Here is a 57,671-nt window from a genome sequence, read left to right on the forward strand (position 1 = left end):
CGCCACCAGCACGAACGCACAGAAACCAAAGCAGCACAAGAAGACGAAGTCGACCACCCCACGACCCCGCCGAACAGGTTAAAGCTCAAGCTAGGTGGGGATGCTGCGGGTCCGTTGTGGGAGGGCTGGGTGTGGTGGACTCGGTGGGTGCGCTGCGGGTCCGTTGTGGGTGGGGGTGGGGCGGTGGATCACTCGGTTGGGCGAAGAGTGCAACCGGGGACAACCCGGATCGCATGTCTTCCGCTAGCCGGATAAAACGGCGGCCCGGCGGCGGGTACGGGTGGGCGTGAGGGTTGGTGGCTCAGAGGTTGGTGCGCTCAGGGGTTGGTGGGCTCAGGGGGTTGGGGGTGGGGCGGTGGGGTTTGGTGTGCCGAGGATGCTGGCGGTGAAGCCTGCGGTGGTGGCGAGGTCGCGCGCGGTGTTGGCGTGGGGATTAGGGAGTAGGACGAGGGGGTAGCAGTCGGACTCGATGTCGAGCACGGCGAGGGTGGTGCCGGTGGCGCGGAGTTCCGTGCCCGCACGGTCGAGGAAGTCGTAGGCCGGTTGGTTGTCCGTCAGGTCGGTGAACCAGGCCCAGGCTGTGGGGTCGGTGGGGCTGGATCGCAGGGTTCGGAGTTGGGCGATGATCTCGCCGGCCGCTTCCTTCCAGTCCACCTCGGCCAGCAGGTGGTGGTCGGTGAGGGCGTCGACCAGGGCGATCCACGCCAGCTCGGGCACGGGCTCGTCGATGCCGCGTTCGTCGAGGCGGTCGGCGTGGGTGTGGAGGTAGCCGTCGGGGTCGTCGTGGGCGTTGGTCACGCGGGCGGCGACGTCCGGGACGTCGGGGGCCAGCAGGGTGGCCAGTGCGACCAGTGCGTCCCGGGCCGTTGACGGCACGTTCGACCTCCTCGGGTGGCGGGTGGTGATCGTAGCAATGTGCTTAACCGATTCATGGTTGGTGGTGGGATGCCTCCGATCGTGCGTTGGGGGTTGACGCTTAACCGGTTAACTGATTGCATTCGCCTTCGAACGAGTTGTCCGCCGCCGGTTCGGATGTCAACGATGTCAACGACGACATGGTGAGGTAGACGTGGTCAAACGATGGGCTTTGGTGGCGGTGGCGGCGTTGCTCGCGCCGCTGCTCAGCACGCCGGCGGCGTCGGCCGCGAACGGGTTCTACGTCGGCAACGGGCGGTTGTACGACGCGAACGGCAGTGAGTTCGTGATGCGTGGGGTCAACCACGCGCACGCCTGGTACCCCGAGCGGACGTCGCAGGCGCTGGCGGACATCAAGGCGTTGGGCGCGAACAGCGTGCGGGTCGTGCTGAGCACGGGCGCGCGCTGGACGTGGACCAGCACCTCGGCGGTGTCCGCGATCGTCTCGCAGTGCAGGTCGAACCGGCTGATCTGCGTGCTCGAAGCGCACGACACCACCGGCTACGGCGAGCAGAGCGGCGCGGTGGACCTGAACAAGGCGGTGGACTACTGGCTGGGCGTCAAGAGCGCGCTCGTGGGCCAGGAGAAGTACGTCATCATCAACATCGGCAACGAGCCGTACGGCAACAACAACTACGGCAACTGGACCAACGACACCCGCAACGCCATCTCGCGCCTGCGGTCCAACGGCTTCACCCACACCCTGATGGTGGACGCGCCGAACTGGGGCCAGGACTGGTCGAACACCATGCGCAACAACGCGTCCACGGTGTTCAACGCCGACCCCCAGCGCAACACCGTCTTCTCCATCCACATGTACGGCGTGTACGACACCGCGTCGGAGGTCAGTTCCTACCTCAACGCGTTCGTCAACGCCCGGCTGCCGATCGTGGTCGGCGAGTTCGGCGACAACCACTCCGACGGCAACCCCGACGAGAACGCGATCATGGCCACGGCCCAGTCGCAGCGCATCGGCTACCTCGGCTGGTCGTGGAGCGGCAACGGCGGCGGCGTCGAGTACCTCGACATGGTCACCGGCTTCAACCGCGCCGGCCTGACCAACTGGGGCAACCGCATCTTCAACGGCGCCAACGGCATCCGGTCGACGTCCCGGCAGGCGACTGTCTACTGAGGACCGCGTCGGGGGATCGGCGACGGTCCCCCGACGTGCGGTCGCCTCACGGGTGGTGGCGGCCGGTGCGCTAGGCTCGGCGCCCGGTGACGGCCATCGACGTGAAGACGGGTGATGTGGTGGGGCGGCGGTTCGCCGTGCTGATCCGCGGCCTTCCCGGCACGGGGAAGACGACGACGGCGGCCCTGCTCAGGGACGCGCTGCCACCGTCGGTCCGCGTGTCGAACGATTCCGTCAGGTACATGGCGCACCCGCGCGACTTCACCGCCTTCACCCTGGAGGCCTCCGAACTGGCGTGCCTCGACCTCGCGCTGTCCTATTGCGACAGCGGGTTCCTGCCGGTGGTGGACGGCGTGTTCGAGGACGTCGACTTCCTGGCCGGCCAGGCGTTGCGCTTCGAACGGCGCGGCTACCAGCTGATCACGATCTCGCTGACCGCCGACGTGGCCGACCTGCTGCACCGCAACCTGCTCCGCGACCCGCTCCAGCGGATGGACGAGGCCCGGATCCACCAGCTGCACTCGGCTTTCCGGCCGGTCGGCGTGCCCCTGGAGATCCGGGGGAAGCTGCCCGAGGAAGTCTGCGACGACGTGCTCGACATCATCGAGCTCGAACGGACCGAGGGGCCCACGGTCGAGGTCGGCGGGCACGAGGTCGACCTGCTCTTCCTCCGCCACGGCGAGCCCGACCACCCGCGCGAGGGCCACCCGGACCCGTTCGGGACGGGGCTGTCCGCGCACGGCCGGGCGGAGGCGTGGGCGGCGGGCGCGGCGGTGCGGAGGTTCGTGCCGGACGTCGTGTTCAGCTCGGACTTCGCAGTGGCCTGGGACACCGCCCGGCTCGCGACCGCGGGACTGGACGTGACGGTCGAGCGCTCCGAGGCCCTGCGGGAACCGGTCCTGAACGGCGACTTGGTCGAGGTCGCGCCCGATGCGGCCCGTGCGTTGGCGTTCTTCGACGACCTGCCCGCGCGCTACGGCGGCAAGCGCGTGCTCGTGGTCGGCCACGCCGGGCCGCACTCGTGGCTGGTCGGACGGGCGCTCGGGGCGGACCTGGAGGGCGTGCGGCGACTGCGCTGGGACACCGGCTGCTTCAGCCGGTTCACGCTGTCGGCCGAGGAGACCCGGGTCGAGGCGGTGAACGTGCCGCCCGGCTCGGTGGTGCCCGGCCGGCGGCTCGGCGGCGTTTGACCCGTTCGGTCCCGTGGTCGGACCTCCGCCGCGGGCGTGCCGCCCACCCGAATGGCCGTCGGCCGAACGCACGTTGTCAGCGCGCCACCGCCGTCCCTACGTTCGGACGATGACCAACGACTGGATCGGCAGACGTGCCCTGCTGCGCGGGACGGTGGCGGCCGGTGTCGTCACCGCGTTCGGCGCGGGCGTGGCCGAGGCCGCGGTCCCGGGCTTCTACCACCCCTTCACCGGCTACCGGATCACCGGCACCTGGCAGGACCACCTCAACCGCGGTTCGCTCGGCGGCATCGACTACGGAATGGCCGTCGGCACCCGGCTGCCCGCGGCCGGCGGCGGCGTGGTGACCAACACCCCGGACAACGGCACGGGCGGCCACACCGTCACCATCCGGCACGACAACGGCTACCGCACCCAGTACCTGCACCTCTCGCAGTTCCTGCTGGCCAACGGCACGAGGGTCGGCATGGGCGGTGTGGTGGGGCTGTCCGGCGGCGCGGTCGGCGCGCCGGGATCGGGCTCGTCCACCGGACCGCACCTGCACTGGCACATGATCGACCCGGGCGGCACGCGCATCAACCCGTTGCTCTACCTCGGCAGCGGCGCCGGGCTGCCCAAGACGACCACCGAGCAGGACGGCGTCCCCGGCACCGTCCTGTGGCAGCGGGCGCAGAACTGGTTGCGCCTCGAGCAGGGGTACACCGGACCGATCGACGGCGTGCCGGGCACGAGCACGTACGCGGCGTTGCAGCGGGCGATGCGCGCGTACGGCTACGCGGGTCCGATCGATGGCGTGCCCGGTGCGCAGACGTGGGCGGCCGTGCAGCGGTTGGCGGCACGGTGGGGCTACACGGGCCCGATCGACGGGGTGATGGGCCCGAACTCGTGGCGCGGTTTCGCGCGTTTCCTCAACCAGGACAAGTACGACTGACCCGTCATCGCCCGAACGCGGCGAGCAGGTGGCGTCGCACCGGCGAGGGCGTGGCGGGCAGGACGAGCGAGGTGGTGAGGACCGGGTCGGCGAGCTGCCGGAACGCGATACCCGGTGCGGGCGGCAGGTCCGTGACCCGGTAGAGCACCGTCCACGACGGTGGTCCCGACGCGATGTCCGCCAGGGTCCGCTGGAGCGTGGTGAACGGCGGCCCGGCCGGCGGCACGGGGCCCGATGCCCGCAGCGCCGTCGTGATCAGGCCGTGGAACGGCGGGTTGTGCTCGCGGGGAGCCAGTCGCAGCGGCAGGTCGGCGAGATCGCCGAGGTGCGATTCCCGGCGGTCGGCGAGGGCGGCCGGCAGCGCCACGTGCAGCGGATCGGTCCACACCGGCACGACCGTCAGCCCCGGCGCGTCGGTCGCCGCCCGCACCAGGGCCGCGTCCAGCTCCCCGTCCCGCACGGCCGCCAGCCGCCGCGCCGGTGGCGACTGGTCCAGCCGCACCCGCAGCCCCGCGGCGTCCAGCCTGGCCAACGCGCGGTAGAGGCGTTCGCCGGCGCCGTTGACCGTGCCCAGCCGCACCACGCCCTCCGCGCCGGACGCCACCCGCGCGGCCACCTCGCGGGTGCGCCGCACGGCCGCGAGCACGGCCCGTGCCTCGGGCAGCAGCCGTTCACCGGCCGCCGAAAGCCGCACCAGGCGCCCACCGCGGTCGAACAGCGTCACGCCGAGCTCCCGCTCCAGCCGCTTGACCTGCTGGCTCACCGCCGACTGCACGATGTGCAGCCGCTGCGCCGCCCGCCCGAACCCGCCTTCGTCGACGACCGCCAGGAAGGCCTCCAACTGCCGGAACTCCACGCCCCCTCGATCCATCACGTCCGGTGATCCCCGCCATCGTCAACCGCTCCTGGTCCGCGCGTTGTTCCCGCGCTTGACTCGGGGCATGTCAACGATCACCGTCATCCCCGCCGACACCGCCGAGCTCGTGCCCCTGACCGGCGGCAGCGCGTTCCGGCTCCTGGCCGACGGCGGCGCGTTCGGCGTCAACCGGCTGACCCTCGACGTCGGCGCGGACGGCGCGAAGCCCCATTTCCACGAACGGTCCAGCGAGCTGTTCTACGTGCTCGACGGCGTGCTGGAGTTCCGGCACGGTACGACGACCACAGTGGACCGCGGCGGGCTGGTCATCGTGCCGCCGAACGTGCCGCACGCGTTCGGCGCCGCTCCGGGCCATCACGCCGACCTGCTCGTCGTCCTCACGCCCGGTGTCGAGCGGTTCGGCTACTTCCGCCACCTGGGCCGCATCGCGCGCGGCCTGGACACGTTCGACGCCCTGCGGTCGGAGCAGGACCGCTACGACGTCCACTTCACCGGGTGACGGGAACCCCGCCCGGGCGGACGGGGTTCCCGCGCCGGGTCAGGCGTTCGGGTCGAACGGGATGCCGCTCGGCTTCGCCTGCGCGAGGTTGTGGTTGAACGCGCCGTCCTTGATGGCCAGGCTCGCGCTGCCGAAGTCGGCCCTCACCAGGATGTCGCGGATGCCCGCGGGGAAGTGGTCCCAGCTGACCAGGTCCGGGTACTGCCACGTGCCGTAGTGGTTCTCCGGCTGCTCGCCCGCGCCCGCGAGGCGGAAGCAGTGCGTGCTCAGGCCGTCCTTGTGGTAGACGATCTTGGGGTGCGTGCCCTCCCAGGCGACCTGGGAACGCGGGTAGGTCGAGTACTTGCCGTGCGCGGACGTGGACACGTAGTGGGCCTGGTCGCCGCTGACCCACACGACGACGTGCTCGATGTCGTGGCGGTGGCCGCAGCAGTCCCAGCCGGCCACGGCCTGGTCCTTCTCGAAGTACAGGTCGTAGAGGTAGGCGCACCAGTTGTTGTTGCACTTGGAGCGCGAGTACGAGTTCGTGTTGTCCAGGTCGGACTGGTCGCGGCACTGGCCGTTGAGGGCGCCGGAGTTCTTCAGCCCGGTGGCCACCGCGCCGGACGGCGAGATCGCCGGTGTCGGGTAGCAGCCGTCGGTGTCGTAGTCGAACGCCGGCTGCCACTTGCCGTCGGCGGCGGCGTGGCTCGCGGGCAGGGCCTGTGGCGGCTCGGCCCACGCGGCGCCGGGTACGAGCACCGCGAGCAGAGTCGCGCCCACGAGCGCGCTCAGCAGTCTCACGGTCGTCCGCCTGGTTCGGGAAGGGGTGCGGGACGGGTCGGTCAGCTGGGCGGTCACGACGACCATGCCCTCCATCCGGTGTCGAGTGGCACGGCGGCGGAGCGGCCGGTGTCGCGGAGATCATCGGCCGGCACCGAGGTTCCCGGCCGGGGCGTGACGTCGTCAACCCGCCGATGGTCGCGGCGAGGCGAACAGGCGGCGAACATCGGCGGACCGGGTGGCGGGGGCCGCCACCCGGGTCGCGACCTCAGTTGAACGGGTTGTCGTAGAACGCGCCGCGCGAGACCGGCGTCGCGGTCGAGCCCGAGAAGTGGAGCCCTTCGTAGACCAGGCCGATGTTCTGCACGACGCCGGCGTAGGGCAGGTCGACGTTGACCACGCCGGACAGGCCGTGCCCGCCGCCGCAGGCCTCCGGCCGGTAGCCGTCCTCGCGGGAGTACCACTGGTGGAAGGCGCCGTTGACGTTGACCGTGAGCTTCGTGCTCGTGTAGCTGGACTGGCGGCACAGCGTCAGGTCCAGCCGGTAGAGGGAGTTGCCGTCGTCGAACCGGACCGTGCCGACCAGTCGGCCGACCAGCGTGGTGTAACCGCCCGAGTAACCCCTGAGCTGGATGTCCACCGGTTGCGCGGGACCGTAGGCCGCCTGTGCGGGCGTGGCCGTCAACGAGGCGCCGAGGAACACGGCGGACGTGAGGGCGAGGAAGGTGGTGAAGCGTCTGCGCAAGCCGCTGCTCCGAGACATACGAGCACTCCTTGATCAGGATGGGCCGCGCTCACCCCGGCGAACGCGGCGGCGGATGGTGGTCGGAGCAGGGTGGACGCCGAACCGCCCCGCTCACCAGCCGCTGTCCAGGCGCAACCGTGAAGTTGGCCTGTTCGCGGCAGTGGTGTGCCGCCGCCGAGAGCCTGCGGCGCTCGCACGAGTGGACCGGGTTGCGGAACGTTGCGCAAAGCCGTGCCGCGCGACCGCGTCGGGAGGCTGCTGCGCCGGGAGCGGTCCGGCGTGTCAGTCGTGGTCGAGCAGGGGCAGGGTGAGCCGGAAGCGGGCGCCTTCGCCGAGGGCCGTGTCGAGGTCGAGGTCGCCGTCGTGCGCGCGGGCGAGGGAGCGGGCGATGGCCAGGCCCAGTCCGGCGTTGGCGCCGCCCGTGCGGTTGCGGGAGTGGTCGGCGCGGTAGAAGCGGTCGAAGACGCGGGTCGCCTGCTCGGCGGTCAGGCCGGGGCCCTCGTCGGCCACCTCCAGCACGGCGCGGCCGTCCGCCGTGCCGACGCCGATGCGGACGGTGGTGCCCGGCGGGGTGTAGGTGGCGGCGTTGCCGACCAGGTTGGTGACGACCTGGCGCAGGCGGTCCTCGTCGCCGTGCACCGGGGCCGGGCCGGGTGGTCCGGCGCCGCCGGGGCCGGTCAGCTCCACCGTCCGGGACGGGTCGAGGGCGCGCAGGTCGTGCCGGGCTTCGTTGGCGAGGGTGCGCAGGTCCATCGGGGCGGGGTCGAGCTGGCCCTCGGGCGCCTCGTCCAGCCGGGCGAGCAGCAGCAGGTCCTCGGTGAGGGCGGTGAGCCGGGTGGCCTCGCGGTCGATCCGGCGCATCGCCTCGTCCACGTCGGCGCGCTCGGGCAGCGCGCCCATCCGGTAGAGCTCCGTCGAGCCTTTGATGCCGAACAGCGGCGTGCGCAGCTCGTGGCTGACGTCCGACAGGAACGCGCGCGTGCGGGCCTGCGCCGCGGCCCGGTCGGCGAAGGCCTGTTCGAGCTGGCCCAGCATGGTGTTGAGGGAGGCCGCGAGGTGCCCGACCTCCGTGGTCGGCGCGGCGAGGACGGGCACGCGCCGGGTGAGGTCGCCGTCGGCGATGGCGGCGGTGGTGTGCTCGATCCGGCGCAGGGGTCGCAGGCCGCGGCCGAGCGCGAACCAGCCGACGGCCGTCAGCAGCACGAGCAGCACGCCGCCGCCGGCCAGGCTCGTCGCGCGGAGCCGGGCGACGGTGGCGTCGGCCTCGGCGAGCGGCGCAGCGGCGATCACCGTGCCGCCCCAGCCGGTGACCGGCCGGGCCACGGCACGCCACCGCGCCGAGTCGCCCGCGGCGAGCAGGTCCACGGCGTCACCCCCGGTCGGGACGGCGTGCAGCTCGTCGGGCGAGGGCACCGTCGCGCCGGCCAGCCGGGCGGCCTGGATACCGCCCGCGGGCTCGCCGTCCGCGTCCAGGTACACCAGGTACGGCGTGCCGACCAGGTCGAGGGCCGGGTCGAGGAGGTCGGGGTGGCGGGTGGCGTCGACGGCCTCGGGCGGCCCGGTGGTCGACACGCCGGAGACGATCTCGGCGAACGAGCGCAGCTGGTCGTCGATCCGGGCGAGCTGGTAGCGCTCCAGCTGGTCGGACACGACCGCGCCGACGAGGCCCAACCCGGCCAGCAGCAGGCCCGCGGTGAGCAGCAGCAGCCTGGCCCGCAGCGAGAACCGGCCCAGCACGCGCCTCACCCCGTCGGCTCCCGCATCACGTAGCCGACGCCGTGCACGGTGTGGATCAGCTTGGGGTCCTCGACGTCGACCTTGCGCCGCAGGTAGGAGATGTAGGTGTCGACGATGCCCGCGTCGCCGCCGAAGTCGTAGCGCCACACCCGGTCGAGGATCTGCGCCTTGGACACCACGCGCCCGGCGTTCTCCATCAGGTAGCGCAGGAGCCGGAACTCGGTGGGGGAGACGCGGACGGGCCGGCCCGCCCGCGTCACCTGGTGGCCCTCGGCGTCGAGCGCGAGCGCGCCCACGGTCAGCACGCCGGCCTGGTGGCCCGAGGTGCGGCGCAGGATCGCGCGGATCCGGGCGATCAGCTCCTCCAGGTCGAACGGCTTGGTCACGTAGTCGTCCGCGCCGAGCGACAGCCCGGTGACCTTGTCGGACTGGCGGTCCCGCGCGGTGAGGAAGAGGACGGGCACCGGACCGCGGTGGCCCTCCGCGCGCCGCTCGCGCAGCCGCCGGACCACCTCGAACCCGTCCACGTCCGGCAGCATCACGTCGAGCAGCACGAGGTCGGGCGGCTCCGCGGTGGCCGCGGCGAGCGCCTCGGCGCCGGTCGCCGCGGACGTCACCCGGAAGCCGGCGAACCTCAGCGTCGCGGACAGCAGCTCGCGCACCGTGGCCTCGTCGTCCACCACCAGCAGCGTCATCGCCCGTCCCTGTCCCTCCACGCCGGCCAGGATACGGAGGCCAACCTGAGGGAACCGTCGACGAGCAGGCTGCCCGCGAAGCCCGCCGCGGCGCCGGCCACCAGCCCCAGCCCGAGCGCCGCCGGCGGGTCCGCCGCCAACCGCGCGTCCAGGACCGGGAGCGTGAACCCGAACGCGCCGATGCCCAGCTCCACCGACACGCGTGACAGCAGCGCCGACCCGGCCAGCGCCGCCCCCACCGCCGCCGCGAGCCGCGTCGAGGCGCGCGCGGCACGGCGCAGCGGCCCGCCGTCGGGACCGACGGACCGGGCGACGACGACGCCGAGAACCAGCAGCACGACCGCCGCGACCCACGTCAGCGGCCCGCCCGGCGCGGGAGGCGCGACCGCGTCCAGGACGCACGAGAGCGCGCCGTCCGAGGTCAAGGTCCACGGCACGCCCAGCCCGAGCGACACCGCGCCGAACACCACCACCGGCAGCCCGAGCAGCACCGCACCGGTCGCCGCGGCACCCCCGGACATCGACGCGACGAGCAGGCACGCGACCGTGAGCGCGACCGCCGTCCACACCACGCCCCGCACGCGCACCCGGAACCGCGTGACCAGCCAGCACACCCCGACGACCGCGAGCACCCAGCCCACCGCGCCCGCCGCCGCGGACCATACCGGCACCGCGAACCCGGCACCGAGCGCGTCGACCGACCCGCCCCGGCCGAGCGGACCCGCCGCCGGCACCCCGCAGGCGGACGCTCCGGACCCGCCGCCCGTCGCACCGCCCGGCAGCGTCACCGTTCCCCGAGCCGACCACGCCACCGCGGCCAACCCCGCCGGGAACGCCACGACCGCCGCCGCACCGCGACCGAGCAGACCGTCCCGACCGCGCAGCAGCAGCCACCCCAGCACCACCGCGCCCACCAGCGAGACACCCAGCGGCACCACCGTGACGCCACCCCGCACGGCGAACGGCAGATCACCCGACGGCACCGCGCCGAACTCCGCCGACCCGCCCGCGGCCAGGGCGACCACGGCCGCCGTCAGCCCGCCGAACGCGCCGATCCGGTCGGCGTCGAGCAGGAACAGCCCGGCCGCCGCGACTCCCGCCATGGCGGCCAGCGCCGCGACCGCCGCCACCACGCCCCGGCACACCTCCCGCAGCGCGACCATCACACGTCACGACGCCGGAAGACGACGAACGCGGCGGCCAGCACCGCGGCGACACCGAGGCACATCCCGGCCAGGTTCAGCCAGGGGTGCGGGTAGGCGGGGTCCGGCACCGTGGTGAGCACCGCGACCGCGCCCTTGCTCGGCCAGAAGTCGAACAGGCCCTGGAGCCACGACGGGAACAGCCCCGACATCGCCGGCACCAGGAACACGATCCCCACCAGCGTGGCGAGCGCGCCCGCCGTGGCACGCATGATCGTCCCGAGACCGATCGCGAGCAGCGCGATCGCCGCGAGGTAGAGCCCGCCGCCCGCCACGGCCGGCAGCACGCCCGGGTCGCCGAGCCGCGCGTGCGGCACGCCCTGCCCGGCCAGGAGCGCCTGGCCGAGCAGGAACGCGGCGAACATCAGCGCCTCGCCCGCCACCGCGGCGACGGCGGTGGCCACCGCCACCTTGGCCGCCAGCAGCCGGTGGCGGCGCGGGGTGGCGGCCAGCGACGTGCGCAGCAGGCCGGTCGCGTACTCGGAGGTGACGACCAGGATGCCGAGCACGCCGATGATCAGCTGGGCGACGATGTAGGTGGTCAGGCTGAGGTTCGTCGGGTCCCACGCCAGTCGCTCCGCGGCAGACGAGCCCGCGTACTCCGCGCCCGCCGTGCCCATCGACAGGAACGTGATGCCGAGCCCGACCCCGAACAGGCAGGCCAGGGTGTACCAGGTGGAACGCAGGCCGCGGAGCTTCACCCACTCCGCGTGCAGGGCGTGGCCGAACCGCACCCGGGTCACCAGGCCGCTCACGCCGCCGCCCCCTGGTACTCGACGCTGTCCCTGGTCAGCTCCATGAAGGCGTCCTCGAGCGAGGGCCGTTGCGGTGTCAGCTCGGTGAGCACGACCCGGTGGTAGGCGGCGAGCTTGCCGATCTCCTCGCTCGTCAGGCCGGCCACGACCAGCGACGACTCGGGACCTTCCCGCACGGTCGCGCCGGACGCGGTCAGCCGCAGCGCGAACTCGGCCGGTTCGGGCGTGCGGACGAGCACGGCGCCCTCGCCGCTGCCGCGCAGGAACTCGGCCACGCCCGTGTCGGCGATGAGCCGACCGCGGCCGATGACGACCAGGTGGTCGGCGGTCTGCGCCATCTCGCTCATGAGGTGGCTGGAGACCAGCACCGCGCGTCCCTCGCGGGCCAGGGACCGCATGAAGTCCCGGATCCAGCGGATGCCCTCGGGGTCGAGCCCGTTCACCGGCTCGTCGAAGATCAGCACGCGCGGGTCGCCCAGCAGCGCCGCCGCGATGCCGAGCCGTTGCCGCATGCCGAGCGAGAACCCGCCCGCCCGCTTGCCCGCCACGCCTTCGAGCCCGGTCCGGGCGAGCACCTCGTCGACCCGCCGCCGGGGCAGGCCGTTGCTCACGGCCAGTGCCAGCAGGTGGTCGTACGCCTTGCGGGCGCCGTGCACGGCACCCGCGTCGAGCAGCGCGCCGACCTCGGTCAGCGGCACGGGCAGGTCGCGGTAGCGGCGCCCGGCGACGGTGGCGGAACCGCTCGTGGGCGCCGCCAACCCCAGGATCACCTTCATGGTCGTGGACTTGCCCGCGCCGTTGGGCCCGAGGAACCCGGTCACCTGCCCGGCCTCGACGGTGAACGACAGGTCGTCCACCACGGTGTCGGGCCCGTACCGCTTGGTCAGGCCCTTTACCTCGATCATCGTCATGGGGCCGAGCCTGGCGCGCCTGCCTGGCCGATCCCTGGGCGCTCCTGGGAGAACCCTGGGAATCCGACGCACCCGGCCGTGCGCCGCGGACCACCGCCGCGGCGCACTCACAGGGAACACCCAGACCTGTCGGCCCTATGCGGTGGTGAGCAGGTGCGCCGGCACCGCGTCCGCCAACGCCCGGTAGCCGGCGGGGTTGAGGTGCAGGTGGTCGCCGCTGTCGTAGGCGGCCTTGAGCCTGCGCGGCTGGGCGGGGTCGCGGACCGCCTGGTCGAAGTCGATCACGGCGTCGAACCGGCCGCTGGTGCGGATCCAGGTGTTGACCGCCTGCCTGGCCTGCTCGTGGTGGCCCGCGGCGTCGTCGTAGCCGTTGCCCCCGAACGGCAGGAGCGTCGCGCCGAAGACGCGGATGCCCTGGGCCTGGGACTGGAGGATGATCTGGTCGTAGGCGTCGATCAGCTCGGCGGCGATCTGGCGCCGGCCTGCGTCGGTGGCGGGGGAGCCGCCGATGTCGTTGACGCCCTCGAAGACCACCAGCCACTCGATCCCGCTCTGGGCCAGAACGTCGCGGTCCAGGCGGGACAGCGCGGTCGGTCCCAGGCCGCCCCGCAGCACGCTGTTGCCGCCGGCGGCCTGGTTGACCACCGCGACGTCCGCCGTGTCCGGCTGGGCCTGGAGCCTGGCCAGGAGCTGGTCGGGCCAGCGGTTGTTGCCGTTGGTGGTGGAACCCCGCCCGTCGGTCAACGAGTCGCCGAGCACGACCAGGGAGGCCGTGCTCGGACCGGACAGGACCTCGACGCCGCTGAGGAAGTACCAGTGGTCGGTGGGCGTGGAGCCGGACATCGCGTCCGCGTCGACGTGGTTGCCGGCCAGCAGGTGCGAGGTGGTGCGCGAGCCGGGGTGCGAGGTGATGCCGGTGGAGGCCTGTCCCTGTGCCAGGTACGTCGTGACGGTCAGGTTCGCCTGGGCCGCGAGGGGAAAGGAGATCGGATCGGAGACCGCCTGGGCGCCCTTCTGGATGGTCGTTGACGCCTTGCCGTGGAAGGTGACGGGGCGCGACGTGCCGGGTTCGACGGCGTTGACGCCGGCCAGACCGCCGCGGGGCACGGCGACGGTGACGGCGGTGATGGGCAGTGGCGCGCCGCCGAAGGCGTTGGAGAACCGCAGCCTGAGCTGGTTGCCGCCGACGGAGACGTGCACGGTCTGGCGCAGGGTGGCGTTGGCCAGCACCACGCCGTTCTGGGTGAACGGCGCGGGTGGCATGTTGGACGACTCGGTCAACTGGGGCATCGACGCCCACGTGTGCACCCAGCGTTCGGTCGCGGTGGACGACGGCTCCGCGCCGATCGCCTGCGACGCCACCACGAGGGCCGCCGCGGCGGCCAGGCCGGTGATCGACGAAGTCCTGCTCATGATCCTCCTTCGCGCGGCCGGTCGGCGGGAACCGCAGGGGGTCCCCACCGACCGGGCGGGGCGTGATCAGCGGGTCGTGCAGGTCGGGGCGACACCGGTGCCGACGCCCGTGCCCTGGAAGCCGAACTCGGTGGACTGGCCGGCGGCCACGCGGCCGTTGTAGCTCGCGTTGGTCCACCGGACGGTGCCGGTGTCGCCGTCGCGCTGGGCGTTCCAGGCGTTGGTGACCGTTGCCCCCGGGGGGAGGGTGAGCGTCACGGTCCAGCCGTCGATGTCCGACGACCCGGCGGTGACCTCCACGGTGGCGGTGAAGCCGCCGTTCCACGAGTTCAGGGACGCGGACGCGGTGCACCCGGCCGGACTGGTCGTGGTCGTGGTGGTAGTGGTGGTGGTGCTGGTCGGTGTGGTGGTCGTCGTCGGATCGCCGGGTGTGACCCGGTGGCTCTCCGGTGGGCCGAGGTAGCTGTACTTCAGGCCCCCGGTGTCGACCACCAGCTTCTGGAGCACGGCGGTGGGGTCGACGGCCCAGAACTTCAGGGTGTGCACGCCGGGGGACGCGACGGCGAACGTGGTCGACGTGCGGTTGACGGCCTCCAGGGCGTTCAGCTCCCAGCCCTTGTTCATGGCCGTGTCGTCCGACCCCGTGGCGGTCGTGGTGTTCACCGTCTTCGGCGCCTGGTCGTCGATCGACATCGCGTACTCGACGCCGGCGCCGGGGCGGACGTTGTTGCGCGGCGACAGGTACGCCCACACCGTGACCGGTCCGGTCGTCGTCAGGTTGACCTGGTACTCCAGGCGTGCACCGTCGCCTCCCGGTGTCTGGTCGGCGGCGGTCACCGGGCTCGGCCGCATGCCCGACCCGGTGCGGCCGATGTCGGGCAGGTGCGACCACGAGACGCCGTTGCCGTCGACGGCCTTGGTGTAGTGGTCGGCCTCGATGGAGACGTAGCCGTTCGCCTCCACGAACCCCTCCGGCGGCGCGTCGGGCTTGTTCACCACCGCCTGCACGGTGACGGTGCGGCCCGCGCCGGTGACGGCGATCGGGACCGTCGTCCTCCCGGCGGGCGCCCGGGACCAGTTGACCGTGAGCGTGGCGCGGGTCTGCTTGGTGACGGTGCCACTGGCCGGGGTCGCGGTCAGCCACGGCACGGACGGCGTGATCCGGTAGGTGAACGGGCTCGTGCCCCGGTTGAACACCTCGACGTGCTGGGCGGGCTGGGTCTGGTAGGGGCTGAACTCCGGCAGCACCGGCTGCCCGGTGGCGTTGGGCCACCAGCTCAGCGAACCGTCGATCGCCACGCCCATCGACGCCGCGGACGGCACGGTGATGCGCTGCACCGCCGGGTAGATCTGGTCGGGCTCCGGCGGTTCCTGCCAGCTCGCGTTGTTGCCGTAGCGGGCCTTGTCGCCGTAGCCGAACTTGGTCTGGGTCTGCCAGCCGGTCCACTTCCCGCCGGCGAGGGTGGTGTTGTAGTGGTTGGACATCGCCACGTCGTCGGCCAGGCGCGCCTCGGCGGTCGCGGCGAGGTCGTTGGTGGCCGCCCGGCCTTGTGAGGCGTACCAGCGGTTGAGGAACTGCGCCTTGCGCAGCGCGTACAGGTTGGCGGTGGCCTTCGCCGGGTAGAGCACGAGCTGGTGGTAGGCGTCCTGGTCGGTCGCGGGCAGCGTGCGGCCCACCGCCTGGGCCTTCGCGGCCAGCGCTTGCCACTCCGCCGTGACGCGGTCCAGCTCGCCGTAGTTCTCGATGCTGTACGGGGTCATCGCGTCGTCGGTGGTGATCGCGCCGGCCGTGTCCCTGGTGTAACGCCGGTTGGTCGCTTCGGGCTTGCGGCGCGCCTGCAACTGCCCGTAGGTGTGCAGGACGTCGGCGATCGCGGGCGCGGCCTGCTCGCCGAAGTTCTGGGCGGCGTACTGGCGGGTCCACTCGGCGATGCCGTCGGCGGGGATGGCGGCGGGGATGGCGGCGGGGTTCCAGGCGTAGTCGAGGAAGAACTGGGTGGGCGCCTCCTCGTTCTTCAGGTCTCCGACGTTGACCACCCACAGCCGGTCGATGCCGCTCTGGTACGACAGGTCGAGCTGTTCACGGGTGTTGGCCAGGTTGATCGTGTCGACCCACTTGTAGTTGCGCCCGCCGCCCACGTAGTCGAAGTGGTAGTACAAGCCGTACCCGCCCGCTCGGGGCGCGAGCGCGGGGTCCGGGACCTTGCGCATGTTGCCCCAGTTGTCGTCCGCGAACACCACCGTGACGTCGTCGGGCGGGCGCAGGCCGCGGTCCCAGTAGCGCTGGACCTCCTTGTAGAGCGTGAAGACCTGCGGGATCCGGTCGAGCGGCGTGCTGCTCTCGCGGTCGAGGATCTGGCGTTGGCTCGCGATGATGCTCCGCATGAGTTCGACGCCGTCGCCGTCCGGCAGGCTGGTGTCGCCCTCACCGCGCATGCCCAGGGTCACGACGCCCTCGAACTTCTCCCGCTCCATGCGCTTGATGCCGTCGGCCCAGTAGTTCTGCACGGCGGTGGCGTTGCGCACGAAGCTCCACTCGCCGTTGCCGCCGTAGCGGGTCGGGTTGCGCTTCCACTCCTCGATGCCGCGCATCATCGGCGCCTCGTGCGAGGTGCCCATCACGACGCCGTACCGGGTGGCGGTGGCGTGGTTGGCGGGATCGTCCTCGGCGAACGCCCGGCCCCACACCGCCGGCCAGAGGTAGTTGGCCTTGAGCCGCAACATGGCCTCGAAGACCTTCTCGTAGTACAGGCGGTTCAGCCCGCCGGGCTGGCCGGGCGCGAGGCCGGGGCCGAACGTCGCCCGTGCCCACCGACCGGTGGAGGGGTTCTCGTCGTTGATGAACACGCCCCGGTACTTCACCGCCGGCGTGCCCTGCGAGTGGCTGCCCGGCCGTACGTACAACGCGCTGTGCTTGCGGGCCGGCACGTCGTCGAAGTAGTGCCACGGCGACACCCCGATCCGCCGCGACACGTCGTAGACGCCGAAGATCGTGCCCCGCTGGTCGCTGCCCGCGATCACCAGCGCCCGGCTCACCCCCGCCACGGGGTTCTCGACCACCTGTTGCAGCGACGTCTCCCACTTGCCCCGGATCCGGGCGACGTCGAGCTTCCCGGCGGACACCAACCCGTCGATCAGCGCGCTGCGGCCGAGCGTGCCGACCAGCACCGCTTCACCGGACGTCGGCGTGCCCGTGGAGACGGTCGGCCGCACGCCGGTGACGCGCTCCACGTCGGTGCGCAGGTCGTCCACCACCCGCACCACGCCCGGGAAGTCGCCACCGCTCACGAACAGCGGCGCGGCCCGGCCGTTCGCGGCGAGCGCGAACCCGCCGTCCACCGGGGCGAACGAGACGTAGTCGCCTTCGGCGGCGGCCGACGCGTCCGGCGCGCGGGCGGTCATCACGACCGCCGGCGCCACCGCCGCGACGACGACCAGGCCGAGGATCGCGGACACGACTGGTGAGCGGCTCATGAGCGGACCTCGTAGGTGACCGGGGAACGAGCGGGGATGGTGGAGGTGAGCGCGCCGCCGCTGGTGGTGATCGGGGTCTGCGCCGCGGTGTTGTTCGAGCCGTTGGTGAGGTGCGGCACGGCCTGCGTGCTCATGCCCGTGACGGGCACGGAGACGGCCGAGCAGGTGGTGTTCAGCGCCACGACGGCAGGCGAGCCGTCCGCGTTGCGGAACGCCTGGGAGAAGCCGAAGCCGTCGATGCGCTGGTAGGTGGTCGCGGCGTTCACCGTGACGGCGGTGGCCGCCGAGGCGACCGGCGCCGCGCTCACCGCCACGACCGGTGCCGCGGCGACGGCGGGCAGCCGTCGCCGTTGGAACATCCTCTGGAACATCGTCGTCCCTCCGAGTCGCTCCCGCCCGTTGCGGAAGTTAGGGACGCGGAGCGGGGGAGGGCAACCAGGGCGAACGCGCGCGAACGCCGGACGAGCGGACGTGTCCGCAGGTCGAAAGCTTTCGATCAACTGTGGAAACGCTTCGGAACTTCACTCGTTCGGCGCAGCACGATTTCGCTATGTGGACTCACTTCGGCGGCGCGGTGCTGTCGCGGACGATGAGGGTGGTGGCCAGCTCGACCCGGGCCTGGTCGGGCGTCCGGCCCGCGGCCAGGGTCAGCACCAGCTCGGCGGCGGCGGCGCCCATCTCGACCATCGGCTGCCGCACGGTGGTCATCGGCGGCCCGCACCAGCGCACGGCCGGTATGTCGTCGAAGCCGACCACGCTGAGGTCCTCGGGCACGCGCAGGCCCGCCTGCCGGGCCGCCTCGTAGACGCCGAGCGCCTGGAGGTCGTTGCCGCACAGCACGGCGGTGGGCGGGTCGGGCAGCCGCAGCAGCTCGCGGGCGTGGATGAACCCCTCCTCGAAGGCGAACCACTGCCCGATGCGCACCAACCGCTCGTCCAGCGGCATCCCGTGCTCGGCCATCGCCGCCCGGATGCCGCCGAGCCTGGCCCGCGCGCACATCCGCTCGGGCGGGCCGGCGATGACGGCGATGCGCCGGTGGCCGAGGGAGAGCAGGTGCCTGGCCGCCGCGATGCCGCCGCTCCAGTTGGCCGCGCCGACCGACGGCACCGAGTGCTCCGGCTCGCCGGTCGGGTCCAGCGCCACCAGCGGGATGCCGCTCGTGGCCAGCAGGCCGTGCTGCTCGCTGGTGAAGCCGAGGTGCACGACGACCACGCCCAACGGCTGCCGCGACAGCAGGTCGTGCGCCCAGGACCGGCCGGTCGCCGACTGGCGCGCGGCGTCGGTGAAGCCCACGGCCAGCCGGTGCGCGCCCGCGACCCGCTCCACGCCGTGCATGACCTCGACCGCCAGGTAGCTCTGCATGCCGAAGAAGACGACCTCCACGTTCGGCGCCCGCACGACCGCCTCCGGTCGACGGTAGCCGTGCTCGCGCAGCGCCGCCTCCACCCGCCGCCGGGTCGTCGCCGCCACGCCCGGACGCCCGTTGAGCACCTTCGACACCGTCGGCGCGGACACGCCGGCCAGTCGGGCGACCGCCGCGACGGTCAGCTCGCCACGCCGGCGCCCGCGCGGACGCGCGTTCGCCCGGGGCCGCTCCTTGGCCTGCGGGTTCCGCATCGCGTCCACCTCGTCGAGCAGCCGGGTCCGGACCGCCTCCGCCTCGCGGTCGGCCGCCGGACCGGCGGGCACCGTCTCGGTCAGGTAGCGCCGCTTGCCCGATCCGGGGTCGACCCCGGCGTACACCCGCACCCGCAACGACCCGCTCGGCAGTCGTTCGACCTCGCCACGCGCCTGGCGCCGTGCACCGGGAGTTCCCATGGAGCCACCGTACCGAAAAGATAGCTCCACGGCGACCGGCAATTAGCTCCACGAAGCCGCGGTACTCTCCGCGCGGCCGGGCGTGCGGTGACATCGCCGGCGACGCCCGGCGCTTCCTGTGCGGCGGGTGGCGGTGTCCACTTCGGACACGACGCCGGTTGTCCGGACACCGTGGTGAGGGCCGTTCAAGCGACGCGACTGGATCTGGACGACCGGCACGCGGGAGGATGGTCGGCGAAGGGGGTAGACATGACGGAGCAGGGTGATCGTCAGGCGCCGGGTGTCGAGGCGTTGACGGACAAGATCAGGCAGCTCGTGCACGAGGGCAACACGCGCCGGGTGGTCGTGCGCAACGGCAAGGGCGAGCCGGTGCTGGACATCCCGGTGACGGCCGGCGTGGTGGCCGCGGTGGCCGCGCCGATGGTGACGGCCGTGGCGGCGTTCGCGGCTCTGGCGGGCCCGTGGTCGGTCGGCGTGGAGCGCCCGGAACCCACCGCGCCCACTGACGGCGACCCGGGCACGACCGCCAGTGCCACCACCGACACCGAGACTGGCACCGCTGCCGCCGACGCCGGCACGACCGCCGGCGGCACCGCCGACACTGATACCGCCGCCGCTGCCGGGACCGACACCGCCGGCACCGGCACTGCCGCCGACGAAGTCCCGGCCGAAGCCGGGACCGCCGGCACCGGCACAACCGCCGACCGCGAGGCCGGCACCAGCGCCGACGCCGGCACCGACTCGGGCACCGCCGGCACTGCCGCCGAAGGCGACACCGGTACCGGCACCGTGCCGCCCGTCAAGGGCTGAGGTTCGACCCAGGGGCGACCCTGGACCGCGGAGGCGGTGGGTGCGCGATGCGGCCCACCGCCTCTCTGCATTCCCGGGCCCGCCTCTCCGCATTCCCGGGTCTGGCCGGCCCTGTCGGCGTGGCCACCGGGCAGGTGTTCCACCGCGAATGCGGCCGAGGAAAGCCGGCTGGTCGGCCCGGACCCCCGTCGAGCGGCAGGAAGCGGCGGCAGCTCGTTCTTCCGGTGAGGTGGGCACGGTCCGGTCGCTACACACGCGACCCCGAGTGCTTGGTGCGGTGGAGCAACCGTGGGGTGCGTCCGATGTGGAGGTCCACAACGGACGACGGCGGCAGGTCGGTCATCGGCAGTCACCTCGTGGCGGCGAGGACGGTGGCGGGTCTCATTTGACCGGTCAAACCGGGCAAGTCTGGCGCGCGCCGGAGCGCCGCGTCAACCGAAGTGCTGCGGGGACACGGAGCCGGCCGTCCTTTTCGGCCTCCGCGCTTCGGAGGTGCGCAGGTCGGTGGCCGGGCGGATCCGGTGTGCCGTCTCGATCGGTGCGCGCGTCGGTCCACTGCACTCTGTGGACAACCTGTCGGTCGAGTTAACGTGAAGATCGTCCGGCTGCCCACCGGTCCCACCGTCTATACGTCATCTATATCTCCATGTTACGGCGGTACTGGAACGTGCCGGAAGTTCATGGGTGTTCACCGGGCCCTTTGGCTCGATTTGACACCCGATCAAGGGGTCGCTAGCTTGCCGCGCCGAACAATGTGAACAGCGTTCTCGTTCAGGGTTTTGAGACGGATTTGTCAGCGTGCTGCGCCGATCGGCTGATTGTGATCGACCGACCTCGTTGCCAAGGTGGTCGGTGCTGAGGAACGGGAACGACTCGATACCTGTTGGAGATTGACGAGCCCGTCCGACGATCAGCCACCTCCGGGATCCGCGCAGATCAGGGAGGTGTCGGCACGCCCTCCAGTACTGGAACGGCGTGCGCAGTACTGTGACGCGTGGTCCGCCGGCCGCGCGCGAACTTCCATCGAGGACAACGGCAGTGAATACGATCTCCTGTCCCAGGGGCCCGTTCGCCGCCGTTCCCGGGTTATTCGGGAACGCGGCGCGCGGGGCGGACAAACGTGAGGCGGGCACTACCGGCGGTAACTCGGGTGGCGCGGTCGACACCGCGCCACCGGGCGTCACGCCGAGTCGTGCCCAGCGGTTGCGCCCGTGGCACGTGTCGCGCCCGACACGTGGGCCACGTGCGGCGCGGCCCTTCTCCTAGCGCCCCCGCGCGAATTCCGGCACCCCGCGTGCGGTCGCGGGTTAAATGTGTCCGAAAGCCTCGGCTCACGTTCTGGTTCGTGAGCCGCCCACGCCTGTCCGGGCGGTATTGACGAATGCGGTCCCGCACGGGGTTTTCGCGTGCCGCCGGACCGGGTCCATTCCGCGTCAACGCCCCGGTGGGTGTCCGATGAACGAGGAACGAGGGCAGAGCCATGCTTGTGAACGAACACGGCGGGGAAACACCCCTGGCCCACGTCGCCGAACGCTGCCACGCGCTCATCGGCGTGCTGCGCGAGCGCGGGGTCGGCGACGGCGACCGGGTCGTGCTGTCGGCGCGCAACTCCGACGACTTCGTGGTGCTCCTGTTCGCGCTGATGGAGCTGGGCGTCTCGGTCGGCCTGGTCGACCCGGGCCTGCCACCCGCGCAGTCCGCCGAGCACGTGGTCGACTCCGGCGCCCGCTGGTTCGTCACCGACGCCGACCAGGCCGACCCCGCGTTCGACCGCATCGCGGCCGGCCTGCTCGACCTGCGCGGCCTGGTGAAGACCGCCCGCGACGTGCCGGTGGCCGAGGTCCCCGAGCTGACCTTCGCCAAGTGGGGCCGCCGGCGTGACGCGCTCGTGGTCTGGAGTTCCGGCAGTTCCGGCAAACCCAAGGGCGTCGTGCGCTCCGGCGCCTCCGTGCTGCGCAACGTCGAGCGCACCCAGGCGCGCATGGGCTACGTCGAGTCCGACGTGCTGCTGCCGCTGCTGCCCTTCACCCACCAGTACGGGCTGTCCATGCTGCTGCTGTGGTGGAACGCCCGCGCCACGCTCGTCATCGCGCCGAGCAGGCGCGTCGACCAGGCGTTGGACGTGATCGCCCGGCAGCGCGTGACGGTCGTGGACGCCGTGCCCGCCACCTACGACACGATGCTGCGCGTCGTCGCCCGTCGCGACACCCGCGACCTGGGTTCGGTGCGCATGTGGTGCGTCGGCGGCGAACCGCTGCGCGACGAGCTGCGCACCCGCTTCGAGACCCGCTTCGACGCCACGCTGCTGGACGGCTACGGCAGCAGCGAGGCCGGCAACGTCGCGCTGTCCTCGACCGAGGACCCGACCTACTGCGGCACGCCGTTGGACGGCGTCGCGGTGGAGGTGCGCGACCCGCTGGGGAACCCGGTGCCGGCGGGCGAGATCGGCGAGGTCGTGGTCCGCACCCCCGACATCATGGTCGGCCTGCTCGAACCCGGCGGACGCGTCCGCGAGGTGGAGCGGCAGGAGTTCCACACCCGCGACATCGGCTACCTCACGCCCGCCGGGCAGCTGCGGGTGCTGGGCCGCAAGTCCGCCGTGCACCGCTTCGGCCACACGCTCTACCCGGACGCCATCGCCGAGAAGGCCGGCGCGTGCGGCGCGCCCGTGCGCGTGATCCCGGTCGAGGACGAGCAGCGCGGGACCCAGCTCGTGTTCGTGATCACCGACCCGGCCGAGCAGCCCGTGGCGCACTGGAAGCGCGCGGTGTCCCGGTTCGTCGCCGCGCACGAGCAGCCCAACCGCGTGGTCGTGCTCAAGGAGCTGCCGCTCAACGGCAACGGCAAGGTCGACCTCCAGGCGCTGCGGGACATCGCCGCCTCGACGGTGGCGCTCGAAGGCGTCAAGGGCGTCTTCCCCCGCGTGCACGGCGACGCCGACCCGTCGGCCATCCCGTTCCCCGACCGGCTGGCCCGGCTCACCGATCTCGCCCAGCTGCTGCGCGAACGCCGCACCGAGGTGATGTCCCTGCTCACGCAGGTGATGAGCTACAAGACCGCGTACGGCGAGATCGACGCCTCGATCGCCGCCCTGGAGGGCGCCGCGGCCGAGATCGCCCGGTACCGGCCGCCCGCGATCGGCCAGATCGGCGTGCTGATGCCGTCGAACATCCCGCTCTACAGCTACGTGCTGTACCTGGCGATCCCCAGCCTCTACAGCGAACGCGTCGTGTTCCGGCCGTCGCGGCGCATCGCCGACCAGCTGCTCAAGCTGCACGAGCTGCTGTCCGGGGTGCACCACCTGCCGATCGTGCTCGACGACAGCGACCAGCGGGAGTTCCTGGAGGGCGAGGGCGCGCGCTCGGACGTGCTCGTGTTCACCGGCACGTTCAACAACGCCGAGAAGATCCGCGCCGGGCTGCGCCGCGACCAGCTGTTCCTCTACTTCGGCCAGGGCGTGAACCCGTTCGTGGTGGGCGCGGACGCCGACATCCCCAAGGCCGTCGACGGCCTGCTGCGCGTGCGGATGCTGAACTCCGGCCAGGACTGCTTCGGCCCGGACGTGGTGTTCGTGCACACCTCGATCAGCGCCCAGTTCTGCAACCTGCTGTGCCGCCGGGTGGACAACCTGCGCTACGGCCGGTTCGACGACCCGAACGCCGACTACAGCCACATGTTCTACCTCGACGCGTTCGACGCCTCGCTGGACTACCTGCGGTCGGGTCGCGAGCACCTCGCGGCGGGCGGCGAGGTCAACTTCGTGGACGACCACCTCAGCCCCACCGTGCTGATCCGACCGGCCGACACCAGGATCACCCCGCCCGAGCTGTTCGCGCCGATCTTCAACGTGGTGCCGTTCACCTCGACGGACTGGCTGCACCCGATGCTCGACCACCAGTACTTCCAGGAACGGGCCATGGCCGCCACGGTCTACGGCGACCTGCCCGACACCGTCGAGCTGCTGCGCCGGCGGCACACGGTCAGCGTGAACGAGACCGTGATCGACATCGAGGACGGCAACGCGCCGTTCGGCGGCACGGGCATCCGCGCCAACTACGCCGCCTACGGCCGCAAGCGCCACGCCGAGCCGCTGCTGATCTCGAAGGCGGTCGCGGACCACCTCGGGTCCGACCGCTTGGCCGCGTCCGACGCCACCGGCCGCACGGCCTGACGGCCGCCGAACAGATGGGTGTGATCGAGATGGAACCGCCGTCCGCACAGGACGTTCCGGGCGAGGACGCCTCCGGCGAGAACCCCGCGGGCCACCACGTCCGGGGCGCCTGGCACGCCGTGGCCCGGTTGCTCGCCGAAGCCGGCGTCGAGGTCGTGTTCGGCCTGCCCGACGACGACCTGGACGCCCTCGGCGCGCTGCACGCCGCCGGTGTCCGGCTGGTCGTGTGCCGGGACCAGCGCAACGCCGTGTTCATGGCCACGGGTTACGCCTTGCGGTCCGGCGCGCTCGGCGTCGCGCTCGTCGGCAAGGGCCCGGCGGTGACCAACACCGTGACGGGACTGCTGGAGGCGGCGTCGTCCGGCGCGCCCGTGCTGCTGCTCTCCGGCGGCACGGCGGCCGAACGGCGGGGCAGCGGCGCGTTCCAGGAGCTGGACCAGCAGGCCGTGGTCGCGCCCCTGGTGAAGTCCGCGACCAGGGTCGACCACCCCGCACGGCTCGCGCCCGCCGTGCGCCGGGCCGTCCTGGTCGCCACCTCCGGCGCGCCCGGTCCGGTGTACGTGGAGCTGCCCGACCACCTGCTGAGGGTGGACGTGCCCGTGCCGCCGCCCGCGCCGCCCGTCGAGCGCCCCACGTCGGTCACGGTGTCCGGCGACTCGGCGGCGCTGGACGCGCTGCGCCACGCGCAACGCCCGATCGTGCTGGTGGGCGGCGGGATGCGGCACCGCAACGCGGACGGCGTGGTGGAGCGGTTCGCCGAACGCGTCGGCGCGGCCCTGGCGTGCACGGCCAGCGGGCGCGGCGTGGTGGACGAGTCGTCGGTGCGGTTCATCGGGCTCGCCGGCCTGTACGCGCCGGACCGCGCCAAGGCGCTGTGGGACGACACCGACTGCGTGGTCGTGCTCGGCAGCAGGCTGGAGGAGACCGCGACCTACGGCTGGCCGGCCGCCCTCGGCACGACCGTGCCCGTGGTGCAGGTCAACGTGGACGCGGCGGGCGTGGCCACCCAGTACGCCGGACCGGTCGTCCTCGGCGACGGCGCGGACGTGTGCGCGGCCTGGCTGGAGCAGGTCGTGGACGGCGCGCCCGCCGAGTGGTCCAAGCGCGTGGACGAGGTGCACCACGGGCTGCGCGCCGACCACCGCCGCGAGCTGGCCGACCTCGCCGCGAAACCCGGGCCGCACGTCGTGGAGGTGCTGGCCGCGCTCGACGCCGAGCTGCCCGCCGACCGCGTCCTGGTGCAGGAGAACGGCTTGCAGGACATGTGGTCCTACAGCTTCCCCCGGTTCGAGTGCGCGCACGGCGCGGGCTCGGTCGTGCCGTCCGAGCAGACCAGCCTCGGGTTCGGCGCGGCGGCGGCGATCGGCGTGAAGGCCGCGGCGGGCGACCGGCCGGTGGTCGCGTTCGTCGGGGACGGCGCGTTCGGCCTGTTCGACGCCGACCTGCCGACGGCCGCGGCCCTCGGTTCCGGGCTGCTGTACGTGGTGCTGCGCAACGGCGGCTACGGCTGGTTGCACTCCCAGCTCGGCCCGCACAACGAGGGCCTGGCGGGCACGGCGTTCGTGGACCCGGACGCCGTCACGGCCCGCGCGCCGCAACTGCGCGGCGTGCACCAGGTGACCGTCACCAAGGAGTCGTTGCGCGCCGACGTCGCCGACGCGTGGCGGCGCTCGCGGGAGGGCGAGGTCGTCGTCCTCAACGTCCCCGCACGCCTGGAAGACGCGTTGTTCGCCGACCACGAACTCGGCGGCGCCTTCCCGGTCGCCGACTGACCCCCTGACTGGAGCGAGGAGCAGCACATGGCTGAACGACACGGCAGGCGGGTCGTCATCACCGGCTGGGGCGTGGTGTCCCCGGTCGGCCTCACCGCCGACGAGACGTGGGACGCGCTGGTCGCCGGGCGCAGCGGCATCGGGAACGTGACCGTCGTCGACGCCTCCGACCTGCCGACCGACCTGGCGGGCGAGGTCAAGGGCTTCGAGCCGAAGAAGTACCTCAACCACAAGCAGCTCCGCCGCATGGACCCCTACGCGCGGTACGCGTTCGCCGCCGCGTCGGAGGCCGTCGGCACGGCCAAGCTGGAGATCACCGAGGACAACGCGCACCGCGTCGGCGCGCTCATCGGCAGCGGCTACGGGCCGATGCAGTCCCTCGGCGAGCACGTGGTGGCGCTCAACGCCAAGGGGCCGCGCGCGGTCAGCCCGTTCGCGCCCATCACCGGCGCCATCGACAGCGCGGCGGGCGAGATCAGCCTGGCGTTCGGCGTCACCGGCCCGACCCGGGCGGTGAGCAGCGCGTGCGCGACCGGCACCGACGCCATCGGCGAGGCGGCCCGCTGGGTGCGCTACGGCGTGGTCGACGCGGTGATCGCGGGCGGCGCGGAGAACATCCTCACCCGCGTGGACCTGGCGGGCAGCGGCAACGCCAAGGCGCTGTCCACCCGCACCGACGCGCCCACCGAGGCGTGCCGGCCGTTCGACGAGGACCGCGACGGGTTCGTGATGGCCTCCGGGTCCGGGATCGTCGTGCTGGAGTCCGAGGAGCACGCGCTCGCGCGCGGTGCGACGATCCTCGCCGAGGTGGCCGGTTACGCCGCCACGTCCGACGCCCACCACTGGACCGCGCCGCACCCCGAGGGCCGGGGAGCGCGGGCCGCCATGCGCGACGCGCTGGCCGACGCGGGCCTCGCGCCCGAGGACGTCGGCTACGTCAACGCGCACGGCACCAGCACCGTGTTCAACGACCAGTCCGAACTGGACTCGATCCGCGCGGTGTTCGGCGAGCACGCCGAGCGCGTCCCGATCAGCTCCACGAAGTCCATGACCGGCCACATGATCGGCGCGGCGGGCGCGGTGGAGGCGATCGTCGGCGCGATGGCGATCAACCGCGGGCTGGTGCCGCCGACGATCAACTGCCACCGGCCGATCGACCGCGCGGTCAACTTCGTCGCCCACGAGGCGCAGGCGCACGACGTGGACGTGGTCATGAGCAATTCCTTCGGCTTCGGCGGGCACAACGCCGTGGTCGTGCTGCGCCGGTGGCAGGGCTAGGGAATCCCGGGCCGGGACCACGGGACGAGGGCTAGGGAGGACCAGGGACATGAGCGAGGACAGGCGGCGGTGGCCGCTCTCCCCGGGGCAGCTGGGGATCTGGTACGGCCAGCGGTTGAACCCCGACAACGTGTTCGTCATGTCGGAGTACCTGGAGATCCACGGCGCGGTGGACGTGGCGCTGTTCGAGGAGGCGCTGCGCCGCACCGTGCTGGAGGCCGAGACCGTCCAGGTCCGGTTCGCCGAGGACGCCGACGGCGTGTGGCAGTTCCTCGCTCCCGACCCGCACCTGCACTTCTTCGACCACACCGACCGCGCCGACCCGGTGGGCGACGCGGTGGCGTGGATGGACGACGACCTCTACCGGCCCATGGACCTGGAAAAGGGCCCGCTGTCGGTGGACGCGCTGTTCAAGGTCGAGGACGAGCGGTACCTGTACTACCAGCGCAACCACCACGTGATCGCGGACGGGGTGAGCGGGCGCATCTTCACCGACCGCCTCGCCACGGTCTACTCGGCGCTCGTGGCGGGGGAGGAGCCGCCGCCCAGCGCGTTCGCCACCCTCCAGCAGTACCTGGACGACGACGCGGCGTACCGGGCCTCGGACGCCTACCGCCGCGACCAGGAGCACTGGCGGACCCGCCTCGCCGACCGGCCCGCGCCGGTCGGCCTCACCTCGGGCACCGCGCCCGCCAGCGCCCGTCCCGCCCGCGCCACCGCGCACGTCGACCCGGCGTTGATGGACCGGATGAAGGAGCTCACCCGGGCCAACGCGTCCACCTGGCCGATGGCGCTGACCGCCGCCACCGCCGTCTACCTGCACCTGGTCACGGGCGCCCGCACCACGCCCGTCGGCTTCCCCGTGATGGCGCGCAAGAGCAAGCTGCTGCGCGACACGCCCGGCATGGTCAGCAACATCCTCGCGCTGTTCGTGGACCTCGACCCGGCGGTGACGTTCGTCGACGTGCTGCGCCGCACAACCGTCGAGGCCCGCACCACGCTCAAGCACCAGCGGTACCGGCAGGAGGACGTGCTCCGCGACCTCGGCCTGGTGCGCGGCGCGGGCCAGCTGGCGAACGTCGTGGTCAACATCATGCCGTTCGACTACAACGTGACCTTCGGCGGACACCCGGTCACCGCGCACAACCTGTCCAACGGCGTGATCGACGACGTCGAGATCACCGCCTACGACCGGTCCGACGGCAACCCCGTGCGGATCGACCTGGACGGCAACGAGTTCCTCTACACCGCCGACGAGGTGGCCGGGCACCTGGACCGGCTGCTGCGGCTGCTCGACCGGCTGCTGGCCGACCCGGACGCGCCGCTGGCGTCGTTCGACCTGCTCGACGCCGCCGAGCGCGACCAGGCGCTGGACGGCTGGAACCGCACCGACGCCCCGTTGGACGACGAGGACGGCGTGGTGCGCCGGGTTCGGGATCACGCCCGCCGCACCCCCGACTCGGTGGCCGTGGTGGACGACGAGGGGCCGACCACCTACGCCGAACTGGCCGGGCGCGCCGCGGCGCTGACCCGCCGGTTGTGGGACGCGGGGGTCGGGCGCGGTGACGTCGTCGCGCTGCCCACCGCCCCGGGCCGCGACTTCGTGGTGTCCGTGCTGGCGGTGCTCGGCGCGGGCGCGGCCTACGTGCCGGTGGACTCCGACGCGCCGATCGCCCGCGGCCGCGCGCTCGTCGCCGACAGCGGCGCACGGCTCGTGCTCGCCTCGCCGGCCGTCGCCTCCTTCGCCGGCGACCTGGGTGCCGAGCTGGTGCTCGTCACCGACGAGATCGCCGACGACTGGCCCGAGCCCGTCGGCGCGGGGGACGACCTGGCGTACGTGCTGTTCACGTCAGGGTCGACCGGCAAGCCCAAGGGCGCCATGGTCACCCACCGGGGCATGGTGAACCACCTGCTGGCCAAGGTCGAGGACTGCGCGCTGTCCGAAGTGGACACCGTGGTGCAGAACGCGCCGCTGACGTTCGACATCTCCATCTGGCAGATGCTCGCGCCGCTCGTGGCCGGCGGCACGGCGCGGGTCGTCACCCGGGAGCTCGCCGCCGACCCGCGCGGCCTGTTCGACCGGACCGACGCCGAACGCGTGGCCGTGCTGGAGGTCGTGCCGTCGCTGCTGCGCGCCGCGCTGGACCTGTGGGACGCCGACGGCGGCCGGCCCGGGCTGGCCTCGCTGCGCCTGCTCGTGGCCACGGGCGAGGCGCTGCCCGCCGACCTGTGCGCCCGCTGGCTCGACGCGTTCCCCGGCATCCCGCTGATGAACGCCTACGGACCCACCGAGTGCGCCGACGACGTCACGCACGCCTTCATCACCTCGCCCGCCGACGTGGCCGACGGCGTGCCGATCGGCAGCGCGCTGCGCAACACCCGCCTGTACGTGCTGGACGACCGGCTGCGGCCGGTGCCGGTCGGCACGCCCGGCGAGCTCTACGTCGGCGGCGAGGGCGTCGGCCGGGGCTACCTCGGCGACCCGGGCCGCACGGGCGTGGTGTTCGTGCCCGACCCGTTCACGCCGCGCCTCGGCCGCCGCATGTACCGCACCGGCGACTACGTGGTGCGCCGCGCCGACGGGTCGCTGGTGTTCCTGGAGCGCCGCGACCACCAGGTGAAGGTCCGGGGCCACCGCATCGAGCTGGGCGAGGTCGAGGCCGCGCTCACCGACGCCGTCGACGCGGTCGCGGTCGTCGTGCGCGAGGACCGGCCCGGGGACAAGCGGCTGGTCGCGTACGTGACGCCCGCCGACGTGGACGTGACGGCGCTTCGGGCGACCGCGGAGTCCCGGTTGCCGGGGTACATGGTGCCGTCGGCGTTCGTCGGGCTGGACGCGTTGCCGTTGACGCCCAACGGGAAGCTCGACCGGCACGCGTTGCCCGCGCCCGACGCGGGCGCCGCCGGCCGCGCGCCCCGCACGCCGCTGGAAGAACTGCTGGTCGCCGTGTTCGCCGACGTGCTCGGCGTCGAGCGGGTCGGCGTGGACGAGGGGTTCTTCGACCTCGGCGGGCACTCGCTGCTCGCCACCCGGCTGATCAGCAAGGTGCGGGCCGCGCTCGGCGTGGAGCTGTCCCTGCGCTCGGTGTTCGACCACCCGACCCCGGCCGGGCTCGCGCTCGTCGTGGACGGGGCCGCCGTCGCCCGCTCCCGTCCCGCCGCACGGCCGCGCCCGGACCTCGTGCCGCTGTCGTCCGCCCAGCGCCGGCTGTGGTTCCTGCACGGCTTGGACGAGACCGGCGGCACCTACAACGTGCCGCTGCCGCTGCGCCTGACCGGACCGCTCGACCGGGCCGCGTTGCTGGCCGCCCTCGGCGACGTCGTCACCCGCCACGAGCCGCTGCGGACCCGTTACCCCGAGGTCGGCGGCGAGCCCGTCCAGCACGTGCTCGACGCGGCCGACGCCCTGCGCCTGCTGCCCGACCACGTGGAGGCGGTGGCCGTCGCCGACCCGGCGGCGGAGATGACCGCCGCCACCGGCCACCGCTTCGACCTCGCGCACGGCCTGCCGTGGCGGTTGTGGCTGTTCGAGACCGGCGGCGATCGACCCGGGTCCGACGAGCACGTGCTGCTGCTGGTCGTGCACCACATCGCCGCCGACGGCTGGTCGCTGGCACCGCTGCTGCGCGACCTCGGCACGGCCTACCGCGCCCGGCACGCGGGCGTCGCCCCGGAGTTCACGCCGTTGCCGTTGCAGTACGCGGACTACGCGCTGTGGCAGCGGGACGCGCTCGGCGACGAGGACGACCCGGACGGCGCGCTCAGCCGCCAGGTCCGGTTCTGGCGCGACCGGCTCGCCGGCCTGCCCGACGTGCTGGAGCTGCCCGCCGACCGTCCGCGCCCGGACGTGCCGTCGCACCGGGGCGCCCGCGTGCCGCTGACCGTGGACGGCGAGCTGTACGGTCGGCTGGCCGACATCGCGCGGGAGACGCGCACGAGCGTGTTCATGGTGCTGCACGCGGCCGTGGCGGCGTTGTTGACGAGGTTGGGCGCGGGGACCGACGTCCCGCTGGGGACGGCGGTGGCGGGGCGTTCCGACGAGGTGCTGGACGACCTGGTCGGGTTCTTCGTCAACACGCTGGTGCTGCGCACGGACACGTCCGGCGACCCGACTTTCCGCGAGTTGCTGGAACGGGTGCGGCAGACCGACCTGGCCGCGTTGGCGCACCAGGACGTGCCGTTCGAGCGGCTGGTGGAGGAGCTGAACCCGCGCCGGTCGTTGGCGCGGCACCCGCTGTTCCAGGTGATGCTGGTCCTCCAGAACACCCCCGACCCGGACGTCGAGCTGCCGGGCCTGGACGTCGCCGTGGCCGACCTGCGCACGGCCGTGGCCAAGTTCGACCTGTGGTTCGACCTGTACGAGACGCGTGACGACAGCGGCGCGGTCACCGGTGTCGCCGGCGCCCTGGAGTACGCGCTCGACCTGTTCGACGAGGCCACCGCGCGGCACCTGGTGACCCGGCTGGGCACGCTCCTCGCGGCCGTCGCCGCCGACCCCGCCACCCCGCTGGGACGCCTCGACCTGCTCACCGCCGACGAACGGCACGCCGAACTCGTCACCTGGAACGACACCGCGCGGCCCGTCGACGGCACGTCCCTGGTCGCCCGGTTCGAGGCGCGGGCCGCCGCCACGCCCGACGCGCCCGCCGTGGTGTCCGACGAGGGCTCCTTGACCTACCGGCAGCTCGACGCGGAGGCCGACCGGTGGGCGCACCGGCTCGCCGCCGCGGGCGTCGCCGCCGAAACGCCGGTCGCGCTGCTGATGGACCGGTCGCCCGCGCTGGTGGTCGTGATCCTCGCGGTGCTCAAGGCGGGCGGCTACTACGTGCCGCTGCACGAGTCGTACCCGGTGGAGCGCCTGGACTTCGTGCTCGCGGACCTCGACGCGCCCGTCCTGGTCACCGACCGGCCGGCGCTGCCCGAGGGGCTGACCGCGCCCGTGCACGTCGTGCGCACCGACGAGCAGCCGCCCGCCGCGGGACCGCTGAACCGGCGTGCGCACCCCGACCAGCTCGCGTACGTGATGCACACGTCCGGCTCCACGGGTGTGCCCAAGGGCGTCGCCGTCACGCACGCGAACGTCGTGGAACTGGCCACCGACCGGCTGTTCACCACGCCCGCGCACGCCCGCGTGCTGCTGCACTCGTCGCACGCCTTCGACGCCGCCACCTACGAGCTGTGGGCCCCGCTGCTGTCCGGCGGCACGGTCGTCGTCGCGCCGCCGGGCGTGCTGGACATCGTCACGCTCGGCCGGGTCGTCGCCGACCACCGCGTCACCGCGCTGTGGCTGACCGCCGGGCTGTTCCGGCTGGTCGCGGAGGAGGCGCCGACGTGCCTGGCGGGCGTGCGGGAGGTGTGGACCGGCGGTGACGTCGTGCCCGCCGCCGCGGTGGCCCGCGTCCGCGCGCACTGCCCGGACCTGACCGTCGTCGACGGCTACGGCCCCACCGAGACCACGACGTTCGCCACCCGCTTCGCCCTGCGGCCCGGCGAACCCGACCCGGAGGCCATGCCCATCGGTCTGCCGATGGACAACACGCGCGTGCACGTCCTCGACCCCGACCTCGGGCTCACCCCGCCCGGCGCGGTGGGCGAACTGTACGTGGCGGGCACCGGGCTCGCGCGCGGCTACCTGGGCCGGGCCGGGCTCACCGCCGAGCGGTTCGTGCCCGACCCGTACGGGCCGCCCGGCGAGCGCATGTACCGCACCGGCGACCTGGTGCGGCGGCTGCCCGACGGACGGCTGGCGTTCCACGGGCGGGCCGACGACCAGGTGAAGCTGCGGGGCTTCCGCATCGAGCCCGGCGAGGTCGAGGCCGTGCTGGCGCGGCACCCGGACGTGGCGCACGCGGTCGTCGCCGTGCGTGCCGACCACCGCGGTGAACGTCGGCTCGTCGCGTACGTCGTGCCCGGCGAGGGCGTGGTCGTGGACCAGGCGGCGTTGCGCGCCCACGTCGGCGACGCGCTGCCCGCGTACATGGTGCCGTCGGTGGTGGTGGAGCTGGACTCGTTGCCGCTCAACGCCAACGGCAAGGTCGACCGGCACGCCCTGCCCGCGCCCGCCACCGCCGCCCCGTCGCCGTCCCGCGCGGCGCACGGCGTGGAGAAGGCGCTGTGCGGGCTGTTCGCCGACGTGCTCGGGGTGGAGTCGGTCGGCGTGGACGACGGGTTCTTCGACCTCGGCGGCCACTCGCTGCTCGCCATGCGGTTGATCAGCCGGGTCCGTGCGGTGCTGGGCGTGGAGGCGCCGATCCGCGCGGTGTTCGAGCACCCGACGCCCGCCGGGCTGGCCCGCGCCCTGCACGACGCCGCGCCCGCCCGTGCCCGCGTGACGCCCCGGCCCCGGCCCGACGTGGTGCCGTTGTCCGCCGCCCAGCAGCGCCTGTGGTTCCTCGACCGGCTGGACGAGGCGGGCGGCATGTACACCGTGCCGCTGGCCGTGCGGCTGACCGGGGCGTTGGACGACTCGGCGCTGCTCGCGGCGGTGGCCGACGTCGTCGTGCGCCACGAGGTGCTGCGGACCGTGTTCCCCGAGGTCGACGGCGCGCCGCGGCAGGCGGTGCTGGACCCGGCGGCGGCTGTCGCGCTGCTCAGCGCCGCGACCAGGCGGGTCGAGACCACCGAGGAGGCGTTGACCGGCGAGCTGGCCGACGCCGTGCGGCACAAGTTCGCCCTGGCCGACGACCTGCCCGTGGCCGTCCGGCTGTACCGGCTCGCCGCCGACCACCACGTGCTGCTCCTGCTGCTGCACCACGTGGCCGCCGACGGCTGGTCCCTCGCGCCGCTGCTGCGCGACCTCGGCGTCGCCTACCGCGCCCGGCACGCCGGCGTCGCGCCGGAGTTCACGCCGTTGCCCGTGCAGTACGCGGACTACACGTTGTGGCAGCACGACGTGCTCGGTTCCGACGACGACGAGCACAGCCCGTTGCGCGCCCAGCTCGACCACTGGCGCGCCCGGCTGGCCGACCTGCCCGACACGGTGGACCTGCCGGCGGACCGGCCCCGTGCCGGTCGGCCGGAGCACGAGGGCGGCTCCGTGCCGTTGCGGCTGGATGCGGGCGTGCACGCCCGTGTGGCGCGATTGGCAGCTGCGCACGGCGCCAGCCCGTTCATGGTGCTGCACGCCGCGCTGGCCGCGTTGCTGACCCGGTTGGGTGCGGGCGTCGACATCCCGGTCGGCACGCCCGTGGCCGGTCGGCGTGACGAGGCGTTGGACGACCTGGTCGGGTTCTTCGTGAACACGCTCGTGCTGCGGGTGGACACGTCGGGTGAGCCGTCGTTCGCCGAGCTGGTCGAGCGGGTGCGCGACGTCGACCTGGCCGCGTTCGCCAACCAGGACGTGCCGTTCGACCGGTTGGTCGAGGAGCTGGCGCCGCGGCGGTCGCTGGCTCGGCACCCGTTGTTCCAGGTGTTGCTCGTGCTGCAGAACAACGCCGACCCGGACCTGGACCTGCCGGGCGTCACGCCGGAGGTGGTGGACCTGCCGGCCGGGCCCGCCAAGTTCGACCTGTCGTTCACGTTGGCCGAGCGGCAGTCCGACGGTGAGCCCGCGGGGTTGAGCGGGGAGCTGGAGTACAGCCGGGACCTGTTCGACGAGGACACGGCGATCCGGGTGGCGGGCTGGTTCGCCCGCGTCCTGGACCAGGCCACGGCCGAGCCGTCGCGGCGGGTCGGTGAGCTGGACCTGCTCGCGCCCGGGGAGGCGGACCACCTGGCCCGGGGTGCCGCCGGACCGGTCGGTTCGGTGCCTGATCAGACGGTGCTCGCCGCGTTCGAGCGGTTCGCCGCGGTGCACGGTGATCGGCAGGCGTTGGTGGCCGGTGAGGTTCGGCTGACGGCGGCCGAGGTGGAACGCCGGGCCAACCGGCTCGCACACACCCTGCTCCGCCGGGGGACGGCGGTCGGCGACTTGGTGGCCGTGGTGCTGCCGCGCTCGGTCGACACGGTCGTTGCGCTGCTGGCCGTGCTGAAGGCGGGCGCCGTGTACCTGCCGCTCGACCCGGACCACCCGGAGGAACGGCGGCGCACCACCCTCTCCGACGCCCGCCCGGTCCTGATCATCACGGACACGGTGACGGCCGCCACCCTGCCGCCCGAACCGGCCAGGATCATCCTGGACACCCCACCCACCACCACAGTCGGCACCGCATCCCCGCACACCGATACGCCCCACCCCGGTTCAAACCGCAACCCTGCAATTCCCACCGCCATTTCCCACCACGACAGGGCCCGCACCGAGGCGGTCATCACTGCATCGGCCCGCGCCGACGCGCCTGATGTCGGTTCAATCCGCAAACCTGCAATTTCCACCGCCGCGGCCCACACCGCCGCGGCCCGCGCCGAGTCGGTCCGCGCCGACGTGGCTGGTGTCGAGTCGGTCCGCGCCGATGCGGTTCGCATGGATGCCGTGCGCGCTGATCTGGTTGGTGGCGATGGGATTCGCAGGGATGCGATTCTTGGCGACGCGGTCCGTATCGACATCGCGTCCGGCGACACGGACCGCACCGACAAGGCGCCCACCGATGCCGACCGGACCCGGCCGTTGACGGCGCGTGATGCCGCGTACGTCATCTACACCTCCGGGTCGACCGGTCGGCCCAAGGGGGTTGTGGTCGAGCACGGGTCGCTCGCGAACCTCCTGCGCCACCACCAAGAGCACGTCTTCGCCCCCATCGCGAACCGCCTCGGCCGTGATCGGTTGCGGGCGGCGTTGACGGCGCCCGTGGCGTTCGACGCGTCATGGGACCCAGTGCTCTGGATGCTCGCCGGCCACGAGCTGCACGTCATCGGCGACGACGCCCGCCGCGACCCGGACGCCCTCGTGGCCCACCTCCGCCACGAGCGCATCGACGTCATCGAGACCACACCGTCCTATGCAGACCACCTCATCGCCCACGGCCTGCTGGACGGCGAAGAGCGACACCCCTCCGTCGTGCTGCTCGGCGGCGAGGCGGTGCCCTCCCACCTCTGGCAGACCCTGCGCGCCACGCCCGGACTGGTGGCGCTCAACCTCTACGGCCCCACCGAGTCCACAGTGGACTCGATGATCGCCGACCTGGCCGACCACCCCGCCCCCGTCATCGGCACGCCGGTGCTCAACACCCGGGCGCACGTCCTCGACGCCTGGCTGCGGCCCGTGCCCGTGGGCGTGCCCGGCGAGCTGTACCTGTCCGGCCCGAACGTCGCCCGCGGCTACCTCGACCGACCCGCCCTCACCGCCCACCGGTTCGTCGCGGACCCCTTCACCGGCGCCGGCACGCGCATGTACCGCACCGGCGACCTCGCCCGCCGCCTGCCCGACGGGCACGTGGAGTTCCTCGGCCGCGTCGACGGCCAGGTGAAGGTGCGCGGCTTCCGGGTCGAACCCGGCGAGGTGGAAGCCGCGCTGCGCCGCCACGACGGCGTCGACACGTGCGCCGTCCTGCTGCGCCCGGACCACGGCGGCACGCCCCGGCTCGTCGCCTACGTCACCGCGACACCGGGCACGCGGCTGGACCCGGCGGCCCTGAGGTCCGCCCTGCGCGCCGAACTGCCCGACTACATGGTGCCGTCCGCGGTGGTGGTGCTGGACGAACTCCCGTTGAGCCGCAACGGCAAGCTCGACCACGCCGAGCTGCCCGCGCCCGCCGCCCCCGATCCGACACCCCGACCGGAGGGCACGCGCACCGCACGTGAAGAGGTGCTGTGCGCGGTGTTCGCCGACGTGCTCGGCCTGCCCGACGTCGGCGTGGACGACAGCTTCTTCGACCTCGGCGGCGACAGCATCGGCTCCATCCAGCTCGTCAGCCGCGCCCGCCGGGCGGGCCTGGTGTTCACCCCGCGCGACGTGTTCGAGCGCAAGACCGCGGCCGAACTCGCCCGGGTGGCCGTCGAGCCCGCCGACGCCCGCCTCGTGGCCGACCCGACCGGCAGCGGCCCGGCCGTGCTCACGCCGGTCGTGCGCTGGTTCCTCGACAGCGGCGGCACGCTCGACGGCTTCAACCAGGCCCAGCTCGTCGCCGTGCCGGCGGAACTGGGCCGGGACCGGCTGCTGGGCGCGCTCGACGCGCTGCTGGACCACCACGACGCCCTGCGCGCCCGCCTCGACCGCGACGCGGAGGGCGAGTGGGTCTACGAGATCGCCGACCGCGGCACGGTCCGCGCCGCCGACCTCACCCGCCGCGTGGACGTGACCGGGCTGGACGACACCGCGCGTGCCGCGGCCGTCCGCGCCGAGGCCGACACCGCGTGGCGGCGCCTCGACCCGGCACGGGGCGTGCTCGTGCAGGCGGTGTGGTTCGACGCGGGCCCGGCGCACCCCGGCGACCTGCTGCTGGTCGTGCACCACCTCGCGGTGGACGGCGTGTCGTGGCGCATCCTGCTGCCCGACCTCGCCCAGGCGTGGCACGCCCTCGCCGCCGGCCGCGACCCCGTGCTCGAACCCGTGTGGACGTCGTGGCGGCGCTGGTCGCACCTGCTGCACGACGCCGCGCACGACCCGTCCCGCGCCGACCAGCTCCTGTACTGGACCGCCGTCCTCGACGGCCCGGACCCGCTGCTCGGCGCACGCCCCCTCGACCCGGCGCGCGACACCGTCGGCACCGCGCGCACCAGCGAAGTCGTCCTCACCGTGGCGGACACCGCGCCGCTGCTCACGGAGGTGCCCGCCGCGTTCCACGCGGGCGTGGACGACGTGCTGCTCACCGCGCTCGCGCTGGCCGTCGGCCGGTGGCGGGAACGGCGCGGCCGCGGCGCGGAGACCTCCGTGCTGCTCCAGGTCGAGGGCCACGGCCGCGAGGACGTCGTGCCGGACGTGGAGCTGTCCCGCACGGTCGGCTGGTTCACCAGCGTGCACCCGGTGCGGCTGGACCCCGGTCGGGTCGGCTGGCCCGAGCTGCTCGCCGGCGGACCCGCCGCGGGCACCGCGCTGAAGCGGGTCAAGGAACAGCTGCGCGAGCTGCCGGAGAAGGGCGTCGGCTACGGCCTGCTGCGCCACCTCAACGACGACACGGCGGGCAAGCTCGCGGGCCTGGGCGCGCCGCAGATCGCGTTCAACTACCTGGGCCGCGTCGACACCGCCGCGCCCGGCGGCGACCGGCTGTGGCTGCCCGCGCCCGGTTTCACCGCGCCCGTCGGCCACGACGACTTGCCGTTCGTGCACGCGATCGAGGTCACGGCCGTCACCGAGGACACACCGGACGGCCCACGCCTGGCCGCCACCCTCGCCTGGCCCGCCGACCTGCTCGCCGACACCGAGGCCGCCGACCTCGGCACGGCGTGGCGGGAGGCGCTGCGCGGGCTGGTCGAGCACGTCCGGGGCACGGCGGCGGGCGGGCTCACCCCGTCCGACGTCGACCTGGTCCCGCTCAGCCAGGACGAGCTGGACCTGCTGGAAGACGACGAAGACGACGAGAGCGAGGACTTGGACCGATGAGCAAGAAGTCCGCAGTCGAGGACGTCCTGCCGCTGTCGTCGTTGCAGGAGGGGTTCCTCTTCCACGCCCTGTACGACCGCGACGGCCTGGACGTCTACACCGTGCAGATGGCCACCGAGCTGACCGGCCCGGTGGACGTGCCCGCGCTCCGCGCCGCCGCCGACGCGTTGCTGCGCCGGCACGCGAACCTGCGCGTCGGGTTCCGGCACAAGGGCCTGGACCGGCCCGTGCAGGTGGTGCGCCGCGAGGTGCGCGCGCCGTGGCGCGAGGTCGACCTGACCGCCGCCGCCGACCCGGAGGCGGACTACACCGACCTGGTCGACGAGGAACGCGCCCGCCGCTTCGACATGGCCCGCGCGCCGCTGCTGCGGTTCGTGCTGGTCGTGCTGCCCGGCCGGGTGCACCGGCTGCTGCTGACCATGCACCACATCCTGATGGACGGCTGGTCCACCCCAGTGTTCCTGGACGAGCTGTTCACCCTCTACGAGCACGCGGGCGACGACTCCGCGATGCCCCGCGTCACCCCCTACCGCGACTACCTGGGCTGGCTCAAGCGCCAGGACGTGGACGGCGCGCTGTCCGCCTACGACGAGGTGCTGGCGGGCCTCGACGGGCCGACGCTCGTCGGGTCGGCCGCGGACAACGCCTCCGTGGTGCCCGACGGCGTGCTGGTCGAGCTGGACGACGAGCTGACCGACGCCCTCACCCGCACCTCCCGCGCCCGCGGCTGGACGATGAACACCCTCGCCCAGGGCGCGTGGGGCGTGGTGCTCGGCCGCTACCTCGGCCGCCGCGACGTCGTGTTCGGCGGCACGGTGTCCGGCCGGCCCGCCGAGCTGCCGGGCGTGGAGACGATGCTCGGCCTGTTCATCAACACGCTGCCGGTGCGGGTGTCGTGGACCGCCGGCCAGTCGCTGGGCGACCTGCTGACGGCCGTGCAGGACCGGCAGGCCGGGCTGATCGCGCACCAGCACGTGGGCCTGGCCGACGTGCAGCGCCGCACCGGCCACGGCGAGCTGTTCGACACCACGATGGTGTTCGAGAACTACCCGGTCGACGTCGACACCGCGCCCGTGCTGGGCGGCGGCGTGCGGATCACCGACTTCCAGGCCCGCGACGCCACGCACTACCCGATCAGCCTCGTCGGCCTGCCCGGCGAGCGGCTGGCGTTCCGCCTGGACTACCGGCCCGACGTGCTCGGCCGGGCGACCGTGGCGCGGATGGGCGAGTGGCTGCGGCTGGTGCTGCGCGCCATCGCCGCCGACCCCGACCGGGCGGTGAACGCCGTCGACCTGCTCGACGCGGACGAGCGGGACCGCATCCTGGTCGACTGGAACGACACCGACCACCCCGTGGAGCCGCTGCACCTGACCGCGCTGCTCGACCGGCAGGCCGCCGAGACCCCGGACAAGACCGCCGTGGTGCACGGGACCGAGCAGCGCACCTACGCCGAGCTGCACGCCGACGCCAACCGCCTCGCCCGCCTGCTGGTCGAGCAGGGCGCCGGGCCGGAAACCCTGGTGGCGGTGGCGCTCCCGCGCGGCACGCGCCTGGTCACGACGCTGCTCGCGGTGCTCAAGACCGGCGCGGGCTACCTGCCGCTCGACCCCGACCAGCCCGCCGAACGGCTCGCCGACATGCTCGGCGAGACCCGGCCCGTGCGGCTGGTCACCGACGCGACCCTCGCGCCCCGCCTCGCCGCGCTCGACGTGCCGACGTCGGTCCTCGACGAGCTGGACCACGCCACCCGCTCCGCCGAACCGCTGACCGACGCCGACCGACGCGCGCCGCTGCGGCTGGAGCACGCCGCGTACGTCATCTACACCTCCGGCTCCACCGGGCGTCCCAAGGGGACGTTGGTCGAGCACCGCGCCGCGGTGAACTACCTCCAGTGGTCGGTCGACGCCTACCCGTCCGTGCGGTCCGGCGCGTTCCTGCACTCGCCCGTCACGTTCGACCTCACCGTCACCGGCCTGTACGCGCCGCTGATCTCCGGCGGCGCGGTGCACCTGGGCGACCTGGCCGACGGGGGCATCGACCCGGCGAGCCCCACCGCGGCCGGTTTCGCGTACCTCAAGGGCACGCCCAGCCACCTGTCCGTGCTCGACGTGCTGCCGGACGCCTACTCGCCGACCGCCGAACTCGTCCTGGGCGGCGAGCCGCTGCCCGGCGCGCAGCTCGACGTGTGGCGCAAGCGCCACCCCGGCGCCCGCGTGGTCAACGAGTACGGCCCCACCGAGACCACGGTCGGCTGCACGTCGCTCGTGGTCGAGCCGGGCGACGAGATCCCGGCCGAGGTGCTGTCGCTCGGCCGTCCACTGTGGAACACGCAGGCGTACGTGCTGGACGACGCGTTGCGCCCGGTGCCGCCCGGCGTCGTCGGCGAGCTCTACATCGCGGGCGAGAACCTGGCCCGCGGCTACGTGGCCCGGCCCGGTCTCACCTCCGGCCGGTTCGTCGCCAACCCGTACGGCGCTGCATCCAATTCTTCTGGCGGAACCCGCATGTACCGCACCGGCGACCTGGCCCGGTGGGGCGAGCACGGCGACCTGCTGTTCGCCGGCCGCGCCGACGACCAGGTGAAGATCCGCGGCTACCGCGTCGAGCTGGGCGAGATCGAGTCCGTGCTGTCCCGGCACCCCTCGACCGGGCCGGTCGGCGTGGTCGTGCGCGAGGACCAGCCCGGCGACCAGCGGCTCGTCGCCTACGTCGTGCCCGCCGAGGGCCACGACTTCGACCCGGTCGCGCTGCACGCGCACGTCACCGCCGCCGTGCCGGACTACATGGTGCCGTCGGCGTTCGTCCGGCTCGACGCGCTGCCGCTGACCACCAACGGCAAGCTGGACCGCCGCGGCCTGCCCGCGCCGGACGTGGTCGGCGGCACCGCCGCGACCGGCCGCGCCCCGCGCAACTTCACCGAGGAAGTGCTGGTCGGCGTGTTCGCCACGGTCCTCAACCTGCCGTCGGTCGGCGTGGAGGACAGCTTCTTCGACCTCGGCGGCCACTCCCTGCTCGCCACCCGCCTGGTCAGCCGGGTCCGGTCGGTGCTGGACGTCGAGCTGTCCATCCGCTCGGTGTTCGAAGCGCCCACGCCCGCCGCGCTGGCGGCGCTGGCCGAACGCGCCCGCGGCACCCGCCACGACGTGGAGGTGCTGCCCCGCCCGGACGTGCTGCCCCTGTCGTACGCCCAGCGGCGCCTGTGGTTCCTCGACCGGCTGGAGGAGGCGGCGGGCATGTACAACGTGCCGCTGCCGCTGCGCCTGACCGGGCGGCTGGACCGGGACGCGCTCACGGCGGCGTTCCGCGACGTCGTGGCCCGGCACGAGTCGTTGCGCACCACGTTCCCCGAGGTCGACGGCGAACCGCGCCAGCACGTGCTCGACGCGCCCGACCTGCCGGTGGCGCACGTCGAGGTGGACGAGGACGACCTGCCCGCCGCCATCGCCGACGCCCTGGGCCACCGGTTCGACCTGGCCGCCGAGCCGCCGTGCCGGGTGTGGCTGTTCGAGCTCGCGCCCGACGAGCACGTGGTGCTGTTCCTGGTGCACCACATCGCGGGCGACGGCTGGTCGTTGACGCCCCTGCTGCGCGACCTCGGCACGGCCTACCGCGCGCGGCTGGCCGGCACGGCGCCGGACCTGCCGCCGCTGCCGTTGCAGTACGCGGACTACACGCTGTGGCAGCGGCGCGTGCTCGGGTCCGACGAGGAGGAGGGCAGCGCGCTCGCCGCGCAGGTCGAGTTCTGGCGCGCCCAGCTGGCCGGGCTGCCCGAGGTGCTGGAGCTGCCGGCGGACCGGCCGCGCCCGGCGGTGGCGTCCTACCGGGGCGGGCGGGTGCCGTTGCGGCTGGACGCCGACACGCACACCAGGCTCGTGGCGCTGGCGCGGCAGACCCGCACGACGGTGTTCATGGTGCTCCAGGCGGCCGTGGCGGCGTTGTTGACGCGGTTGGGCGCGGGCACCGACATCCCGTTGGGCACGGCGGTGGCCGGGCGTTCCGACGAGGCGTTGGACGACCTGGTCGGGTTCTTCGTCAACACGCTGGTGCTGCGCACCGACACCTCCGGCGACCCGACGTTCAAGGAACTGCTGGAACGGGTGCGGCAGACCGACCTGGCCGCGTTGGCGCACCAGGACGTGCCGTTCGAGCGGTTGGTGGAGGTGCTCAACCCCCGCCGGTCGCTGGCGCGCCACCCGCTGTTCCAGGTGATGCTCGTGCTGCAGAACACCCCCGAGGCCGACCTGGACCTGCCGGACCTCGCCATCGACCTCGAAGACGTGCCCGGCGGCGCGGCGAAGTTCGACCTGCTGCTCGACCTGCGCGAGACCCACGACCACGCGGGGCGGCCGGCCGGTGTGGAAGGCGACCTCGAACACGCCCTCGACCTGTTCGACGCGTCGACCGCCCGGGTGCTCGTGCGGCGGCTCGTGCGGCTGCTGGAGACCGTCGTCGCCGACCCGGCGATCCGGCTCGGCGAGGTGGACGTCCTGGACCCCGCCGAACGCGAACGCGTGCTGCACACGTGGAACGACACCGCGCGGCCGGTGCCCGAGGTGTTCGTGGAGCGGCTCGTCGCCCGGCAGGCGGGCCGCACGCCGGACGCGATCGCCGTCGTCGGCCCCGACCGCGTGCTCACGTACGCCGAGCTGGACGCCCGCGCCGACCGGCTCGCCGCCCTGCTCGTGGCCCGCGGCGTGCGGCCGGAGACCGTGGTCGCGGTCTCGTTGCCCCGCACGTCCGACGCGGTGGTCTCGCTGCTCGCGGTGCTCAAGGCGGGCGGCGCGTACGTGCCGCTGGACCCCGGCCACCCGGCCGAGCGGGTGGCGTTCGTGCTGGACGACACCCGACCGGTGTGCGTGGTGGCCGACCGCACCACGGCTCCCCGCCTCACCGCCGCCGCCGCCGACCGGCTCGTCCTGCTCGACGACCCGGCCGTCGCCGAACGCCTCACCCGGCCCGTCGCGCCACCGACCCCGGCCGTGCACGGCGGGTCGCTCGCCTACGTCATCCACACCTCCGGCTCCACCGGCCGTCCCAAGGGCGTGGCCGTGACGCGGCACGGCATGGCGAACCTCGTCGGCTGGGCCGCCGACCACTTCACCGCCGACGAGCTGTCCTCGGTGCTGCTGTCCACCTCGTTGAACTTCGACGTGTCCGTCTTCGAGCTGTTCACCCCGCTCACGGTGGGCGGTCGGGTCGAGGTGGTCGAGAACCTGACCACCCTCGTGGAGCGCGGCGGCTGGACGGGCGGCCTCGTCAGCGGCGTGCCCTCGGTGTTCGCCCAGGTCCTCGCGGCCGGGGTGGAGCTGGACGCGCGGGCCGTCGTGCTGGCCGGCGAAGGCCTGCCCGCGAGCGTCTACAACGACGTGCGCGCCGCCCTCCCGGCCGCCCGGATCGACAACATCTACGGACCCACCGAGGCCACCGTCTACACCCTCCAGTGGGGTTCCACGGCGCCCGACCCGCTCGACGGCCCCGCGCCCACCGGCCGTCCACTGTGGAACACCCGCGCCTACGTGCTGGACGCGGCCATGCGGCCCGTGCCGCCCGGCACCCCCGGTGAGCTGTACCTGGCGGGCGAGAGCCTGGCCCGGGGCTACGTCGGGCGCGCCGCGCTCACCGCGGAGCGGTTCGTGGCCGACCCGTTCGGCCGCGGCGGGCGGCTCTACCGCACCGGCGACCTCGTGCGCTGGGGCGCGGCCGGCCAGTTGGAGTACCTCGGCCGCTCCGACGACCAGGTGAAGCTGCGCGGCTTCCGGATCGAGCTCGGCGAGGTCGAGTCCGCGCTCGCCCGGCACGCCGACGTGGACCGCGCCGCCGTCGTGGTCCGCGAGGACCGGCCGGGGGACAAGCGGCTCGTCGGGTACGTCGTGCCCGCCCGCGCCCTCGACCCGGCCGCCGTGCTCGACACCGTGCGCGCGACCCTGCCCGCCTACATGGTGCCCGCCGCGCTCGTCGTGCTCGACGCGTTCCCCTTGAACGCCAACGGCAAGCTCGACCGCCGGGCCCTGCCCGCGCCGGACGCCGCCGCGATCGGCGACGCCGCGCCGCGCACACCCGCCGAAGAGGTGCTGTGCGCGGTGTTCGCGGACGTGCTCGGCCTGGACCGGGTCGGCGTGGACGACGGGTTCTTCGACCTCGGCGGCCACTCGCTGCTCGCCACGCGCCTGGTGAGCCAGGTGCGTGCGGCGATGGGCGTGGAACTGCCGCTGCGCGCGGTGTTCGAAGCCCCGACGCCCGCGCTGCTGGCCGCCCGCGCCACCGCCGCCGGCGCCGCCCGCGAGGGCGTCACCCGCGCCGAGCGGCCCGACGTGGTGCCGCTGTCGTTCGCCCAGCGCCGCCTGTGGTTCCTCGACCGGTTGGAGGACGCCAACGGGATGTACAACATCCCGATCGCGCTGCGGCTCTCCGGCGACCTGGACGTGACCGCGCTGCGCGCCGCGCTCGGCGACGTGCTGGCCCGCCACGAGTCGCTGCGCACCGTCTTCCCCGACTCCGACGGCACGCCGCGCCAGCTCGTGGTGCCCGCCGCCGAGGCCGACGAGGCGCTGACCCGGGCGTTCAGCGTGCGCACCACCGACGCGAGCGTGCTGCGCGAACGCCTGGACGAGGCGGCGGCGTGCACGTTCGACCTGGCCCGCGAACTGCCGCTCAAGGCGTGGCTGTTCGAGCTGTCGCCCTCCGAGCACGTGCTGCTGCTGGTGCTGCACCACATCGCGGGCGACGGCTGGTCGTTCACGCCGCTGACCCGCGACCTCGGCCACGCCTACCGCGCCCGCCTCGCCGGACGCGCCCCCGACCTGCCGGAACTGCCGGTCCAGTACGCGGACTACGCGCTGTGGCAGGCCGACGTGCTGGGCGCGGACGGCGACCCGGACTCGACGGGCACGGCGCAGCTGGAGTTCTGGCGGCGGCAGCTCGACGGCATCCCCGACGCGCTGGAGCTGCCGACCGACCGGAGGCGGCCCGCCGTCGCCTCCCACCGCGGCGGACTCGTCCGGTGGCACGTGGACGCCGACCTGCACGCCGACCTGCTGACCCTGGCCCGCCGAACCGGCACGAGCCTGTTCATGGTGCTCCAGGCGGCGATCTCGGCGCTGCTGACCCGGCTGGGCGCCGGTGAGGACGTGGTCCTCGGCACGGCCGTCGCGGGCCGCACGGACGCCGCGCTGGAAGACCTGGTCGGCTTCTTCGTCAACACGCTCGTGCTGCGGACCGACACGTCCGGCGACCCCGCGTTCGAGGAGCTGCTCGGCCGGGTCCGGCAGACCGACCTGGCCGCGTTCGCGCACCAGGACCTGCCGTTCGACCGGCTCGTGGACGCGCTCAACCCCGAGCGGTCCGTCGCGCGGCACCCGCTGTTCCAGGTGATGCTCGTGCTCCAGAACGCGCCCGAGCCGGACCTGGAGCTGCCCGGCCTGAGCCTGGACCTGGTCGACCTCGGCGAGGGCCCGGCGAAGTTCGACCTGTCGTTCGACCTGGGCGAGACCCACCGCGACGGCGCGCCGGCGGGCCTGGAGGGCACCATCCAGTTCGCCGCCGACCTGTTCGACCGCCCCACCGCCGAAGCCCTCGGCGCACGCCTGACGCGCGTGCTGAGGACCGTCGCCGCCGACGCCGCCACCCCGGTGAGCGCACTGCCGGTCCTGGGCGAGGGTGAACGCGGCATCGTGCTGGACGTGTGGGGCCGCAACCCCTCCCACCGGGCCCGCAACACGGTCGTCGGCCGCTTTCGCGCCCAGCTCGCGAAGGCCCCGGACGCGGTGGCCCTGGTCGACGGCGACCGCGAGCTCACCTACGCCGAGGTGGACGCCCGCGCCCGCGCGCTCGCCCACCACCTGGTCGGGATCGGGGTGCGCGCCGAGACGCGGGTGGCCGTGCTCGCCCGCCGCACCGCCGAGCGGACCGTCGCCACCCTCGCCACGCTCTACGCGGGCGGCGCGTACGTGCCGCTGCACGACGGCAACCCCGTCGAGCGGCACAACCTGATCCTCGCCGACACCGCCGCGGCGGTCCTGCTCACCGACCGCGCCGACCTGCCCGCGGGCCTGGCCGCACCGGCGCACGTCGTGGACTTCACGGCCGGGCTGCCGCCCGCACCCGACACCGGGCTGCCGACACCGCACCCGGACCAGTTGGCGTACGTCATCCACACGTCCGGTTCCACGGGCGTGCCGAAGGGCGCGGCCGTCACCCACGCCAACGTGGTGGAGCTGGCCACCGACTCGATCTTCACCACGGGCGCGCACCACCGCGTCCTCGTCCACTCCTCCTACGCGTTCGACGCGAGCACGTACGAGATGTGGGTGCCGCTGCTCAACGGCGGCGCCGCCGTCGTGGACTCGCCGGACGACGTCGACATCGCCGGTCTGGCCGCCGCGATCCGCCGGCACGGCGTGACCGCGCTGTGGCTCACCTCGGGCCTGTTCCGGGTGGTCGCGGAGGAGGCGCCGGAGACGTTGGCGGGCCTGCGCGAGGTGTGGACCGGCGGTGACGTGGTGTCCGAGCACGCCGTGGCCACCGTGCGCCGGGCGTGCCCGGACCTGGTGCTGGTCAACGGCTACGGCCCCACCGAGACCACCACGTTCGCCTCGCGCCACGCCGTGCTGCCCGGCGACGTGGCCGCGAGCCCGCTGCCCATCGGCGCCCCGATGGCCGGGACCGCGCTGCGCGTGCTGGACGGCCGCCTCCAGCCCGTGCCGCCGGGCGTGACGGGCGAGCTGTACGTGGCCGGCGGCAAGCTGGCCCGCGGCTACCTGGCCCGACCGGGGCTCACCGCCGAGCGGTTCCTGCCCGACCCGCACGGCGCGCCCGGCGACCGCATGTACCGCACGGGCGACCTGGCCCGCTGGTCCCGCGACGGCAGGCTGGAGTTCGTCGGCCGCACCGACGGCCAGGTGAAGCTGCGCGGCTTCCGGATCGAGCCGGGCGAGGTCGAGGCCGCGCTGACCGGCCGGGCGGGCGTCACGGGCGCGGCGGTCGTGCTCCGCGAGGACCGGCCCGGTGAACGCCGGCTCGTCGCCTACCTCGTCGGCGACGACGTGGACGTGGCGCGAGCGCGTGCCGCGGCCGTCGCCGCCCTGCCGGACTACTCGGTGCCGTCGGCGTTCGTGGTGCTGCCCGAGCTGCCGCTGACCGTCAACGGCAAGGTCGACCGCCGCGCGCTGCCCGCCCCGCACCGGGAAGCCGCGCCGGTCACTGTGCCCCGGACGGCCGTGGAAGAGGCCCTGGCCATGGTCTTCGCCGACGTGCTCGGGGTGGAGCGGGTCGGCGTGGACGACGGGTTCTTCGACCTGGGCGGCGACAGCATCATGTCGATCCAGCTGGTCAGCCGCGCCCGCACGGCCGGCTGGGTGTTCACCCCGCGCGACGTGTTCGAGCTGAAGACCGTCCGACGCCTCGCCGACGTCGCCGTGCCGCTGACCGAGCAGGACGACGTGGCCGACCGCGACGGCGTGGGCGAGGTGCCGCTGCTGCCGATCGTGGAGTGGCTGCGCGCCGGCGGCGGCCCGATCGACGGGTTCAACCAGTCGCACGTGGTCGCCACACCCGCCGGGACCACCACCGGGCACCTGGTGGACGCCCTGGCCGTCGTGCTCGACCACCACGACGCGCTGCGCACCCGGCTGCACCGCGACGACGACGGCTGGGCGCTGGAAGTCCTGCCGCACGGCGCGGTGCGGGCCGAGGAGCACGTCGCCCGCGTCGACGTCGCCGGACTCGCCGAGGGCGACCTGGCGGCGGTGGTCGCCGAGCACACCGAGACCGCCCGCCGCGCCCTGCGACCCGACGACGCGGTGATGCTGCGTCTGGTCTGGTTCGACGCCGGGCCCGACGCGCCCGGCCGGCTGCTCGTCCTGGCCCACCACCTGGTCGTGGACGGCGTGTCGTGGCGGGTCCTGCTGCCCGACCTCGCCTCCGCCGCGACCGCCGCCCGCCTGGGCGTCCCGCCCGAGCTGCCGCCGGTGCGGACGTCGTGGCGGCGCTGGGCCACCCGCCTCGCCGAGGCGGCGACGCAACCGCGGTGGGCGGAGCAGCTGCCGCACTGGCTCGCCACCGCCGACACCGCCCAACCCGCCCTCGCCGCACGCCCGCTCGACCCGCGCCGCGACACCCTCGCCACGGCGCGGACCGCGGTGGTCGAGGTCGACCCGGACGTCACCACGGCCTTGCTGACGACCGCGCCCGCCGCGTTCCGCGTGAGCGTCGACGACGTGCTGCTCACCGGCTTCGGCCTGGCCGTGCGCGAGTGGCTGGCCCGGCGCGGCGAACGGCTGCCCGACGCACTGCTGGTGGACCGCGAGGGCCACGGCAGGCACGAGGACGCCGTGGCACCGGGGTTGGACCTCTCCCGCACGGTCGGCTGGTTCACCAACCTCTACCCGGTGCGGGTGGACGTGCCGCCGCTGCGGTGGGACGACGTGCTCGCCGCCGGCGAGCCCGTGGGCGCGGCGCTCAAGCAGGTCAAGGAAGGGCTGCGCGCGGTGCCCGACCACGGCCTCGGCTACGGCCTGCTGCGCCACCTCAACCCGGACACCGCGGGCAAGCTCGCCGCCTGCCCGGCGCCGCAGATCGGGTTCAACTACCTGGGCCGCACGAGCGTCGGCGCGACCGGCCGCGACTGGACGCCGTCGTCCGACGCGGGTGGCGCGGTGGGCGACGACGGGCTGCCGTTCGCCCACGTGCTGGAGGTCAACGCCTTCACCGAGGACGGCGCGGGCGGGCCGCGTCTCGTCGCCGCCCTGTCGTGGCCCGCCGCCCTGCTCGACGAACCGGACGTGGTCGCGCTCGGCGGGCTGTGGCGCGACGCCCTGGCCGCGCTCGCCGCCCACGCCCGCGACCCGCGCGCCGGCGGCCTCACGCCCTCCGACGTGGCGCTGGTCCCCCTGTCGCAGAAGAACATCGACCACTTGGAGGCCATGATGAGGAAGGCGGGCCGAGCATGAGCGCCGCACCGCGCATCGAGGACATCCTCCCGCTGGCCCCGCTGCAGCAGGGCCTGCTGTTCCACGCCCTGCACGACACCGACGGCCTCGACTTCTACACCGTCCAGGTGGCCGTCGACCTCTACGGCGAACTCGGCGTGGACGCGCTGCACGACGCCGTGCGGGCGTTGGTGCGGCGGCACGCCGGGCTGCGGTCGGTGTTCGTGCACGAAGGGCTCGACCAGCCCGTGCAGGTCGTGCTCGACCACGTCGACGTGCCGTGGGAGGTGGTGGACTGCTCGAAGCTGTCCGTCGCCGAGGCGGAAGCGCGGTTCGAGGAGCGCTACGACGCCGAACGGCTGCGCCGCTTCGCGCTGCACGAGGACGTGCCGCTGCGGTGCGTGCTGTTCCGGATGCCGTTCAAGGACTTCCGGCTCGCCCTCACCCTGCACCACATCGCGGTCGACGGCTGGTCGATGCCCGTGCTGCTGGACGAGCTGTTCGAGCTGTACGACCGGCACGGCGACGAGAAGGGCATGGCGCCCGTCGCGCCCTACCGCGACTACCTGGCGTGGCTCGACGCCCGCGACCACGAGGTGTCCCGCAAGGCGTGGGACGAGGTGCTGCACGGCGTCTCCGAGCCGACGCTGGTCGGCGGGGCGGGACGGCCGGGGGAGCAGGCGCCGCCCGCGCGGCTGAAGGCGAAGCTGGGCGTGGAGCTGACCGGGCGGCTCGGCGAGCTGGCCCGTGAGCGCGGCTGGACGGTCAACACCGTCGTGCAGGCCGCGTGGGGCCTCACGCTCGGCGTGCACACCGGTCGCACCGACGTGGTGTTCGGCGGCACGGTGTCCGGCCGCCCGCCCGAGCTGCCGGGCGTGGAGCGCATGATCGGCCTGTTCATCAACACCTTGCCGGTGCGGGTGAGCTGGTCGCCCGACGACACCGCCGCGGACCTGCTCGACGCGCTCCAGTCGCAGCAGACCGGCCTGCTGGAGCACCAGCACGTCAACCTCGCCGACCTCCAGGGCCGGGTGGGGCGCGGGCCGCTGTTCGACACGACTTTGGTGTTCGAGAACTACCCGGCCGGCGACGAGGACAACACCGAGCTGGCCGGCGGCGCGTTCCTGATCGACGTGGAGGCCCGCGACGCCACGCACTACCCCGTGACGCTGATCGGCGTGCCGGGGGAGGACCTGGCGTTCCGGCTGGACCACCGGCCCGACCTGGTGGACGCGGCCGTCGCCCGCCGCCTGCTGGACTGGCTGCTGCGCGTCCTGGCCGACCTGGTCGAGCACCCGGACCGGCCGCTGAGCGCGTTCACGCCGCTGGACGACGCCGACCGCGACCGCGTGCTGCACGAGTGGAACGCCACCGCGTCGCCCGTCGAGGACGTCACGCTCACCGACCTGCTGGACCGGCAAGGGGCGTCCTCGCCGCACGCCACGGCCGTCATCGACCACGACCGGGTGCTGGACTACGCCGGGCTGCACGCGTCCGCCGACCGCCTGGCCCGCCGCCTCGTCGCCGCGGGCGCCGGGCCGGACGCGCTGGTGGCCGTGTCGCTGCCGCGCTCGGCCGACCTGGTCGTGGCGCTGCTGGCCGTGCTGAAGTCCGGTGCGGCCTACCTGCCGCTGGACACCGACCTGCCGTCCCGGCGGCGCGCCGTGCTGCTGGCCGAGGCCCGGCCGGTGTGCGTGGTGACCGACGACCCGGCGGCGTTCGACGGCCTGCCGGTGGTGGAGGTGCGCGGCGCGGACGTGCCGGACGTGGCGGTGAGCCGGGCGCGGCCGGACGACCTGGCGTACGTCATCCACACCTCCGGCTCCACGGGCACGCCCAAGGGCGTCGGCGTGCCGCACCGGGGCATCGTGAACCGCCTGCGGTGGATGCAGGACCGCTACGGCCTCACCCCGGACGACCGGGTGCTGCTCAAGACGCCGTACACGTTCGACGTGTCGGTGTGGGAGTTCTTCTGGCCGTTGATCACCGGTGCGGCGATCGTGGTCGCCAAGCCGGACGGCCACCGCGATCCCGCGTACCTCGCGCGGGCGATCAACGACCACGGGGTGACGACCGTCCACTTCGTGCCGTCCATGTTGGACTCGTTCCTGGTGGAGCCCGCGCCCTGCCCGACCCTGCGCCGGGTGGTGTGCAGCGGCGAAGCGCTCCTGCCCGCGACCCGGGACCGGTTCCTGGCGGCGTACTCCGCCGAACTGCACAACCTGTACGGCCCCACCGAGGCATCGGTCGACGTCACGTCGTGGCAGTGCGACGCGGACGACCCGCGCGTGCCCATCGGCAGGCCGGTGTGGAACACCCGCGCGTACGTGCTGGACGCCCGGCTCGCACCCGTGCCGCCCGGCGCGCCGGGCGAGCTGTACCTGGCGGGCGTGCAGCTGGCCCGCGGCTACCTCGGCCGCCCCGGCGTGACCGCGACGCGGTTCGTCGCCGACCCGTTCGGCCCGCCCGGCTCGCGCCTGTACCGCACCGGCGACCTGGCGCGGTGGGACGACGACGGCGCGCTCGTGTACCTGGGCCGTGTCGACGACCAGGTGAAGATCCGGGGCGTCCGGGTGGAGCTGGGCGAGGTGGAGGCCGCCGTGGCGCGGTGCGCCGCGGTGGCGCACGCGGCCGTCGCGGTGCGCGAGGACGTGCCCGGTGACCAGCGGCTGGCGGCGTACTTCGTGCCCGAGCCCGGCGCTTCGCCGGACCCGGAGGCGGTGCGCGACCACGTGGCCGCCGAGCTGCCCGCGCACCTGGTGCCCGGCACGTTCACCGCGCTGGAGTCGTTGCCGCTCAACGCCAACGGCAAGCTGGACCGCCGCGCCCTGCCCGTGCCCACGGCGGTCGCGACCGCCGGCCGTGCGCCGCGCAACCTCACCGAGGACCTGCTGTGCCGCATGTTCGCCGAGGTGCTGCGGGTGGACGCCTTCGACCCGGATCGCGGGTTCTTCGCGGCGGGCGGCCACTCGCTGCTGGCCGTGACGCTGGCCGACCGGGTGCGGTCGCGGTTCGACGCCGACGTGACCGTGCGTACGCTGTTCGAGGCGCCCAGCCCGGCTGAGCTCGCCCGCCGCCTCGACGGCGACCCGGCCGCGACCGGTGTGGACGCCCTGGGCCCGGTCCTGCCGCTGCGGCCGGGCGGCACCGCGCCGCCGCTGTTCTGCCTGCACCCGGCCTCCGGCCTGAGCTGGTGCTACACCGGGCTGCTCGGCGCGCTCGACCCGGACGTGCCGCTCTACGGCCTCCAGGCGGACTTCCCGGCAACGGCCCGCCAGAACCCGCCCGACGACCGCTCGCTCGGCAGCCGGTCTCGTTCCCTCGAACCGAGCGACCACCGCCCCCTCGGCGATCCTCCGTCCCTCGGCGACCAAGCGGCCCGCTTCGTGGACCACATCCGCACCGTCGCGCCGCACGGCCCGTACCGCCTGCTGGGCTGGTCCATGGGCGGCCACCTCGCGCACGAGGTCGCGGTCCGCCTCCAGGAAGCCGGCGAGACCGTCGACCTGCTCGCCGTCCTCGACTCCTACCCCCGCGCCGACGCCACACCGCTGAGCACCGAAGAGGTCTTCGCCGACGCGTTCGCCGGCACCGGCCTGAGCCCCGAAGACCTCGCCACCCCCGAGGGCCACGCCCGGGCCGTCGCCGTGGTGCGCACCGAACTCGGCGGCTACGAGCAGACCACCGACGACCTCGCCCGCGCCGTCCTGACCACCTACCTGGCCAACGGCCGCGCCTTGTCCGCCCACACCCCGCGCCGCTTCGACGGCGACCTGCTGTTCTTCCGCGCCACCGACGCCGCCGACCACCCGGAACGCGACCCGGACCGGTGGGCGCCGCACGTCACCGGCGCCATCCGCGTGCACGACGTGCCCGCACCCCACGAAGAGATGACTCGTCGAGACGTCCTCGACGAGGTCGCCACGGCGGTCGACGCCGCCCTGACGACGCCGCGACCCGAAGGAGACCCGCGATGAGCACCAACCCGTTCGAGGACGAGAACGGCACCTACTTCGTGCTGGTCAACGACGAGAACCAGCACTCCCTCTGGCCGCACTTCATCCCCGTGCCCGACGGCTGGCGCGTGGTGTTCGGCGAGGCGTCCCGCCAGGACTGCCTGGACCACGTCGAGGCGAACTGGACCGACATGCGCCCCAAGAGCCTCGTCGACGCCATGGGCGCCTGAGCAGACCCGTCTACGACAAGGAGGCGCGCATGGCGGCCACGACCACCGCCGACCGCTGGCTGCGCACGCGCACACCCCGGCCGTCGGCCGCGACGACCCTCGTGTGCCTGCCGCACGCGGGCGGATCGGCGAGCTACTACCGCGACTGGGGCGGGCGGCTGCCCGCGTCGGTCGAGGTGCGCGTCGTGCAGTACCCCGGCCGGGAGGAACGCCTCGTCGACGAGCCGGTCGACGACATGGCGGTGATGGCCGACGTGCTCGCCGACGTCCTCGCGCCGCTGTTCGACCGGCCCGTCGTGCTGTTCGGGCACAGCATGGGCGCGGCCATCGCCTACGAGGTGACCCGGCGGTGCGAGGAGCGCGGCCACCCGCCGGCCCTGCTCGTGGCCTCCGGGTTCACCGCGCCGCACCGCCGCACGCCCGGCGACCTGCACACCCGGGACGACGACGCGCTCGTCGCCGAGATCACCCGCGTGTCCGGCGCCGACGCCGCCGCGCTGGGCAGCCCCGACCTGCGCGACCTGCTGCTGCCGATGATCCGCGCCGACTACCGGCTCATCGAGCGGTACGCGCCCGCCGCGCCGCCACCCGTGGCCACGCCGCTCGTGGTCTACCGCGGCGACGCCGACCCGGACGTCGACGCGGACGGCGGCGAGGCGTGGCGCGACCTCGCCGCGTCCGGCGAGCTGCGCGAGCACCGCGCGTTCGACGGCGGCCACTTCTACTTCCGGCACGACCCGACCGCCCTGCTCGGGGCGATCTCCGCACAGCTCGGGCGGGTCCGCCCGGTGACGACCCACTGAGGGTGAGGGACATGTTGTTGGCCAACGAAGACACGCTGACCACCGCCACGCTGGACGCCGTCGAGCACGAGTGGCTCGACCGGATCGCCCGCGACCTGCTGGACGTGGCCGGCGGGCGGCTCGACAGCCCCGAGTGGGTGGCCGCCGCACGGCGGGCGTGGGAGGACGCGCCCGCGACGCTGCGGCACGCGCTCAAGGAGTTCCGCCGCGACTCGGGCGCGGGCGGCGCGCTGCTGCTGCGCAACCTGCCCGTGGACGAGGACAACCTCCCGCCGACGCCGAAGGCCGAGGGCTCCGTGGTGCGCGAGGCGACGGTGTCCGCCGCCGTGCTCGTGCTCGTGGCGCACGGCCTCGGCGACCCGGGCGCGTTCCGGGCGGAGAAGTCCGGCGCGCTGGTGCAGAACGTGGTGCCGGTGCCGGGCAAGGAGGAGGTGCAGGGCAACGTCGGGTCGGCGCACCTGACGTTCCACACCGAGAACGCCTTCCACCAGCACCGGCCCGACTTCGTGCTGCTGGGGTGCGTGCGGCCGGACCACGAGCGGATCGCCGAGCTGCGGCTGGTGTGCTCGCGCCAGGTGCTGCCGAAGCTGGGCGAGCAGGCCCGCTCGGCGCTGTCGTCGGCGGAGTTCGTCACCGCGCCGCCGCCCTCGTTCGGCGCGACGTCCGGCGAGGTGCCGCCGCGAGCCGTGCTGCACGGCGACGCGGACGACCCGGACCTGTGCATCGACCAGGCGGCCACCCGGCCCGTCACCGAACGCGCGGTCGCGGCGATGGCCGAGCTGGGCGAGCTGTTCGACAACTCGTTCAACGCGCTGCGGCTGACCGCGGGCGACCTGGCGATCGTGGACAACCGGGTCACCGTGCACGGCCGGTCGGCGTTCACCCCGCGCTACGACGGCGCGGACCGCTGGCTGCAGCGCACGTTCGTCTTCGCCGACCTCCGCCGCTCCCGGGGCCACCGCCCCGGTGACGGCTACGTGCTGGAGAGCTGAGCCGTGGACCTGCTGAAGGGCAAGACCCTGCTCGTCACGGGCGTGCTCACGCCGAACTCCATCGCCTACCACGTGGCACGCCTGGCGCAGGAGGAAGGCGCGAACGTCGTCCTCACCGCCTACGGCCGGGCGCGGCTGGTGGAACGGCTCGCGCAACGCCTGCCGTCGCCCGCGCCGGTGGTGGAGCTGGACGTCACCGACGCCGAGCACCTCGCGTCCCTGCCGACCCGGATCGCCGCGCACGCGGACCGGATCGACGGCGTGCTGCACTCCGTCGCCTACGCGCCGGCCGAAGCGCTCGGCGGCAACTTCCTCACCGCGCGGTGGGACGACGTCGCGCCCGCGTTCCACGTCTCCGCCTACTCGTTGCAGGCGCTCGTGCGGGCCGTGCGGCCGATGCTGCGGCCGGGCAGTTCGGTGGTGGGCCTGGACTTCGACGCCTCGCACGCCTACGCCGAGTACGACTGGATGGGCGTGGCGAAGGCGGCGCTGGAGTCCTGCGCCCGGTACCTGGCGTCCTACCTCGGCCGCGACGGCATCCGCGTCAACCTCGTCGCCGCCGGTCCGCTGCGCACCACCGCGGCCATCGCGATCGGGCCGGGCGGCGACGAGGCCGCCCGCCGTGAAGGCCTGCGGTGGCACGGCAAGTCGCCGCTGGGCTGGGACGACCAGGAGTTCACGCCCGTCGCCCGCGCGTGCGTGGCCCTGCTGTCGGACTGGTTCCCCGCGACGACCGGCGAGATCGTCCACGTCGACGGCGGCGCGCACGTGATCGGGGACCGGCCAGGCGTCCCCGTCACGGCGCCGTCCCCGTCGGCGGGCTCGTGATCACGGGGGATGGGGTTCCCGGTGCCGGCTCAAGGGCTTCGAGCACAGGCGGGGCAGGACCCGTTCGTGCTGTACCTGATCGTGGCGTGCGAGATCGCCTTCTGGGTCGTGCTGGCCTCGGGGCTGCTCGCCCGGTACGCGCTGCGGATGCCCCGCCTCGGCGGCGTGCTGCTGCTGGGCGTGCCGGTGGTGGACCTGGTGCTGGTGGTGGCGTGCGCCGTCGACCTGCGCACGGGCGGCACGCCGGGCATGACGCACAGCCTGGCCGCGGCCTACCTGGGCATCAGCGTGGCGTTCGGCCCTCACCTGGTGCGGCGGGCGGACGCGTGGTTCGCGCACCGCTTCGCCGGCGGCCCGCCACCGGCGCGCCCGCCCCGGCACGGCCGGGCGCGGCAGCACCACGAGTGGGCGATGTGGCTGCGCTGCCTCGCGGCGCTGGCCATCTCGTCGGCGTTGACGCTGGTGATGTTCCTGATCGGCGGGCCGAGCACGGTCGAGCTGTGGAACTTCGAGATCCAGCTCGCCGCCGTCACCGCGATCTGGCTCGTCGGCTGGCCGGTGCGCGTGACGCTGTTCCCGCCCAGGGCGCCGGTCGGGGCGGACGACCACACGGAGGAGGAGCGGTGACCGCAGCCGTCGAGGCGCGAGGCGTCGTCAAGTCGTACAAGGCGCACCGCGCCCTCGACGGCGTGGACCTGACCGTGCCCACCGGGACGGTGCTGGGGTTGTTGGGCCCCAACGGCGCCGGCAAGACCACGATGGTGCGGGTGCTGACGACGTTGCTGCGGCCGGACGCGGGCGACATCCGCGTGGCCGGCTTCGACGTGGTCTCGCAGTCGGCCGACGTGCGCCGCAGCATCGGCCTGTCCGGGCAGTACGCGGCCGTGGACGAGAGCCTGACCGGGTACGAGAACCTGTACCTGGTCGGCAGGCTGTACGGCTACAAGGCCGCCGCGGCGCGGGCGCGGGCCCGGGAGCTGCTGGCGCTGTTCCGGCTGGAGCAGGCCGCGTCCCGGCTGCTGCGCACCTACTCGGGCGGCATGCGGCGGCGGCTCGACCTGGCGGGCGCGCTCGTCGCCCGGCCACCGGTGGTGGTGCTGGACGAGCCGACCACGGGCCTGGACCCGCGGTCGCGCCTGGACACCTGGGAGATGGTGCGGAGGCTCGTGGACGACGGCGCGTCCGTGCTGCTCACGACCCAGTACCTGGAGGAGGCCGACCACCTGGCCGACTCGATCGTGGTGATCGACCGGGGTCGGGTGGTGGAGCGGGGCACGTCCGACGAGCTGAAGGCCCGCGTCGGCAGCGAACGCCTGGAGATCGTCGTCGCCGACCACGCGGACCTGCCCGAGCTGACCCGCGTGCTCGCCGAGGTCGGCGCGGCCGAGCCCGTGGTGGACGAGCACCTGCGCCGGGCGCACGTGCTGGTGCACGTCG

The 57,671-nt window shown here is 73.8% G+C and carries 30 protein-coding genes (1 of these 30 running past the window's edge); 17 read left to right on the forward strand and 13 right to left on the reverse strand.

Annotated features, from left to right (window positions below; genetic code table 11):
- Nucleotides 1-333 precede the first annotated feature (333 nt).
- Complete coding sequence (locus ACZ7GX_RS35980) at nucleotides 334-876, reverse strand: DUF6630 family protein (RefSeq protein WP_498783521.1); 543 nt, start codon at nucleotides 874-876, stop codon at nucleotides 334-336.
- Nucleotides 877-1,069: 193 nt separating this feature from the next.
- Between ACZ7GX_RS35980 and ACZ7GX_RS35985 the strand changes: the two genes are divergently transcribed.
- The 3 genes from ACZ7GX_RS35985 to ACZ7GX_RS35995 all read left to right on the forward strand — a co-directional run bounded on the left by ACZ7GX_RS35985 (nucleotide 1,070) and on the right by ACZ7GX_RS35995 (nucleotide 4,168).
- A complete protein-coding gene (locus tag ACZ7GX_RS35985) occupies nucleotides 1,070-2,047 on the forward strand; it encodes a cellulase family glycosylhydrolase (protein ID WP_498783523.1) in 978 nt (325 codons plus the stop codon).
- An 86-nt stretch (nucleotides 2,048-2,133) separates the two neighbouring features.
- The gene (locus tag ACZ7GX_RS35990; RefSeq protein WP_498783525.1) at nucleotides 2,134-3,237 is read left to right on the forward strand and encodes a histidine phosphatase family protein; all 1,104 of its coding nucleotides are present in this window, start codon (nucleotides 2,134-2,136) and stop codon (nucleotides 3,235-3,237) included.
- A 109-nt stretch (nucleotides 3,238-3,346) separates the two neighbouring features.
- Nucleotides 3,347-4,168, forward strand: a complete 822-nt coding sequence (locus ACZ7GX_RS35995; RefSeq protein ID WP_498783527.1) for a peptidoglycan DD-metalloendopeptidase family protein — start codon at nucleotides 3,347-3,349, stop codon at nucleotides 4,166-4,168.
- Between the two features lie 4 nt (nucleotides 4,169-4,172).
- Here the strand turns inward: ACZ7GX_RS35995 and ACZ7GX_RS36000 are convergent, their stop codons facing one another.
- The gene (locus tag ACZ7GX_RS36000; RefSeq protein ID WP_498783572.1) at nucleotides 4,173-5,039 is read right to left on the reverse strand and encodes a LysR family transcriptional regulator; all 867 of its coding nucleotides are present in this window, start codon (nucleotides 5,037-5,039) and stop codon (nucleotides 4,173-4,175) included.
- Between the two features lie 70 nt (nucleotides 5,040-5,109).
- Here ACZ7GX_RS36000 and ACZ7GX_RS36005 point away from each other — a divergent pair, with 70 nt between their 5' ends.
- Complete coding sequence (locus ACZ7GX_RS36005; protein WP_498783529.1) at nucleotides 5,110-5,544, forward strand: cupin domain-containing protein; 435 nt, start codon at nucleotides 5,110-5,112, stop codon at nucleotides 5,542-5,544.
- Between the two features lie 39 nt (nucleotides 5,545-5,583).
- On the opposite strand, the gene ACZ7GX_RS36010 is transcribed toward ACZ7GX_RS36005, so the two are convergent.
- From ACZ7GX_RS36010 to ACZ7GX_RS36060, 11 genes are all read right to left on the reverse strand, one after another.
- Entirely contained in the window at nucleotides 5,584-6,327 is a 744-nt protein-coding gene (locus ACZ7GX_RS36010; RefSeq protein ID WP_498783531.1) for an NPP1 family protein, read from the reverse strand.
- Nucleotides 6,328-6,574: 247 nt separating this feature from the next.
- The gene (locus ACZ7GX_RS36015; protein ID WP_498783533.1) at nucleotides 6,575-7,069 is read right to left on the reverse strand and encodes a hypothetical protein; all 495 of its coding nucleotides are present in this window, start codon (nucleotides 7,067-7,069) and stop codon (nucleotides 6,575-6,577) included.
- A gap of 264 nt (nucleotides 7,070-7,333) precedes the next feature.
- On the reverse strand, nucleotides 7,334-8,797 hold the full coding sequence (locus ACZ7GX_RS36020; protein ID WP_498783535.1) for a HAMP domain-containing sensor histidine kinase: 1,464 nt from the start codon (nucleotides 8,795-8,797) through the stop codon (nucleotides 7,334-7,336).
- The gene (locus tag ACZ7GX_RS36025; protein WP_498783574.1) at nucleotides 8,794-9,483 is read right to left on the reverse strand and encodes a response regulator transcription factor; all 690 of its coding nucleotides are present in this window, start codon (nucleotides 9,481-9,483) and stop codon (nucleotides 8,794-8,796) included. Before ACZ7GX_RS36025 ends, ACZ7GX_RS36020 begins: the two co-directional genes overlap by 4 nt.
- The gene (locus ACZ7GX_RS36030; RefSeq protein WP_498783537.1) at nucleotides 9,480-10,646 is read right to left on the reverse strand and encodes a streptophobe family protein; all 1,167 of its coding nucleotides are present in this window, start codon (nucleotides 10,644-10,646) and stop codon (nucleotides 9,480-9,482) included. The genes ACZ7GX_RS36025 and ACZ7GX_RS36030 overlap by 4 nt, the downstream gene beginning before the upstream one ends.
- A complete protein-coding gene (locus ACZ7GX_RS36035; protein ID WP_498783539.1) occupies nucleotides 10,646-11,440 on the reverse strand; it encodes an ABC transporter permease in 795 nt (264 codons plus the stop codon). The genes ACZ7GX_RS36030 and ACZ7GX_RS36035 overlap by 1 nt, the downstream gene beginning before the upstream one ends.
- On the reverse strand, nucleotides 11,437-12,345 hold the full coding sequence (locus ACZ7GX_RS36040; RefSeq protein ID WP_498783577.1) for an ABC transporter ATP-binding protein: 909 nt from the start codon (nucleotides 12,343-12,345) through the stop codon (nucleotides 11,437-11,439). Before ACZ7GX_RS36040 ends, ACZ7GX_RS36035 begins: the two co-directional genes overlap by 4 nt.
- Nucleotides 12,346-12,486: 141 nt before the next feature.
- Entirely contained in the window at nucleotides 12,487-13,764 is a 1,278-nt protein-coding gene (locus tag ACZ7GX_RS36045; RefSeq protein WP_498783540.1) for an SGNH/GDSL hydrolase family protein, read from the reverse strand.
- Between the two features lie 66 nt (nucleotides 13,765-13,830).
- Nucleotides 13,831-17,238, reverse strand: coding sequence for a glycosyl hydrolase 115 family protein (locus ACZ7GX_RS36050; RefSeq protein ID WP_498783542.1), 3,408 nt, complete (start codon nucleotides 17,236-17,238; stop codon nucleotides 13,831-13,833).
- Entirely contained in the window at nucleotides 17,235-17,597 is a 363-nt protein-coding gene (locus tag ACZ7GX_RS36055) for a glycoside hydrolase family 30 beta sandwich domain-containing protein (RefSeq protein ID WP_498783544.1), read from the reverse strand. Before ACZ7GX_RS36055 ends, ACZ7GX_RS36050 begins: the two co-directional genes overlap by 4 nt.
- A 199-nt stretch (nucleotides 17,598-17,796) precedes the next feature.
- A complete protein-coding gene (locus tag ACZ7GX_RS36060) occupies nucleotides 17,797-19,056 on the reverse strand; it encodes a LacI family DNA-binding transcriptional regulator (RefSeq protein ID WP_498783546.1) in 1,260 nt (419 codons plus the stop codon).
- Between the two features lie 249 nt (nucleotides 19,057-19,305).
- On the opposite strand from ACZ7GX_RS36060, the gene ACZ7GX_RS36065 reads away from it, so the two are divergent.
- The 13 genes from ACZ7GX_RS36065 to ACZ7GX_RS36125 form a co-directional block, all read left to right on the forward strand.
- A complete protein-coding gene (locus ACZ7GX_RS36065; protein WP_498783548.1) occupies nucleotides 19,306-19,866 on the forward strand; it encodes a DUF4342 domain-containing protein in 561 nt (186 codons plus the stop codon).
- A 1,480-nt stretch (nucleotides 19,867-21,346) separates the two neighbouring features.
- Nucleotides 21,347-24,037: an aldehyde dehydrogenase family protein gene (locus ACZ7GX_RS36070; protein WP_498783550.1), complete on the forward strand. Its 2,691-nt coding sequence runs from the start codon at nucleotides 21,347-21,349 to the stop codon at nucleotides 24,035-24,037.
- Between the two features lie 29 nt (nucleotides 24,038-24,066).
- Entirely contained in the window at nucleotides 24,067-25,809 is a 1,743-nt protein-coding gene (locus tag ACZ7GX_RS36075; protein WP_498783579.1) for a thiamine pyrophosphate-binding protein, read from the forward strand.
- Nucleotides 25,810-25,836: 27 nt separating this feature from the next.
- Nucleotides 25,837-27,087, forward strand: a complete 1,251-nt coding sequence (fabF, locus tag ACZ7GX_RS36080; RefSeq protein ID WP_498783552.1) for a beta-ketoacyl-ACP synthase II — start codon at nucleotides 25,837-25,839, stop codon at nucleotides 27,085-27,087.
- Between the two features lie 49 nt (nucleotides 27,088-27,136).
- Entirely contained in the window at nucleotides 27,137-38,500 is an 11,364-nt protein-coding gene (locus ACZ7GX_RS36085; protein ID WP_498783553.1) for an amino acid adenylation domain-containing protein, read from the forward strand.
- Nucleotides 38,497-49,446 (forward strand): non-ribosomal peptide synthetase, encoded by a 10,950-nt coding sequence (locus ACZ7GX_RS36090; RefSeq protein WP_498783554.1) that lies wholly within the window; start codon nucleotides 38,497-38,499, stop codon nucleotides 49,444-49,446. The genes ACZ7GX_RS36085 and ACZ7GX_RS36090 overlap by 4 nt, the downstream gene beginning before the upstream one ends.
- Nucleotides 49,443-53,402 carry an amino acid adenylation domain-containing protein gene (locus ACZ7GX_RS36095; RefSeq protein ID WP_498783556.1) on the forward strand — a complete coding sequence of 1,320 codons (3,960 nt, stop codon included), beginning with the start codon at nucleotides 49,443-49,445 and terminating at the stop codon, nucleotides 53,400-53,402. The genes ACZ7GX_RS36090 and ACZ7GX_RS36095 overlap by 4 nt, the downstream gene beginning before the upstream one ends.
- Nucleotides 53,399-53,611 (forward strand): MbtH family protein, encoded by a 213-nt coding sequence (locus tag ACZ7GX_RS36100; RefSeq protein WP_498783558.1) that lies wholly within the window; start codon nucleotides 53,399-53,401, stop codon nucleotides 53,609-53,611. Before ACZ7GX_RS36095 ends, ACZ7GX_RS36100 begins: the two co-directional genes overlap by 4 nt.
- A gap of 29 nt (nucleotides 53,612-53,640) precedes the next feature.
- Nucleotides 53,641-54,414, forward strand: coding sequence for a thioesterase II family protein (locus ACZ7GX_RS36105; protein WP_498783560.1), 774 nt, complete (start codon nucleotides 53,641-53,643; stop codon nucleotides 54,412-54,414).
- Between the two features lie 11 nt (nucleotides 54,415-54,425).
- Nucleotides 54,426-55,406 carry a TauD/TfdA family dioxygenase gene (locus ACZ7GX_RS36110; protein ID WP_498783563.1) on the forward strand — a complete coding sequence of 327 codons (981 nt, stop codon included), beginning with the start codon at nucleotides 54,426-54,428 and terminating at the stop codon, nucleotides 55,404-55,406.
- 3 nt (nucleotides 55,407-55,409) lie between these two features.
- Nucleotides 55,410-56,234, forward strand: coding sequence for an enoyl-ACP reductase FabI (gene fabI / locus ACZ7GX_RS36115; protein WP_498783564.1), 825 nt, complete (start codon nucleotides 55,410-55,412; stop codon nucleotides 56,232-56,234).
- Between the two features lie 66 nt (nucleotides 56,235-56,300).
- Nucleotides 56,301-56,861, forward strand: coding sequence for a hypothetical protein (locus ACZ7GX_RS36120; RefSeq protein WP_498783566.1), 561 nt, complete (start codon nucleotides 56,301-56,303; stop codon nucleotides 56,859-56,861).
- Nucleotides 56,858-57,671 carry the 5' portion of an ATP-binding cassette domain-containing protein gene (locus ACZ7GX_RS36125; RefSeq protein ID WP_498783568.1) on the forward strand. The gene runs 140 nt beyond the window's last position, so the window shows 814 of its 954 coding nt (coding positions 1-814); it begins with the start codon at nucleotides 56,858-56,860; the stop codon falls past the right edge of the window. Before ACZ7GX_RS36120 ends, ACZ7GX_RS36125 begins: the two co-directional genes overlap by 4 nt.

Source organism: Actinosynnema sp. NPDC037264 (genome assembly GCF_055603705.1).

Excerpts from the sequence above, each read along its gene's own strand:
- ACZ7GX_RS35995 (WP_498783527.1), top strand. The coding sequence starts at position 3,347 with ATGACCAACGACTGGATCGGCAGACGTGCCCTGCTGCGCGGGACGGTG.
- ACZ7GX_RS36000 (WP_498783572.1), bottom strand. The coding sequence starts at position 5,039 with ATGGATCGAGGGGGCGTGGAGTTCCGGCAGTTGGAGGCCTTCCTGGCG.
- ACZ7GX_RS36005 (WP_498783529.1), top strand. The coding sequence starts at position 5,110 with ATGTCAACGATCACCGTCATCCCCGCCGACACCGCCGAGCTCGTGCCC.
- ACZ7GX_RS36015 (WP_498783533.1), bottom strand. The coding sequence starts at position 7,069 with ATGTCTCGGAGCAGCGGCTTGCGCAGACGCTTCACCACCTTCCTCGCC.
- ACZ7GX_RS36025 (WP_498783574.1), bottom strand. The coding sequence starts at position 9,483 with ATGACGCTGCTGGTGGTGGACGACGAGGCCACGGTGCGCGAGCTGCTG.
- ACZ7GX_RS36030 (WP_498783537.1), bottom strand. The coding sequence starts at position 10,646 with ATGGTCGCGCTGCGGGAGGTGTGCCGGGGCGTGGTGGCGGCGGTCGCG.
- ACZ7GX_RS36040 (WP_498783577.1), bottom strand. The coding sequence starts at position 12,345 with ATGATCGAGGTAAAGGGCCTGACCAAGCGGTACGGGCCCGACACCGTG.
- ACZ7GX_RS36045 (WP_498783540.1), bottom strand. The coding sequence starts at position 13,764 with ATGAGCAGGACTTCGTCGATCACCGGCCTGGCCGCCGCGGCGGCCCTC.
- ACZ7GX_RS36050 (WP_498783542.1), bottom strand. The coding sequence starts at position 17,238 with ATGAGCCGCTCACCAGTCGTGTCCGCGATCCTCGGCCTGGTCGTCGTC.
- ACZ7GX_RS36055 (WP_498783544.1), bottom strand. The coding sequence starts at position 17,597 with ATGTTCCAACGGCGACGGCTGCCCGCCGTCGCCGCGGCACCGGTCGTG.
- ACZ7GX_RS36060 (WP_498783546.1), bottom strand. The coding sequence starts at position 19,056 with ATGGGAACTCCCGGTGCACGGCGCCAGGCGCGTGGCGAGGTCGAACGA.
- ACZ7GX_RS36065 (WP_498783548.1), top strand. The coding sequence starts at position 19,306 with ATGACGGAGCAGGGTGATCGTCAGGCGCCGGGTGTCGAGGCGTTGACG.
- ACZ7GX_RS36070 (WP_498783550.1), top strand. The coding sequence starts at position 21,347 with ATGCTTGTGAACGAACACGGCGGGGAAACACCCCTGGCCCACGTCGCC.
- ACZ7GX_RS36075 (WP_498783579.1), top strand. The coding sequence starts at position 24,067 with ATGGAACCGCCGTCCGCACAGGACGTTCCGGGCGAGGACGCCTCCGGC.
- fabF (WP_498783552.1), top strand. The coding sequence starts at position 25,837 with ATGGCTGAACGACACGGCAGGCGGGTCGTCATCACCGGCTGGGGCGTG.
- ACZ7GX_RS36085 (WP_498783553.1), top strand. The coding sequence starts at position 27,137 with ATGAGCGAGGACAGGCGGCGGTGGCCGCTCTCCCCGGGGCAGCTGGGG.
- ACZ7GX_RS36090 (WP_498783554.1), top strand. The coding sequence starts at position 38,497 with ATGAGCAAGAAGTCCGCAGTCGAGGACGTCCTGCCGCTGTCGTCGTTG.
- ACZ7GX_RS36095 (WP_498783556.1), top strand. The coding sequence starts at position 49,443 with ATGAGCGCCGCACCGCGCATCGAGGACATCCTCCCGCTGGCCCCGCTG.
- ACZ7GX_RS36100 (WP_498783558.1), top strand. The coding sequence starts at position 53,399 with ATGAGCACCAACCCGTTCGAGGACGAGAACGGCACCTACTTCGTGCTG.
- ACZ7GX_RS36105 (WP_498783560.1), top strand. The coding sequence starts at position 53,641 with ATGGCGGCCACGACCACCGCCGACCGCTGGCTGCGCACGCGCACACCC.
- ACZ7GX_RS36110 (WP_498783563.1), top strand. The coding sequence starts at position 54,426 with ATGTTGTTGGCCAACGAAGACACGCTGACCACCGCCACGCTGGACGCC.